55 protein-coding genes and 1 tRNA gene are annotated in these 55,823 nt (G+C 65.2%); 24 read left to right on the top strand and 32 right to left on the bottom strand.

From position 1 onward, the window contains the following. Positions 1–149 precede the first annotated feature (149 nt). The 5 genes from SPR01S_RS05940 (at position 150) to SPR01S_RS05920 (ending at position 5,683) form a co-directional block, all read left to right on the top strand. Positions 150–1,022, top strand: a complete 873-nt coding sequence (locus tag SPR01S_RS05940) for a glycosyltransferase family 2 protein (protein ID WP_084250982.1) — start codon at positions 150–152, stop codon at positions 1,020–1,022. Next, positions 997–1,800, top strand: coding sequence for a ChbG/HpnK family deacetylase (locus tag SPR01S_RS05935; RefSeq protein WP_066586358.1), 804 nt, complete (start codon positions 997–999; stop codon positions 1,798–1,800). The genes SPR01S_RS05940 and SPR01S_RS05935 overlap by 26 nt, the downstream gene beginning before the upstream one ends. A 17-nt stretch (positions 1,801–1,817) precedes the next feature. Beyond that, complete coding sequence (locus tag SPR01S_RS05930; RefSeq protein ID WP_084250981.1) at positions 1,818–2,375, top strand: RNA polymerase sigma factor; 558 nt, start codon at positions 1,818–1,820, stop codon at positions 2,373–2,375. Next, positions 2,344–3,315, top strand: coding sequence for a FecR family protein (locus tag SPR01S_RS05925; RefSeq protein WP_066586356.1), 972 nt, complete (start codon positions 2,344–2,346; stop codon positions 3,313–3,315). Before SPR01S_RS05930 ends, SPR01S_RS05925 begins: the two co-directional genes overlap by 32 nt. Positions 3,316–3,448: 133 nt before the next feature. Continuing rightward, positions 3,449–5,683, top strand: a complete 2,235-nt coding sequence (locus tag SPR01S_RS05920) for a TonB-dependent receptor (RefSeq protein WP_245661886.1) — start codon at positions 3,449–3,451, stop codon at positions 5,681–5,683. Between the two features lie 101 nt (positions 5,684–5,784). On the opposite strand, the gene SPR01S_RS05915 is transcribed toward SPR01S_RS05920, so the two are convergent. Together SPR01S_RS05915 and cpdR are read right to left on the bottom strand one after the other, a co-directional pair. Beyond that, positions 5,785–5,859: transfer RNA gene (locus SPR01S_RS05915), tRNA-Val, on the bottom strand. A 143-nt stretch (positions 5,860–6,002) separates the two neighbouring features. After that, a complete protein-coding gene (gene cpdR, locus SPR01S_RS05910) occupies positions 6,003–6,380 on the bottom strand; it encodes a cell cycle two-component system response regulator CpdR (protein WP_066586354.1) in 378 nt (125 codons plus the stop codon). Positions 6,381–6,491: 111 nt separating this feature from the next. Here cpdR and SPR01S_RS05905 point away from each other — a divergent pair, with 111 nt between their 5' ends. Beyond that, positions 6,492–7,340: an N-formylglutamate amidohydrolase gene (locus SPR01S_RS05905; RefSeq protein ID WP_066586353.1), complete on the top strand. Its 849-nt coding sequence runs from the start codon at positions 6,492–6,494 to the stop codon at positions 7,338–7,340. A gap of 24 nt (positions 7,341–7,364) precedes the next feature. Here SPR01S_RS05905 and SPR01S_RS05900 read toward each other — a convergent pair whose 3' ends face one another. The 4 genes from SPR01S_RS05900 to SPR01S_RS05885 all read right to left on the bottom strand — a co-directional run bounded on the left by SPR01S_RS05900 (position 7,365) and on the right by SPR01S_RS05885 (position 10,874). Continuing rightward, positions 7,365–7,817 carry a hypothetical protein gene (locus SPR01S_RS05900; RefSeq protein WP_066586350.1) on the bottom strand — a complete coding sequence of 151 codons (453 nt, stop codon included), beginning with the start codon at positions 7,815–7,817 and terminating at the stop codon, positions 7,365–7,367. Between the two features lie 193 nt (positions 7,818–8,010). After that, a complete protein-coding gene (locus SPR01S_RS05895) occupies positions 8,011–8,562 on the bottom strand; it encodes a cytochrome b (protein ID WP_066586348.1) in 552 nt (183 codons plus the stop codon). A 28-nt stretch (positions 8,563–8,590) separates the two neighbouring features. Beyond that, positions 8,591–9,361: a SapC family protein gene (locus SPR01S_RS05890; RefSeq protein ID WP_066586347.1), complete on the bottom strand. Its 771-nt coding sequence runs from the start codon at positions 9,359–9,361 to the stop codon at positions 8,591–8,593. 64 nt (positions 9,362–9,425) lie between these two features. Continuing rightward, a complete protein-coding gene (locus SPR01S_RS05885; RefSeq protein WP_174531874.1) occupies positions 9,426–10,874 on the bottom strand; it encodes an FAD-binding oxidoreductase in 1,449 nt (482 codons plus the stop codon). 79 nt (positions 10,875–10,953) lie between these two features. Here SPR01S_RS05885 and SPR01S_RS05880 point away from each other — a divergent pair, with 79 nt between their 5' ends. The 3 genes from SPR01S_RS05880 to SPR01S_RS05870 all read left to right on the top strand — a co-directional run bounded on the left by SPR01S_RS05880 (position 10,954) and on the right by SPR01S_RS05870 (position 13,332). After that, positions 10,954–11,415: a hypothetical protein gene (locus SPR01S_RS05880; RefSeq protein WP_084250980.1), complete on the top strand. Its 462-nt coding sequence runs from the start codon at positions 10,954–10,956 to the stop codon at positions 11,413–11,415. A 287-nt stretch (positions 11,416–11,702) separates the two neighbouring features. After that, entirely contained in the window at positions 11,703–13,136 is a 1,434-nt protein-coding gene (locus SPR01S_RS05875) for a DEAD/DEAH box helicase (RefSeq protein WP_066586344.1), read from the top strand. A gap of 7 nt (positions 13,137–13,143) precedes the next feature. Further along, positions 13,144–13,332, top strand: coding sequence for a DUF1289 domain-containing protein (locus SPR01S_RS05870; protein ID WP_066586341.1), 189 nt, complete (start codon positions 13,144–13,146; stop codon positions 13,330–13,332). Between the two features lie 236 nt (positions 13,333–13,568). Here SPR01S_RS05870 and SPR01S_RS05865 read toward each other — a convergent pair whose 3' ends face one another. From SPR01S_RS05865 to SPR01S_RS05855, 3 genes are all read right to left on the bottom strand, one after another. Continuing rightward, positions 13,569–14,192, bottom strand: coding sequence for a glutathione S-transferase family protein (locus SPR01S_RS05865; protein ID WP_066586334.1), 624 nt, complete (start codon positions 14,190–14,192; stop codon positions 13,569–13,571). A 43-nt stretch (positions 14,193–14,235) separates the two neighbouring features. Continuing rightward, a complete protein-coding gene (locus SPR01S_RS05860; protein ID WP_066586331.1) occupies positions 14,236–15,108 on the bottom strand; it encodes a dienelactone hydrolase family protein in 873 nt (290 codons plus the stop codon). Between the two features lie 75 nt (positions 15,109–15,183). Next, positions 15,184–16,290 (bottom strand): MBL fold metallo-hydrolase, encoded by a 1,107-nt coding sequence (locus tag SPR01S_RS05855; protein ID WP_066586328.1) that lies wholly within the window; start codon positions 16,288–16,290, stop codon positions 15,184–15,186. 126 nt (positions 16,291–16,416) lie between these two features. On the opposite strand from SPR01S_RS05855, the gene SPR01S_RS05850 reads away from it, so the two are divergent. Continuing rightward, positions 16,417–16,746 carry an SMR family transporter gene (locus tag SPR01S_RS05850; RefSeq protein WP_066586325.1) on the top strand — a complete coding sequence of 110 codons (330 nt, stop codon included), beginning with the start codon at positions 16,417–16,419 and terminating at the stop codon, positions 16,744–16,746. Between the two features lie 81 nt (positions 16,747–16,827). Here the strand turns inward: SPR01S_RS05850 and SPR01S_RS05845 are convergent, their stop codons facing one another. The 5 genes from SPR01S_RS05845 to SPR01S_RS05825 form a co-directional block, all read right to left on the bottom strand. After that, complete coding sequence (locus tag SPR01S_RS05845; RefSeq protein WP_066586322.1) at positions 16,828–17,514, bottom strand: DUF1013 domain-containing protein; 687 nt, start codon at positions 17,512–17,514, stop codon at positions 16,828–16,830. Between the two features lie 92 nt (positions 17,515–17,606). Beyond that, entirely contained in the window at positions 17,607–18,629 is a 1,023-nt protein-coding gene (locus SPR01S_RS05840; RefSeq protein WP_066586319.1) for a glycosyltransferase family 4 protein, read from the bottom strand. A gap of 5 nt (positions 18,630–18,634) precedes the next feature. Next, positions 18,635–19,516, bottom strand: a complete 882-nt coding sequence (locus SPR01S_RS05835) for a UDP-2,3-diacylglucosamine diphosphatase (RefSeq protein ID WP_066586316.1) — start codon at positions 19,514–19,516, stop codon at positions 18,635–18,637. 90 nt (positions 19,517–19,606) lie between these two features. Next, positions 19,607–20,224, bottom strand: a complete 618-nt coding sequence (locus tag SPR01S_RS05830; protein WP_066586314.1) for a glutathione S-transferase family protein — start codon at positions 20,222–20,224, stop codon at positions 19,607–19,609. Between the two features lie 104 nt (positions 20,225–20,328). Next, positions 20,329–21,330, bottom strand: a complete 1,002-nt coding sequence (locus tag SPR01S_RS05825) for an NAD(P)H-quinone oxidoreductase (RefSeq protein WP_174531873.1) — start codon at positions 21,328–21,330, stop codon at positions 20,329–20,331. A gap of 69 nt (positions 21,331–21,399) precedes the next feature. Between SPR01S_RS05825 and SPR01S_RS05820 the strand changes: the two genes are divergently transcribed. Then, complete coding sequence (locus SPR01S_RS05820; RefSeq protein WP_066586311.1) at positions 21,400–21,594, top strand: DUF1192 domain-containing protein; 195 nt, start codon at positions 21,400–21,402, stop codon at positions 21,592–21,594. A 154-nt stretch (positions 21,595–21,748) separates the two neighbouring features. Continuing rightward, on the top strand, positions 21,749–24,064 hold the full coding sequence (gene clpA / locus SPR01S_RS05815) for an ATP-dependent Clp protease ATP-binding subunit ClpA (protein ID WP_066586302.1): 2,316 nt from the start codon (positions 21,749–21,751) through the stop codon (positions 24,062–24,064). A 107-nt stretch (positions 24,065–24,171) separates the two neighbouring features. On the opposite strand, the gene SPR01S_RS05810 is transcribed toward clpA, so the two are convergent. The 4 genes from SPR01S_RS05810 to SPR01S_RS05795 all read right to left on the bottom strand — a co-directional run bounded on the left by SPR01S_RS05810 (position 24,172) and on the right by SPR01S_RS05795 (position 29,331). Continuing rightward, positions 24,172–24,873: a VIT1/CCC1 transporter family protein gene (locus tag SPR01S_RS05810; protein ID WP_066586299.1), complete on the bottom strand. Its 702-nt coding sequence runs from the start codon at positions 24,871–24,873 to the stop codon at positions 24,172–24,174. Between the two features lie 118 nt (positions 24,874–24,991). Further along, positions 24,992–26,200 carry an efflux RND transporter periplasmic adaptor subunit gene (locus SPR01S_RS05805; protein WP_084250979.1) on the bottom strand — a complete coding sequence of 403 codons (1,209 nt, stop codon included), beginning with the start codon at positions 26,198–26,200 and terminating at the stop codon, positions 24,992–24,994. Positions 26,201–26,203: 3 nt separating this feature from the next. After that, positions 26,204–28,579 carry an ABC transporter permease gene (locus tag SPR01S_RS05800; protein WP_157081981.1) on the bottom strand — a complete coding sequence of 792 codons (2,376 nt, stop codon included), beginning with the start codon at positions 28,577–28,579 and terminating at the stop codon, positions 26,204–26,206. Then, complete coding sequence (locus SPR01S_RS05795) at positions 28,576–29,331, bottom strand: ABC transporter ATP-binding protein (RefSeq protein WP_066586428.1); 756 nt, start codon at positions 29,329–29,331, stop codon at positions 28,576–28,578. Before SPR01S_RS05795 ends, SPR01S_RS05800 begins: the two co-directional genes overlap by 4 nt. A 250-nt stretch (positions 29,332–29,581) precedes the next feature. On the opposite strand from SPR01S_RS05795, the gene SPR01S_RS05790 reads away from it, so the two are divergent. After that, positions 29,582–29,812, top strand: coding sequence for a hypothetical protein (locus SPR01S_RS05790; protein WP_066586293.1), 231 nt, complete (start codon positions 29,582–29,584; stop codon positions 29,810–29,812). Further along, positions 29,793–30,428 carry a cytochrome b/b6 domain-containing protein gene (locus tag SPR01S_RS05785; protein WP_066586290.1) on the top strand — a complete coding sequence of 212 codons (636 nt, stop codon included), beginning with the start codon at positions 29,793–29,795 and terminating at the stop codon, positions 30,426–30,428. Before SPR01S_RS05790 ends, SPR01S_RS05785 begins: the two co-directional genes overlap by 20 nt. 213 nt (positions 30,429–30,641) lie before the next feature. Here the strand turns inward: SPR01S_RS05785 and SPR01S_RS05780 are convergent, their stop codons facing one another. Continuing rightward, positions 30,642–31,499: a LysR family transcriptional regulator gene (locus SPR01S_RS05780; protein ID WP_066586287.1), complete on the bottom strand. Its 858-nt coding sequence runs from the start codon at positions 31,497–31,499 to the stop codon at positions 30,642–30,644. 86 nt (positions 31,500–31,585) lie between these two features. Between SPR01S_RS05780 and SPR01S_RS05775 the strand changes: the two genes are divergently transcribed. Then, positions 31,586–32,578, top strand: a complete 993-nt coding sequence (locus tag SPR01S_RS05775) for a zinc-dependent alcohol dehydrogenase family protein (RefSeq protein ID WP_066586426.1) — start codon at positions 31,586–31,588, stop codon at positions 32,576–32,578. 197 nt (positions 32,579–32,775) lie between these two features. Here the strand turns inward: SPR01S_RS05775 and SPR01S_RS05770 are convergent, their stop codons facing one another. Together SPR01S_RS05770 and SPR01S_RS05765 are read right to left on the bottom strand one after the other, a co-directional pair. After that, positions 32,776–33,180 (bottom strand): BLUF domain-containing protein, encoded by a 405-nt coding sequence (locus SPR01S_RS05770; RefSeq protein WP_066586281.1) that lies wholly within the window; start codon positions 33,178–33,180, stop codon positions 32,776–32,778. A gap of 229 nt (positions 33,181–33,409) precedes the next feature. Next, positions 33,410–33,958 carry a UrcA family protein gene (locus tag SPR01S_RS05765; RefSeq protein WP_084250978.1) on the bottom strand — a complete coding sequence of 183 codons (549 nt, stop codon included), beginning with the start codon at positions 33,956–33,958 and terminating at the stop codon, positions 33,410–33,412. A 147-nt stretch (positions 33,959–34,105) separates the two neighbouring features. Here SPR01S_RS05765 and SPR01S_RS05760 point away from each other — a divergent pair, with 147 nt between their 5' ends. From SPR01S_RS05760 to SPR01S_RS05745, 4 genes are all read left to right on the top strand, one after another. After that, the gene (locus tag SPR01S_RS05760) at positions 34,106–35,311 is read left to right on the top strand and encodes a hypothetical protein (RefSeq protein ID WP_066586277.1); all 1,206 of its coding nucleotides are present in this window, start codon (positions 34,106–34,108) and stop codon (positions 35,309–35,311) included. A gap of 72 nt (positions 35,312–35,383) precedes the next feature. After that, on the top strand, positions 35,384–37,078 hold the full coding sequence (locus SPR01S_RS05755; RefSeq protein ID WP_066586275.1) for a sensor domain-containing diguanylate cyclase: 1,695 nt from the start codon (positions 35,384–35,386) through the stop codon (positions 37,076–37,078). 94 nt (positions 37,079–37,172) lie between these two features. Beyond that, on the top strand, positions 37,173–37,376 hold the full coding sequence (locus tag SPR01S_RS05750; RefSeq protein WP_066586273.1) for a hypothetical protein: 204 nt from the start codon (positions 37,173–37,175) through the stop codon (positions 37,374–37,376). Between the two features lie 37 nt (positions 37,377–37,413). Continuing rightward, positions 37,414–39,141, top strand: coding sequence for a long-chain-fatty-acid--CoA ligase (locus tag SPR01S_RS05745; protein ID WP_245661885.1), 1,728 nt, complete (start codon positions 37,414–37,416; stop codon positions 39,139–39,141). Here SPR01S_RS05745 and SPR01S_RS05740 read toward each other — a convergent pair. The 6 genes from SPR01S_RS05740 to SPR01S_RS05715 form a co-directional block, all read right to left on the bottom strand. Further along, positions 39,122–40,141, bottom strand: coding sequence for a C13 family peptidase (locus SPR01S_RS05740; RefSeq protein WP_084250977.1), 1,020 nt, complete (start codon positions 40,139–40,141; stop codon positions 39,122–39,124). The two genes, SPR01S_RS05745 and SPR01S_RS05740, sit on opposite strands and share 20 nt — an antisense overlap. An 83-nt stretch (positions 40,142–40,224) precedes the next feature. Further along, entirely contained in the window at positions 40,225–41,280 is a 1,056-nt protein-coding gene (folP, locus tag SPR01S_RS05735; protein WP_066586271.1) for a dihydropteroate synthase, read from the bottom strand. A gap of 114 nt (positions 41,281–41,394) precedes the next feature. Beyond that, a complete protein-coding gene (locus SPR01S_RS05730) occupies positions 41,395–42,537 on the bottom strand; it encodes a site-specific DNA-methyltransferase (RefSeq protein WP_066586269.1) in 1,143 nt (380 codons plus the stop codon). A gap of 186 nt (positions 42,538–42,723) precedes the next feature. Next, complete coding sequence (gene rnhB / locus SPR01S_RS05725) at positions 42,724–43,341, bottom strand: ribonuclease HII (RefSeq protein WP_066586266.1); 618 nt, start codon at positions 43,339–43,341, stop codon at positions 42,724–42,726. 1 nt (position 43,342) lies between these two features. Beyond that, the gene (thiD, locus tag SPR01S_RS05720; protein WP_066586263.1) at positions 43,343–44,110 is read right to left on the bottom strand and encodes a bifunctional hydroxymethylpyrimidine kinase/phosphomethylpyrimidine kinase; all 768 of its coding nucleotides are present in this window, start codon (positions 44,108–44,110) and stop codon (positions 43,343–43,345) included. Next, complete coding sequence (locus SPR01S_RS05715; RefSeq protein WP_066586261.1) at positions 44,107–44,997, bottom strand: prephenate dehydratase; 891 nt, start codon at positions 44,995–44,997, stop codon at positions 44,107–44,109. Before SPR01S_RS05715 ends, thiD begins: the two co-directional genes overlap by 4 nt. A gap of 317 nt (positions 44,998–45,314) precedes the next feature. Here SPR01S_RS05715 and SPR01S_RS05710 point away from each other — a divergent pair, with 317 nt between their 5' ends. Continuing rightward, positions 45,315–45,965, top strand: a complete 651-nt coding sequence (locus SPR01S_RS05710; protein ID WP_066586257.1) for a c-type cytochrome — start codon at positions 45,315–45,317, stop codon at positions 45,963–45,965. 147 nt (positions 45,966–46,112) lie between these two features. Here the strand turns inward: SPR01S_RS05710 and SPR01S_RS05705 are convergent, their stop codons facing one another. The 3 genes from SPR01S_RS05705 to SPR01S_RS05695 all read right to left on the bottom strand — a co-directional run bounded on the left by SPR01S_RS05705 (position 46,113) and on the right by SPR01S_RS05695 (position 48,524). Continuing rightward, positions 46,113–47,048 (bottom strand): LOG family protein, encoded by a 936-nt coding sequence (locus SPR01S_RS05705; protein WP_066586254.1) that lies wholly within the window; start codon positions 47,046–47,048, stop codon positions 46,113–46,115. A 105-nt stretch (positions 47,049–47,153) separates the two neighbouring features. Then, entirely contained in the window at positions 47,154–47,825 is a 672-nt protein-coding gene (locus SPR01S_RS05700) for an extensin family protein (RefSeq protein ID WP_066586251.1), read from the bottom strand. 57 nt (positions 47,826–47,882) lie between these two features. Then, complete coding sequence (locus tag SPR01S_RS05695; RefSeq protein ID WP_066586248.1) at positions 47,883–48,524, bottom strand: DUF4328 domain-containing protein; 642 nt, start codon at positions 48,522–48,524, stop codon at positions 47,883–47,885. 148 nt (positions 48,525–48,672) lie between these two features. On the opposite strand from SPR01S_RS05695, the gene SPR01S_RS05690 reads away from it, so the two are divergent. The 4 genes from SPR01S_RS05690 to SPR01S_RS05675 all read left to right on the top strand — a co-directional run bounded on the left by SPR01S_RS05690 (position 48,673) and on the right by SPR01S_RS05675 (position 54,075). After that, a complete protein-coding gene (locus tag SPR01S_RS05690) occupies positions 48,673–49,836 on the top strand; it encodes a phosphoserine transaminase (protein ID WP_066586245.1) in 1,164 nt (387 codons plus the stop codon). Positions 49,837–49,942: 106 nt separating this feature from the next. Next, positions 49,943–51,520, top strand: coding sequence for a phosphoglycerate dehydrogenase (gene serA, locus SPR01S_RS05685; RefSeq protein WP_066586243.1), 1,578 nt, complete (start codon positions 49,943–49,945; stop codon positions 51,518–51,520). Between the two features lie 24 nt (positions 51,521–51,544). Next, positions 51,545–52,657 carry an ATP phosphoribosyltransferase regulatory subunit gene (locus tag SPR01S_RS05680; RefSeq protein WP_066586242.1) on the top strand — a complete coding sequence of 371 codons (1,113 nt, stop codon included), beginning with the start codon at positions 51,545–51,547 and terminating at the stop codon, positions 52,655–52,657. A gap of 116 nt (positions 52,658–52,773) precedes the next feature. After that, entirely contained in the window at positions 52,774–54,075 is a 1,302-nt protein-coding gene (locus SPR01S_RS05675) for an adenylosuccinate synthase (RefSeq protein ID WP_066586240.1), read from the top strand. A gap of 153 nt (positions 54,076–54,228) precedes the next feature. Here SPR01S_RS05675 and SPR01S_RS22110 read toward each other — a convergent pair whose 3' ends face one another. Both SPR01S_RS22110 and aroC read right to left on the bottom strand, forming a co-directional pair. Continuing rightward, on the bottom strand, positions 54,229–54,537 hold the full coding sequence (locus SPR01S_RS22110; RefSeq protein WP_084250976.1) for a hypothetical protein: 309 nt from the start codon (positions 54,535–54,537) through the stop codon (positions 54,229–54,231). A gap of 138 nt (positions 54,538–54,675) precedes the next feature. Then, positions 54,676–55,752: a chorismate synthase gene (gene aroC / locus SPR01S_RS05665; RefSeq protein ID WP_066586236.1), complete on the bottom strand. Its 1,077-nt coding sequence runs from the start codon at positions 55,750–55,752 to the stop codon at positions 54,676–54,678. Positions 55,753–55,823: the final 71 nt, after the last annotated feature.

Raw genomic sequence — 55,823 nt, 5'->3', positions numbered from 1 at the left:
AGTGCGGATCGCCGGCATGCGCGTCGTCATTTATGTGGGGCGGAAGTGGCGCCGGCACGATCAGGGGGAACCCGCGGAGCGACACGTCGGTCCGGGTCTTGTGCGGCCGCCATCTTCCATCCCGTCCCGCTTCCCATGGACGGCCGTCAATGTATCTCGATCTCGATCCGGTCAGATCCCGCAATGCCAGCCGCATCGACGGGCGGACCGCGCCTGCCTGGAGCATATTGCTACCCTTCTTCAATGAAAGCGACTATCTTCCCGCAACGATCGCCAGCCTTGCGGCGCAATCGGTATCGATGACGCTGATCCTGATCGATAACGGCTCGACCGACGGCAGCGCGATGATCGCGCGCGCAGCGTGCCGCGATCATGGTCTCGATTATCTACTGATCACCGAACCCTTGCCGGGTAAGGTCGCCGCGCTGCGCACCGGTCTCGGTTGGGTGCGCACGCCGTGGGTGGCGACCTGCGATGCCGACACGCTCTATCCGTCGCACTACCTCGCCGCTGCCGAAGCGATCCTGACAAAACCCGGCTGCGTCGCCGCCGGAGCCTATTTCGTCGCGCCGGGTATCGACGAGCGGGCGCGCCAGACCGCGGCGCGTCGGTTCCTGACCGTCGCACGCTTGCTGCCTCGCCAGTCGCATACCGGCGGCGCGGGTCAGGCCTTCCGGACGTCCGCCTTGCGCGCTGCCGGCGGGTTCGATGCCGATCGCTGGAATTACGTGCTCGAGGATCACGAAATCGTTCATCGGGTGATGCGGACCGGCGCAATGGGATATGCGCGCGACTATTGGTGTGCGCCGTCGAAGCGCGACCGCGACCGTGACTCGATCCGCTGGACGTTGCTCGAGCGGCTGGTGTATGCCGCAGCCGCCCCCAAGGCGGGGGATTGGTTCTTCTATTCATTCCTGGCCCCGCGGTTGAGACGGCGACGCCTTCTCAGCAACCGCATCCGTGAACGGCAATATCATCATCTCGAAGGACCGGTATTTGGCCCGCCTCATCCTGTGTTCTGACGATTTCGCCTTTTCGCGCGGCGTTAGTGAGACGATCGCCGACCTGGCGCGTGCGGAAAAGATCAACGCCATCAGCTGCATGGCGGCGATGCCAGGCTGGGGCGCCGACAGCGAGTTGCTCCGCGGCCTGCCCGTCCATGTTCAGATCGGACTCCACCTGACGTTGACCGACGAGGTTCCCCTGACTCCGATGCCGCGGCTGGCCGCCGCCGGCCGATTGCCGGCGATCAACCCGCTCGGCCGCATGGCGGCACGTGGTCGGATACCGCTCGATGAGACGGCGGCGGAGATCGCGGCGCAGTTCGATGCCTTCATCGCGGCGCTTGGCCGTCCCCCTGCCTTTGTCGACGGGCATCAGCACGCCCATGCCCTGCCGGGTATTCGCGACCTCGTCCTGGCCGAAACCGCATTGCGCGCACCACAGGCATGGATCCGCGATTGCACCGACCGATTGGCGGCTATGCTGGCGCGTCCCTTCGCCGGCAAGGCGATCGGCAGCGCCTGGCATTCGCGCGGATTGCGTCGCGCCGCGGCCGCGGTCGGACTCGCGACCAATGAGAGCTTCGCCGGTCATTATGACTTTGCCGGCGACTATCGGGCTCTCTTCCCCCGTTTCCTGCGCAAGCCCGGCGGAACTCATCTCGTGATGTGCCACCCCGGCGCGGGCGTACGACCCGGCGATGCGATCGCTACGGCGAGGTCACGCGAAGCCGAAGCCTTGCGCAATTGGCCGATCGCCGACATGGCCGCCATCGAAGGTCTGGCGTTCCCTGCCTGACCAGGGACGCGACGACGGTGGCAGACGGCGGTCTCAAGGCCATTTTTCTTGCGCAGCGCCCGATGCTGTTGCGTCTGCTGGTCGCCCGACTCGGCAATCGCGAAGACGCCGAGGATGTGTTGCAGGACATGTGGCTGCGGATCGACCGGCTCGCTGCCCAGCCGGTGGCCCAGCCGGCGGCATTCCTCTACCGCGTCGCGGCCAATCTCGCGACCGACCGCCGGATCGCGACCGGCCGTCGCGGCGCGCGCGACGCGGTCTGGATCGATAGCCAACCGCAAGCGGACGAGCTGCCGGACGCAGAACGGACGCTGATGGCGCAGCGCCAATGGCAAGAGGTCGAAGGAGCCATTGCCGACATGCCCGAGCGAATGGCGACTGCACTGCGCATGTTCCGGCTGGAGGATCAGTCCCAACGCGCGATCTCTGAGCATCTCGGAATCAGCGTCAGCGGCGTCGAAAAGCTGTTGCAGCGCGCCTATCGCAAAATTCACGACCGGTTGGACCGATTTGCTGAGGATTCCGAAACGGCGCGTCGTCAGCATGAAGAAAGGGGCGCGGATCGTGCAGGGTGAACGGTCAGACATCGTGGAACAGGCAGTTGGCTGGCATCTTCGCCTCGCCGAGGCCGACGCGCATGGCTGGGCCGAGTTCATCGCTTGGCTGGAAGCCAGCCCCGCCCACGCCGCGGCCTATGACGCGATCGCCACGGACGATCGCCTGATCGATCGCGGGCATTTCCCTACGCTTGGGCCGGCCGCCGGCAACGACAATATTCCGAGCCGCCGCCACCGGCCGTGGCTGATCCCCGGACTGGCGGCAGCCGCCATCGGCGTCGCGATGCTGGTCCCGTCGCTGGTCGCGCCGCGGTCTTATCCTTATGTGGTGGCGACGAAGGCCGGCGAGCGTCGCACGGTCGCGCTGCAGAGCGGTACCCGCATCGAATTGAGCGGCGGTACCGTATTGCGCCTCGATCGCGCCGACCCACGCACCGCGACGCTCGATCGCGGCGAGGCGCTGTTCCATGTCGTCCACGACGCCGCGCATCCATTCACCATGACCGCAGGCGCGATGACGATCCGCGATCTCGGCACCGTCTTCAACGTCGCCCGCGAGGGCAACGACCTGACGATCGCGGTCGCCGAGGGATCGGTACTGCTCCAACCCGACGGTGAAGCGCGAAGGCTCGGCGCAGGCGACTCGCTGGCGCTGCGCGACAACGGGCGAGAGGTCGTCGTCAATAGGGTCGCGCCCAAGCTGATCGGCGGCTGGCGCACCGGCATGTTGAGCTTCGACAGCCGAAAGGTCGGCGACGTCGTCGCGGCGCTCAAGCGGCTCTACGGATTCGAACTGGAACTGGACAGCCGCTTGTCCCAGCGCCCCTTTACCGGCATGGTCCGTTTCTCGGGGGTCGCCGAGCGGGATATCCCGCATCTGGCAGAGATGATCGGGGCAACGTGGCGGCGTGACGGTGAGCGATGGGTCCTGTCTGACGGGGCGTCGATCCCGCGCTAATGGGCGTCGATTTCGGCGACAACGCCCTGGCCTTGCTGCCTTCCTGCTCGCACTGGGGACTTGCTCGCCCGCGACCGCCCTTGCTCGCGACGTCCCGATTTCGATTCCGCCGACCACCCTCGACATCGCCCTGGTGACGCTGGCGCGCGAAACAGGGGTCGAGATCATCAGCACCGAATCGGGATTGCGATCAATCCGAACCGAACCGGTCCTGGGACACATGCCGGTGCGCAAGGCGCTCGACCGCCTCCTTGCCGATACCGGCTATCGCGCGATCGCGATCACCGGCGGCTATCGTATCGTGCGGGCGCCGGCTCGCGCGGCGCCACGCAAGACACGACCGGCGGTGACGTCGTCGCCGTCCTCCCCGCAGCCCGACATCATCGTCACGGCCAGCAAACAGCGCATCTCGCTGTTGCGCTACCCCGGGAGCCTCATGGTGACCGAGACGGAACGATCGCCCCCCTCGGCGGCGGGAACGATGACCGACCTCGCCCCTGGCATCCCGATCCTGCAAAGCACCCAACTGGGCGCCGGACGTAACAAGGTATTCATCCGCGGTATCGCCGACAGCAGTTTCAGCGGCACCACGCAGTCGCCAACCAGCATTTATCTCGACGACGTGCAACTGACCTATTCCGGACCCGATCCCGGCTTGCGGCTATATGACATGCGCCGGATCGAAATATTGGAGGGCGCGCAGGGCACATTATACGGTTCGGGCGCGATCGGGGGCGTGATCCGGCTGACTTCCAACCCGGCCGATCTCTCTGCGATAGCGGGCGCGGCGTCGAGCGGCGTCACCGCGACGCAAGGGGGAAGCACCGGTTTCGATGTCGCCGGCATGGTCAACCTGCCGATACTGAAGGACCGGATGGGGATGCGCGCGGTCGCCTATACCGTCCATGAGGGCGGCTATCTGGACGATGTCAGACGCGGCCTGAGGAACGTCAACCGCAGCGACACCGTCGGAGGACGGCTGGCGTTACGGATCGACCCCGGCGCCGGCTGGCGGATCGAGGCGAGCGGGGCGGGGCAATGGATCGACACGCGAGACGGCCAATATGCCGAAGCCGCAGAGGGGCCGTTGACGAGGCGCTCGCGCATAGCTCAACCGTTCGACAACCGCTTGCTGTTCGGTCGCCTGACGGTCAGCCGGGAGTGGGACAGCGGGCTGCGACTCTTTTCGGCGACGGGCATCGTCGGCTATCAGTCGACAGACCAGTTCGATGCCACGCCGCGGCGCCCGCTTAGTTCGAAGTCGCCGCCGGTCATGTATATCGCGAACCGCGACAAATGGTTGTTGAGCCAGGAAACGAGGCTGTCGCGCTCGTTGCCGAACGGCAATTCCTGGGTCGTGGGCTTCACCCTAGCCAGGGATCAGGACATATTGTCGCGCGCCGTCGGTTCGCTGGGGAATTCGTTCGACATTATCGGCGTGACCAACGTCACCAAGGCTGCCTCGTTGTTCGGCGAGGCGACGATTGCCCTGTTGCCGAGTCTTTCGGTCACCGCCGGCGGACGTGCCACCATGGCCCGAACCGATGGCGATCCCTCGTCCGCCCCGCAATCGGCGAATTTCGTCAAAGGCCGGTTGAGCCGGCGATTTGATCCGACATTGGCCTTTTCGCTGCAAGTCTCGCCGCGTCTTGCCTTGTTCACGCGGTTCCAGACCGGATACCGAACGGGGGGGCTCGCGGTCGCGACCGGCGTTGGCCGGGTTGCCGATTATCGATCCGACGCGATCACCGTCGGCGAAATCGGGATGCGCAAGCTACGCGACGGTCCGATGGGCCTGGCATTTTCGGGCAGCATTTCGATGGCGCTCTGGAGCAACATCCAGGCGGACCTGATCAACCGTCGTGGCCAGCCCTATACCGACAATATCGGAAATGCCCGGATCGAAGCGGCCGAATGCACAATCGACTGGGTACCGGTCGCAGGCCTGCACGCCGAGGCTTCCTTCCTGCTTACGGCCAATGAAGTCTCCGGCCCGATCGCCGATCAGTCGACGCGCAATAACCGTCGATTGCCGGAGACGCCGCCGTTCGCCGGTCATTGGGGCTTGTCGTACGAATGGGCCACGCGCGGACTTGCGCCGCGAATCCGAATCGGCGCCGATTATGTCGGCCGATCCGTTCTCGGCACGGGCGACCTTCTCGACGTGAGCCAGGGAAATTACTGGCTTTTGGGCCTGTCGGCCGGTGTGCGTCGTGGCGGATTGCGGGTCGATCTTGCTGTCGACAACCTGACCAACAGTGCGGCAAATCGGTTTGCCTATGGCAATCCGTTTTCGCTGACCTATCGTGACCAGACCACGCCGTTGCGCCCCCGTAACGCCAGGTTAGGCATTGGTTTTGGCTGGTAGATCGCATCGTGGCTCCGCGCCTGGCCTGGCCGCGCCACGCCGGCCCCTATGGACGAGATACACAAAAGCCTCGGGAAACCGGAGTTTCCCGAGGCTTTCGATGGTGGGCGTGGCAAGGATTGAACTTGCGACCCCTGCGATGTCAACACAGTGCTCTACCACTGAGCTACACGCCCACGGGGAGGGCGCCCTGTAGCGGCGCTTCCGCCGCTGTGCAAGCGAGTTTGTCATGTGACGGTGCCGGCCCGCTCCCCCACCCGGCCACCCAATTAATTATCCTTTGGGAGGCCGGGTGGGGGAGCGGGCTGGCACCGTTTTATTAAAGCCCGCCGTTGGCGCTTTCGACCTCGAACAGGCGGTCGACCTCGATCACGAGATCTTTAAGATGGAACGGTTTGGATAGCACGCGAGCGTTGGGCATCTGCTTGCCGGCGCGCAGGGTTACCGCGGCGAATCCGGTGATGAACATTACGCGCATATCGGGCGCGATGTCGGACACCTTTTGCGCCAATTCGATCCCGTCCATCTCAGGCATGACGATGTCGGTCAGCAGCAAATCGAAATGCTCGGTTTCGATCAGCGGCAGCGCGGCAGTGCCGCGATCGACGGCGGTAACGGCATAGCCCGAGCGTTCGAGCGCGCGCGTCAGATATTCGCGCATCACCGAATCGTCTTCGGCCAATAAAATCCTGATCATGCCCGTCCGCTGCCTCGTGTCCCGCGAAGCTTTTTATGCCCCAAGGGCTTAAGATTTTCCAGCGTCGCGCGACGATTGCCCCGATGCGATACGACGAGTAGATTTGCCGGCATGGCAGTTCCCTCGTTCGACCGCGTCGGACCAATCCCGCCGGACAGCCCGGTAATCCTGTCGGTGCCGCATGCCGGGCGCGATTATCCGCTTCAGTTGCGCGCCGCCGCCGCCGTGCCGGTCGCGTCGATGCTGGCGCTGGAGGATCGCCATGCCGACGATGTCGCGCTGGCCGCGCGGATCGACGAGACCGTGTTCGTGCAGCGCCGCGCGCGCGCCTGGATCGACCTCAATCGCGGCGAGGACGAACGCGACCCGATGATCGACGACGGCGCGCGGCCGATTCCGGCCGGCGCGGCGGCAACCAAATTGCGCAGCGGGCTGGGCCTGGTGCCACGACGATCGGCGCCCGGTATCGCGATCTGGAACCGACGGCTGGGCGACGACGAGGTGCGGCAGCGCATCGCCCAGGATCACCGACCCTATCACTCCGCGCTGGCCGAGGCGCTAGCGGCGGCGCGCGAGCGGTTCGGGGCCGCTTTGTTGCTCGATATACATTCGATGCCGCCATTGCCCGGAGGGGCCGCCGCGCGCGTGGTAATCGGTGACCGCTTCGGCCGCAGCGCGGGCGGACGGCTGGTCCATCGGCTGGAAGGGGAAGTCGTCGCCGCAGGCCATCGCGCGGCGCTCAACACGCCCTATCCGGGTGGGTATATTCTGTCCCGCCACGGCCGCCCCCACGAGCATATCCACGCGATCCAGATCGAGATCGACCGGCGACTTTATCTCGACCCCAGCCTGACCGCGCCTGGCAAGGGTCTGGCCGGCACCGCCGCCTTGCTACGTCGAATGATCGATGCCGCCACCGATGAGTTGTTGACTGGTGGGCTGGCACTGGCGGCCGAGTGAGGCCGGAACCAACAAAAAAAGCACTTATTGAGGTTGCAGCGAGAGCAACAGTTCGGGTGCGAATAATACGCCTTCCAGACCGTAGCTGCTTTCCCAGCTAATCTGGAAATCGCCGATCGCCGGACCACGGACGGAACGCCACCTGGATTCGGACGTGACGGCAGCGATTGTCAGACTGGAAACGATCGATCCGGCATCTCCGGTGAGCGAGACCCCGCTGACCCGTCGAAGGGCGATCGTTATCAGCGCGTGCTTGTCCAGAACGACGAAGCCCCGATCGTCGACCTTGTCGGTCATTCGGAAGGCGGCAAGCACGAGTGTTGCCGAATTGTTAGCCAGTTCCAGGCGTTCCAGCGTGGCATCGTGGAAAGAGGGTGCGAAGCCGAACCAGTCGACCACCTCGGCGCCGCCGGGAAGCATACGCAAGAACTTCTCATAGGAAGTCGCTGAATCAGCCGCCGGCCCGGTCATCGCCATCTGTTATGCAGCCGCCCAATAAAAAACCACCTCGGGCAAATGCCCGAGGTGGCCAAGGTTCAGGGAGGAGACACGCTCGAAAGCGTGTCTGCACGACCTCGCGAAAGGGGGGACACGAAGCCGTACTCAAGCAACATAGGTCGATGAGATTACCGTTTCAAGACTCGGACTTGAACGTTCTCAACGGAGAATTTCATCCGTTTCGGTTCAATCCCGGCGCCATCCGGGCAAGCACGCTGTCACGCAGTAGAAAATGGTGGCGCAGTGCCGCCGCGATGTGCAGCACGACCAGCGCGAGCATGATATAGCCGATCACGCCGTGGAGATTGCTGCCCAGCTTCGCCGCCGCGCCCGATATCGGCAGCGGCGGAACCGGGAACAGCCAGAACCATGCCATCGGGCGCAGCCGCGCCGGGTTGGACGACAGCATCCAGCCGGTCAGCGGCAACGCCAGCAACAGCGCATAGAAGGCCCAGTGCGTCGCCTTTGCCGCCGTCCGCTCCCAGCCCGTCACGTCGGCTGGCAGCGGCGGCGGTCGATGCATCAGCCGCCAGCCCAGCCGCAGCAGCGTCAGTGCCAGCACGGTGATCCCGATCGACTTGTGGACCGGCATCACCCATTTGATGCCGTCGAGCAGCGATTCGTGGAACAGCCCGAGCGCGAGGTTGACGAGGACCAGGAGCGCAATCGCCCAATGGAGCCAGATCGCGCCCCACGAATAGCGGTCGGTTCGGATCAGCGTCATCCTCGTCACTCAGCGCGCCCGGACACCGTCAGGCGACGAGCTGCGGAGCCGGCATCAGCCCCAATTGCATCTGGCGCGTGAAGATCTCGCGCATCACCGACAACGAGAACAAATGCGCGTAGATCAACGGCAGCAGGCCCGATTGGGTCATCTTGCGCAGCTGGTCGCCGCGCAGTTCGTTGAGCTTCTGTTCGTTGACCATGCGGAAGCCCGAATAGACGAACGGCTTGTCGGCGCCGTCCGGCTGGATCGTCACTTCGCCGTCCATCAACAGGTCGAGTTCGCGCAGCTCGTTCATGAATGCCGCGGTACGCGCGCCGGCTTCCTCGAACTGCTGATTGAACTCGAGGATGTTCTTGGTGACGTCGGTCGGCGCGCCGTCGGCGAACAGCGGCTCACCGTCGTCGAACGCACCGATCGTCTCCGAGCTCGGATCGAAGCACAAAGTCAGCTCTTCGGCTTCCGGACGGAGGCGTGCGAGCAAATACGGATAGCGGCGGATATAGGCCGGCACATAGGTATAGGGCTCACGCAGCTGGCCCTTCTCGTCGATGAAGACGTTGACGCCCTCGTTCAGGCCCATCAGCGCCAGCGGCACGCCATCATCGCCTTGCGAGAAGACGATCGGCATGTTGCGCTGCGCCATCGGGAATTCGTCCACGGTCAGCGGGATCGCGTGCTGGTTGGCCAGAAACGGCGCGCCGTTGGACGGGCGGATGCGAAAATTGCCGTGCTGTTCGCTCGAAAGCGGCTCGAGCGCATTATAGAAAAGCGGAAGCGACTGCGGCGCGCTGGCCATTATCCTACTCCAATCGAATCTCTTGAACGCGGCTCCCCCAAGAAGCCGCACGTGGCCGTGCGCCCTAAGGGGTGGCGCCGTCGGGCGCAAGGATAACGAGCTTGCCCGGATTCATCAATTCGCTCGGATCAAAGGCCCGTTTGATCGCTCGCAACGCCATCATCCGCGCCGGCGAGGACAGGCGAGCCAGCTCGTCCCGCTTCAGCTGGCCGATGCCATGCTCGGCCGAAATCGATCCGCCGGCGGCGACGACGAGATCGTGGACGAACGCCGAGATGACATGGCCATCCTGATCGTACCAGCGGGGACCGTCGGTGTCGACCGGCGCCCGCACATGGAAATGGACATTGCCGTCGCCGAGATGGCCGAACCCGGCCGCGTGCGTTCCGGGAAAGCGCGCCTCCACTGTCCTCGCGCCTTCGGTTAGGAAGCGCGGCATGCCGGCGACGGGTACCGAGATGTCGTGCTGTAAGGCGGGCCCTTCGGCACGCGACGCTTCCGGGATGGTTTCGCGGATTTTCCACAAGGCGTCGGCTTGCGCCTCGCTTGCCGCAACGACCGCATCCTCGACCTCTCCTGCCGCGAGTGCGTCGCCGATCATCCGTTCGAGCAGAGCCGTCGGCGGCTCGTCCGAGGGCGCCGCACGCGTCGCTTCGATCAGGACGTGCCAGCCATGATTGCCGCCCAGCGGCGTGCGCGTGGCGGGGAAATGGCGGATCACCGCATCGAGAAAGCTTTGCGGAATGATCTCGAAGCTCTCGACCGTCTGGGTAGCGGCCTGCAGCCGCCGCAACAGCGCCAGCGCGCGTTCGGGATCGGCCAGGCCGACCCAGGCCACCGCCCGATCGAGGATCGCCGGGACGAGCCGTAGCGTTGCCGCAGTGATCACCCCGATCGTGCCTTCCGCGCCCACCAGCAACTGGTTGAGATCGTAGCCGCGATTATCCTTCTTGAGCGCGGCGAGCCCGTTGTGGACGGTACCGTCGGGGAACACCGCCTCGACCCCCGCGACCAGCCCGCGCATCGTCCCGAACCGCAGCACCTGCGTGCCGCCAGCGTTGGTCGAGGCTAGGCCGCCGATCGTTGCGCTGCCCTTTGCGCCCAGGGTGAGCGGGAAGCGCATTCCCTCGGCCAGCGCCGCGTCGTGAAGATTGGACAGGATCACGCCTGCCTCTGCCACCGCCAGGGCGTCGGCCGGCCGGAGCGAGCGGATACGGTTCAGCCGCCGCGTCGACAGGATCAGCGCCGAGCCGTCGGTCGGCGGCGTGGCACCGGCGACCATCGACGTATTGCCTCCCTGCGGCACCAGCGCGACGCCAAGCTCGCGCGCCCTGTCCACGACCAATTGCACCCCCGGGACCGTGTCGGGCGCCAGGATCGCAGGGCTGCTGCCATGAAAACGGCCGCGCCAGTCCGTCAGCCACGGGGCGATATCCGCCGGATCGGTGACGACTGCCTTTTCGCCCAGCGCTGCGCGGACGGCGGCGACCAACTCGGCCTGTGCGGGTGTCATGGCAATGGCGCTAGCATGGCCGGGCGCGCGCATCCAATTCATTGCGTGTTCAAATTATGGCCTTACCAAGGCGCGCTTCATGCCGAATCCGTCCCTTGCCGCCTTTGCCTTCATTGCCTCCATCGCCGCGGCCGCTACTCCCGCGCCCGCCGGCCAGGTGACCGGCATCGAACTGGCGCAAGTGACGATTCGCGGACGGATCATCATCCGCGTCCCCAGCAGATTGCGTGGCGCGCCCGCCCAACAACCCACACCGGTGCGACCGATCAAATGGGCCGAGAAAAAGGGTCCCAAGTGCATCGCCGCCGACCAATTGGGCGGGGCGATCGTCGCGGCCGATTATGTCGATCTGGTGTTGCGCGGCGGCGACCGCGTCCGGGCAGAGTTGGACGGCGATTGTTCCGGGCTGGGTTATTACGGCGGTTTCTACGTCAAACCGTCGGCCGACGGCCAGGTCTGCGCCGGACGCGATTCGATCCGTACGCGCTCGGGCGACCAATGCACGATCAGGAAATTCAAGAAACTGGTCGCCAAAAAGTGAGTCGTTGACGCCTCACGGCGCCGAGCGGCACCGGCCCACTCCCCCACCCGGCCTTCCAAACAGCGTATCTTATGGGAGGCCCGGTGGGGGAGTGGGCGGAGCAGCCCGAGGTTCCGGCGATGCGCAACATCGTTGGAATGGCTGCGAAGGGCGGTGCCGCGACCGAAACTCGCGCTTCCGCAAGTTTCGCAAAAAGACGCTCAAGCTTGACTTTCGGCAACTGATCGGCAAGCGCGCACGTTGTTGGATGGCGCACCTGCGCGCCGCCCATTTTTCCGGATTTATGGATGCCCTTTGCCGACCTCGGCCTTTCAGATGAGTTGCTCCGCGCCGTAGGCGAGTCGGGCTATACCGAACCGACTCCGATTCAGGCCGCCACCATTCCCAGCGTGCTGATGATGCGCGACATCATCGGTATCGCCCAGACCGGCACGGGCAAGACCGCCGCGTTCGTGCTGCCGATGATCGATATCCTGGGCCATGGGCGCAGCCGCGCGCTGATGCCGCGCAGCCTTATCCTCGAGCCGACGCGCGAATTGGCCGCTCAGGTCGCCGAGAATTTCGAGAAATACGGCAAGTATCACAAGCTCTCGATGGCGCTGCTGATCGGTGGCGTGCAGATGGGCGATCAGGTCAAGGCGCTGGAAAAGGGCGTCGACGTGCTGATCGCAACGCCGGGCCGGCTGATGGACCTGTTCGAGCGCGGCAAGATCCTGCTGACCCAGTGCAACCTGCTGGTGATCGACGAAGCCGACCGCATGCTCGATATGGGGTTCATTCCCGATATCGAGAATATCTGCACCAAGCTCCCGGCCAATCGCCAGACGCTCCTGTTCTCAGCCACGATGCCGCCGCCGATCAAGAAGCTGGCCGACAAGTTCCTGTCGAATCCCAAGACGATCGAGGTCGCGCGCCCCGCCACCGCCAATATCAACATCACCCAATATGTGGTGCCGGTCGGCAGCGCGAGCCACGCCAAGCGCGCGGCGCTGCGCCAGTTGCTGGGCCAGGAAGAGGTCAAGAACGCGATCATCTTCTGCAACCGCAAGACGACGGTGCGCGAGCTCAACAAGAGCCTCAGAGGCTATGGCTTTTCGAGCGGTGAGATTCATGGCGACATGGAACAACCGCAGCGGATCGCCGAGCTCGAGCGGTTCAAAAAGGGTGAGATCAACATCCTAGTGGCGTCCGACGTCGCCGCGCGCGGGCTCGACATCAAGGGCGTCAGCCACGTCTTCAATTTCGACGCGCCCTGGCACCCGGACGATTATATCCACCGCATCGGCCGCACCGGCCGTGCCGGGGCAACCGGCGTCGCCTATACCTTTGCGTCGAGCGCGGATGCCGAGAATATCGATAATATCGAGAAGCTGACCGGCATGAAGATCCCCCGGCTGGAAGGCGGCCCGCCGCCCGAAGCCGAGGAGGCACCGCGCGGACGCTCCGCAAGAGAGGAAAAGCCGAAACGCGCGCGCGCCGCGCCGCGCCGAAAGGCCGCCGAGGAAGAAACGCCCGACGCGCCTGCACCGCGCGCGGAAAAGCCGGCGCGCCGCGAGGAACCGCGCCCGCGCAGCGATCCGCCGCGCCATCCCCGGGAAGAGCCACGCTCCCGCAACGACGACCGCCGCCCGCGCCGCGGCCGCGAGCAGGACGATGGTCCGGACGAAGGCTGGAACGGGCCGGTGCCCGACTTCCTCAGCGTGGTGCTGACCAGCGACTGAGGCACGCGTGAGCCTGCCCGACTTCATCAGCCTGGTGCCGGTCGAACCGATCGTCAGCCCGTGCGTCAATATCTGCCGGATCGGCAAGGACCGGCTATGCGAAGGCTGCCGCCGCACGGTCGACGAAGTCGCGCGCTGGACGAGCATGACGCCGGCGGAGCGCGATCGAGTGATGGCGGAACTGCCGGAGCGCTAGGCGGCAGGCCAATCAATTGCACGCTTCCCCGGCGAAGGCCGGGGTCCAGTACCGACGAAATGAGAAGGCATCCCCACTCATCGTCTTCATCGCCGCTGGGCCCCGGCCTTCGCCGGGGAAGCGTATTTCCTTTGGACGCGATCAACCTCTGGAATTGCTGCGGAAGCCAGAGTTCAAGGTCCCGGGCGAATCCCTTCGCAACTCTGGGCTCCTGCGTTCGCAGGAGCACTGCGATGTCAGGCGAGCTGGTTGGTTTCCATCAGCGCATCGTCCAGTTCGTTCGCCCGCTGATAGGCATCGCGCGAGGTCAGTCGCGCTGCATAAGCGGCGAAAGCGTCGCGCTTCGGGATCGAGCCGAACTGGTTGCCCCAGATTACCTGCGCGCCGACATAGACATCCGCCATCGTAAAGGCGTCACCGGCCACATAATCATATCGCGACACGGCGTGTTCGAGCACCTCGATCGTCTGGTCGTAATTGCCGTAACCGAACATCCTGCCTTGGTCGGCCTGGGGGACGAAGCCGGCACTATTGTTCGTCACGGCATGTTCGACGGGACCGGCAGCGAAGAACAACCAGCGGTAATAATCGGCGCGATCGGCCAGCGCGGGCGCCAGACCCGCATCGGGAAAGGCATCGCCGAGATAGGCACAGATCGCCGCGCATTCGGTGACGATCTTGCCCTTGTGCTCGATCGCCGGCACCTTCCCCATCGGGTTGATCGACAGGTAATCGTCGCTCTTCATGCTATCGGCATAGTTCATCACACGGACTTCGTAATGCGCGCCGACTTCCTCCAGCGCCCAGCGGGCGATGCGGCCGCGCGACATCGGGTTGGTGTACAAGATCAGGTCGCTCATCGTCCTCTCCCTCGGGAACATTGGCGGGCGGGATGCCCGCCGGTCACAGCGCCTTCTGGAACAATGCCAGTTGACGCTCCCAGGCGCGGTCCGCCTGCGCCGCGTTGTAAACCTTGCTATCGGGCGGGCACCAGCCGTGCATCGTGCCTTTATAGACCTCGATCTCGGCCGGCAGCTTGGCGTCGTCGAACGCTTTCCTCAGCACATCCTTGTCGGTCGGCGCGCGCTGGTCGTCATTCTCGGCGATGGCGATCAGGAAGCTCGCTTTCATCTGCGGAATCAGCGCGTTGGGGCTGTCCGGTTTGTCACCGACTAGCCCGCCGCCATGGAACGTCCCGCCCGCGCGATAGCGGTCGGCGCGCGCGGCGACGGTGCGGAACACCATCGGCCCGCCCATGCAATAGCCAGTGCTGGCGAGCCCGCGCTTGGTGTCGACTTCCTTCTGCGCATCGAGGAACGTCGTGAACGCCTTGGCGTCGCTGACCGTCTCGGCCGGCGTCAGTTTCTCGACGAACGGCATGATCTTCGCCCGCACCTCGGGTTGGTCGAACGATTCGCCGGACTTGAGGAACGGTGCCTTGGTCGAGCGGTAGAATTGGTTGACCACCAAAACGGCATAGCCCGACTGCGCCAGCCGCTCGGCCATCTGCCGGAAAGCCGGACGCAGGCCCATGATGTCGGGCCAGATCAAGACGCCGGGATGCTTGCCCGTCGCCGGCGCGACGAAATAGGCGTCGGCCTTCCCCTCGGGCGTGTCGATCACGACATCGCGGCCCTTGATCGACGCGGCATTGGCGGGAACCGGCAGCACCGCCATCAGTCCCGCGACTCCGGTCATCATTCCGAACTGGCGGCGCGACGGATGGGCAATGCCCAGGAAACGATCATTATCCTCCGCTGTATGCTCGTCGCACATGCGATCTCTCCCTGGGTGGCTCGATTCGGACTCATCCTATGACGATGCGACGCTCCGCGCGAGCCGCGCCGGCGTTCAGGTCACGCGCCAGCGCCACACGCCGTCGCTGCCCGTTTCGCGCTTCGCCCGTCCTTCGACCTCGAGGCGCTTCAAATGCGCCATCGCCTCGCCAGTCGCCATGCCGAGCACCTCCTGGCCGATCGCCCGGCGGAACAGGCGGCCGAAGCAATCGACCACCCGGCGCGGCTCCTCCAGGAACACCTCGAGCTCGTCGAGCCGCGAGCGATGCTCGCGGTCCATCGCGTCAAGGCGTGTGTGAAGATGCAGGAAGGGGTCGCCATGCCCCGGCAGGGTGAGCACGTCGGGGGGAACCTCGCGCTTCAACTTGGCGATCGAGTCGAACCATTCGCCCAGCGGATCGGCGTCGGGTTCGGTGATACCGAGCGAGACGTTGGGACTGATCCGCGGCAGGACTTGGTCGCCGGCGATGAATACCTTACCCGCCTCGTCGAGCAGGCAGGCATGCTCGGGACTGTGCCCCGATCCGGTGATCACCCGCCAGGCGCGCGCGCCGATCGTGATCGTCTCCCCATCGACCATCCGGCGATATGACAAGGGCATCGGCCGGACGATGCGCCCGAAATTCGACCAGCCGCGCGCCGCGGCCAGGTCGATCTGCTCGTCGCTCCAGCCGCAGCCCCGGCGGAAATCATTGACCTCTTGCGGTGTCTCGGGCCGGGCATCGGCGACCAGCATCTGCGCGGTCAGCCACTCGCCGCGCGTCATCCATAAAGGCGCCTGGTGATGGTCGCACATCCATCCGGCGAGCCCGATATGGTCGGGGTGGAAATGCGTGCCGATCATCCGCGTCACGCGCACGCCGGCGAGCGGTCCCTTGAACACCGACTTCCACGCCTCTCGCGTCTCGGTCCGGTTCATCCCGGCATCGACCAGCGCGACCCCGTCGCCGCGGGCGTCACTGTCGTCGATCAGCCAGCAATTGATGTGCTTGAGCGGTCCGGGGACATTCAGCCGGACCCAGCGCACCCCCGGCGCAACCTGCATCACCTCCCCATCGCCGGGCTCTTTCCCGCCGAACGGATAGGTCAGGCCCTTATGGCTGGTGGGAACGAAGCTCTCGTCGGCGACGAACGCGGCGTCGGGCGTGCGGGCGGTGGCCATGATCGGGCGGTAGCAAGCGTCGCGATGAGATACCAGCGAAACGAATCGATGCCTCTTCGCCTACAAGTGTTCCGATACCCAGAAATCGAACATGACATGTTCCATGGAGCATTCTAGGCCCCGCGTATGGCCTATCTTTATCTCGCCATCGCGATCGTCGCCGAGGTGATCGGTACGTCGTTCATGAAGACATCGGCGGGATTCACGCGGCCGGGCCCCGCAATCGTGACGATCCTAGCTTATGCAATCGCATTCTACGCGCTGTCGCTGACATTACGCACGATCCCGACCGGAATAGCGTACGCGATCTGGTCCGGCGTGGGGATCGTGCTGATCGCAGGCGTCGCCTGGATATTCCAAGGCCAAAAGCTCGATATCGCTGCGCTGGTCGGCATAGCGCTGATCATCGCCGGGGTGACCGTCATGAACCTGTTCTCGCGCGCCGCGCCGCACTGACCAATCGGCCTTCGGCAGCAAAAAGGGCGGCGGACGGAGGTCCCCCGCCCTTTCCTGTTCGCCGAGGCGCGCTTCGGCGGATCAATGCTTGAACAGCGTCTCCGCGGTATGCACCACCGGTGCCGCTTCGCCTTCACCCTCGCCCGCCGCGGCTTCGGCGTCGCGTGCGGCCTGGTCGCGCTCGGCGCGGAGCTGTTCGATCAGCGCCTCGCGGTCGCCCTCCAGCCTTGTGTCGACCGGCGCCTCGATGCCGTGCGCCTTGGCCGCCTTGGTCACCGCGGCGTCGAGCTCGCGCTGCGTCGTCAGGCCGAGCGTCACCGGATCCTTGGGGGTGATGTTGGCGATGTTCCAGTGCGTGCGGTCGCGGATCGCCGCGATCGTCGTTCGCGTGGTGCCAATCAAGTTGGAGATCTGGCCGTCCGAGATTTCCGGGTGGTTGCGGATGATCCAGGCGATGCCGTCCGGCTTGTCCTGGCGCTTCGACACCGGGGTGTAGCGCGGCCCCTTGGTGCGACGGATCTGCTCCGGGCCCTTCGACATCTTGAGGACGTAGTTCGGGTCCTTCTGGCCCTTTTCGATCTCGTCCATCGTGAGCTCATGCGCGCGTACCGGATCGCGGCCGGTCAGCTTGGTCGCAGCAGTGTCGTCGGCGATCGCCTGGATCTCCAGGATGTGCAGGCCGCAGAATTCGGCGATCTGCTCGAAGCTGAGCGAGGTATTGTCGACCAGCCAGGAAGCGGTCGCATGGGGCATGAGCGGCTGAGCCACGAAAATCTCCGTCAGAAATAAATAGGGCCGCCCCTCGCGGAGCGGCCTGTCGTTGCGCTCGACTTAATCCGATTGGCCGCGCGGGGCAAGCTTTACGCCGCCAGCGCCTCGTCGCCGCCAACCGGCACCAGCGCATGCAGGAACTGATGCGCGCTCTTGGCCCAGGTGAAGCTCTGGCCATAGGCACGGCATGCGGCGCGGTCGAGGGTCAGCGCCGCGGCGATCGCCTGGTCGAGATCGTCATGCATCGCGCCGGTTTCGGGCGTCAGTACGTCGATCGGCCCGGTGACCGGATAAGCGGCTACCGGTGTGCCACAGGCGAGCGCCTCGATCATCACCAGCCCGAACGTGTCGGTCTTGCTGGGGAAGACGAAGACGTCGGCGGCAGCATAAGCGGCGGCGAGGTCGGCGCCGAATTTGGGTCCGAGGAAATGCGCGTCGGGATATTTGGCCTTGAGCGAGGCGAGCGCCGGACCGTCGCCGACGATCACCTTGGATCCCGGATGCTTGGCGGTCAGGAACGCCTCGATATTCTTCTCGATCGCGACGCGGCCGACATAGAGTTGGATCGGGCCTGGCAAGGCGCGGATCGCGGGATCGGGCGTCGGATCGCCAAAGGTCGACAGGTCGACGCCACGGCCCCAATGGCGGATCTGGGTCAGACCATGCGCCTTGAGCGTCTCGGCAATCGAGGCGGTGGAGGCGAGGATCGACTGAGCGGGCGAATGGAACCAGCGGATATAGCGCCACACCCATTCGGGGTTCACGCCGGTACGCGCCGCGACATAATCGGGGAATTGCGTGTGATAGGCGGTGGTGAAGGGGAAATCGCGCGCCAGGCACCAGCGCCGCGCGGCAAGACATACCGGCCCCTCGGTCGCGAGGTGGATCGCCTGGGGGCTGAATTCCTCCAGCATGCGGCCGACCGATCCGGTCGAGGCGAAGGCCAGCCGGATTTCGGGATAGGTCGGACAGGGCATCGAGTAGAACAGATCTGGCGATACGATCAGCACATCATGCCCCTGACGCATCAATTCGTCGCGGACCGACTGCAAGGTACGCACGACGCCGTTGACCTGCGGGCTCCAGGCATCGGTGACGACCGCGATCCGCACGTTCGTCAGGCCGCCGCTAGCGTCAAGCAGGGGACTTGGGCCTGCCTTCCTTTGATTTCGTCGGCCCAGTGCAACACCTCCATCCGACCATCGAAATGCTCGACCAATGCGGTACAGCCTTCGACCCAATCGCCGTCGTTATAATACTGAACGCCGTGAATTTCACGGTATTCCGCAGTGTGGATATGGCCGCACACCACGCCGTCGACGCCGCGATGCGCCGCTGCCTGGGCAACGACGTCTTCGTAATTCGAAATGAACTCGACCGCGTTCTTGACCTTGGCCTTGGCGTGCTTCGACAAGGACCAATAGGGCATGTTCCAGAAGCGCCGCCAGCGATTGACCAGCCGGTTGAGCGCCATCATCGTTTCGTACGCCGCGTCGCCGACATGGGCGAGCCAGCGGTGGGAAAGCGTGATCGCGTCGAATTCGTCGCCATGCAGCACCAACAACCGACGGCCGTCGGCGGTTTCATGGATCGCGTTGCGCCGTATCGCCACGCCGCCGAAATCGAGCCCGCAGAATTGCCGCACGACTTCGTCGTGATTGCCCGGAATATAGACGACTTCGGCACCGCGCTTGGCACGCTTGAGCAACCGCCACACCACGTCGTTATGCGCGGCCGGCCAATAGAGTTTCTTCTTGAGCCGCCAGCCGTCGATGATGTCGCCGACCAGATACATCTTTTCGCTGTCGACATGGTCGAGAAAGTCGATCAGCATTTCGGCATTGCAGCCCCGCGTCCCCAAATGAACGTCGCTGATCCAGATAGTCCTGTACTGACGACGGCTATGCGTCGCCCGCTCTGGAATAGCGGGCTTCGAATTCGCGAAGTCCGCCAGGTCGGCGATAGTACCGTCCTGTAACAATTTCGTCATTTCATTCATGCGTCACGAGCCCCGACGGATGACGTTGGCCGGCCTATGACGAAGTTATGTTACAAACAGAATCGCGATGACTTGAAATACACCAACTAATCAATCGGTGATGGCGATATGCCCCGGCAATGCGGCGACCCGTTCGATCCACGCCTGGACCGCCGGATAGCGATGGAGCTCGAACCCGCCCTCTTCGCAGACATGGGTATAGGCATAGAGCGCGATGTCGGCGAGGGTGAAGCGGCCCCCGACGAAGAACGGCGTCTGCGCCAGATGCTCATCCATCAGGGTGAGTGCCGCGTCCCCCGCCGCGCGCTTGACCGGCAATTGGGCGCGCTGCAGCTCGGTCAGATTGGCTTCACCGACCAAGGTCGTCCAGAAGCGGATCGTCGCGATATTGGGCTCGTGATTATATTGTTCCCAGAACATCCAGCGCAGCATATCGGCGCGATCGAACCGGTCGGCCGGAATCAGGGCTGAGCCGTCGGCAAGGTAGAAGCACGCCGCGCTGCTTTCCGGCAGGAAGTCGTCACCGACCTGGAGCACCGGGATGCGGCCATTGGCGTTCACGTCCGCCAGGAATGCGTCCGACCGCGTCTCCCCCTGCATGATGTCATATTCGCGCCGCTCGAGCTTCAGCCCGAGATGCGCCGCGGTCAGCCGGATCTTGTAGCAATTTCCCGACGCCGAATATTCGTGCAGGATCAGATTGGCCATCGAACTCTCCCTTCCGGTGCGGCGCGAGCAAAAGCGCAGGCCGCGTCGTCCGTCCAACCAAATTCGCTCGGCCGTTGATCAGCACGGCTTATGGCGGCCATCCGTTACGCGATCTCCAGCACTATCTTGCCGACGTGATTGCCCGATTCCATCAGCCTGTGCGCATCGGGCGCCCGATCGAAGGCGAACACGGTGTCGATCACCGGCTTCAACTGGCCCGCCTCGACATGCGGCCACACCGTACGGGCGAGTTCATCGGCCACGGCAGTCTTGAACGCGACCGAACGCGGACGCAGCGTGGATCCGGTCAGCGTCAGCCGGCGACGCATGATCTCGAAGATCGGGATCGTCGCCTGGCCGCCACCCTGCACCGCGATCGAGACATGGCGGCCGTCATCGCCGAGACACTGCAAATTGCGCGGCACATAGTCGCCGCCGACCATGTCGAGCACCACCGCGACGCCTTTGCCGCCGGTGATCGTCTTCACCTCTTCGACGAAATCGTGCGTCTTGTAATTGATCGCGTGGTCGGCGCCGACCACTTTGGCCGCCGCGCATTTCTCGTCGGACCCGGCGGTGACGATCACCTCCACGCCGAACACATTGCACAGGGCGATCGCCATCGTGCCGATGCCGCTGGTGCCGCCATGGACCAGCACGGTATCGCCCTCTGCCGCAAAGCCGCGCTCGAACAGATTGGTCCACACGGTGAACAAAGTCTCGGGCATCGCCGCCGCTTCGATCATGGTCAGCGCCTCGGGCACCGGCAGGCATTGGCCGTAGGGCGCGACGGCATATTCCGCGTAGCCACCGCCGGCGATCAGCGCGCAGACCGGTTGGCCGATCAGATCGCGCTCGACGCCCGCGCCGGTGGCGACGATCGTGCCGGCGACTTCCAGCCCCGGGATCGACGGCGCGCCCGGCGGCGGCGGATAGGCGCCCATTCGCTGCAGCACTTCGGGACGGTTGATCCCAGCGGCGGCGACCCGGATCAACACCTCGCCCTCGCCCGGCGCCGGCACGGGGCGTTCGACGACCCGCAGCACCTCGGGTCCGCCCGGCTCTTCAGGATCGATCGCGCGCATCACGGTCGGTATCGCGTTCATTCGCACCCCTTCGTCGGAAACCCGCTGGGGTTATTGACATCGCCCGGCCCAGGGTCAACGTTCACGCTCATGGATTCCGAAGAGAATCTCCCGCGCCCCGGCGACCCGATCGCGCTCCTGGTCAAACAGGACCTCGATCCGCTCTCGGTGGCCGAGCTCGAGGAGCGTATCGCTATCCTCGAAGGCGAGATCGCACGCATCAAAAATCATATGCAACGCGCCGTTAACCATCGCGCAAGCGCTGACTCTCTATTCAAGCGATGAGCGCGAATCGCATCTTCGCGCCGGCCCGGCTTTCACTCATGGCTGGCCGACATGACGATGCGAATAATGGCCGGCGCTTGATGCGGGGCCCTCCCCACCCGACATTAGGGCAAAGGGCCGTGCGTTCATGCGGCCCGTCAGGAGTAATAGTCTAATGCCGAGTTTCGCCTCCGCGCTCGAAACCACTCTCCACAAGGCGCTCGAAGCCGCTTCGTCGCGCCGCCACGAATATGCGACGCTCGAGCATTTGCTGCTTGCGCTGGTCGATGACGAACACGCCTCCAAGGTGATGGCGTCGTGCGGCGTCGATCTCGACGAGCTCAAGATGACCGTCGCGCAATATCTCGACACCGAGCTCGATGCGCTCAAGGTCGACAAGGCGACCGATCCGTCGCCGACCAGCGGGTTCCAGCGCGTCGTCCAGCGCGCGATCCTGCACGTCCAGTCATCGGGCCGCGACGAAGTGACCGGCGCCAACGTGCTGGTCGCGTTGTTCAGCGAGCGCGAATCCTACGCGGTCTATTTCCTGCAGCAGCAGGATATGAGCCGGCTCGACGCGGTCAGCTTCATCTCGCACGGCGTCGGCAAAGGCGGCGCGCCGGTCGAGGCCTCGACTCCCAAGGGCGCCGAGGAAGAGAAGTCGACCAAGAGCGAGAAGGGCAAGAACGAAAGCGCGCTCAAGCAGTTCACCGTTGACCTCAATGAGAAGGCCAAGAACGGCAAGGTCGATCCGCTGATCGGCCGCATGGCGGAGGTCGACCGTACGGTACAAATCCTATGCCGCCGTTCGAAGAACAACCCGCTCTATGTCGGCGATCCCGGCGTCGGCAAGACGGCGATCGCCGAAGGTCTGGCGCGCAAGATCGTCGAGGGCGACGTGCCCGACGTGCTGAAGCCCGCGGTGATCTATTCGCTCGACATGGGCGCGTTGCTCGCCGGCACGCGCTATCGCGGCGATTTCGAGGAGCGGCTGAAGCAGGTCGTGACCGAGCTCGAAAAGATGCCCGACGCGATCCTGTTCATCGACGAGATCCACACGGTGATCGGTGCCGGCGCGACTAGCGGCGGCGCGATGGACGCGTCGAACCTGCTCAAGCCGGCTCTGTCGGGCGGCACGATCCGCTGCATCGGGTCGACCACCTACAAGGAATTCCGCAACCATTTCGAAAAGGACCGCGCCTTGCTGCGCCGGTTCCAGAAGATCGACGTCAACGAGCCGACGATCGAGGATACGGTGAAGATCCTGGCCGGCCTGCGCTCTGCGTTCGAGGAGCATCATCAGGTCCGCTACACGCCGGACGCGATCAAGTCGGCGGTCGAACTGTCGGCGCGCTACATCAACGACCGCAAGCTGCCGGACAAGGCTATCGACGTGATCGACGAAGTCGGCGCTATGCAGATGCTGGTGCCGCCGAGCCGCCGCAAGAAGACGATCACCACCCGCGAGATCGAGCAGGTGATCGCGACGATGGCGCGCATCCCACCGAAATCGGTGTCGACCGACGACAAGAAGGCGCTCGAGACGCTCGAGACCGACCTGAAGCGTGTCGTGTTCGGGCAGAATGACGCGATCGAAAAGCTCGCCTCGGCGATCAAGCTCAGCCGCGCTGGTCTCCGCGATCCCGATAAGCCGATCGGCAACTATCTGTTCACCGGCCCGACCGGTGTCGGCAAGACCGAGGTCGCGCGTCAGCTCGCGTCGATCATGGGCATCCCGCTGCAGCGGTTCGACATGTCCGAATATATGGAGCGTCACTCGGTCAGCCGGCTGATCGGTGCCCCTCCGGGCTATGTCGGTTACGATCAGGGCGGCCTGCTGACCGACGCGGTCGACCAGCAGCCGCATTCGGTGCTGCTGCTCGACGAGATCGAGAAGGCGCATCCGGACCTGTTCAACATCCTGTTGCAGGTGATGGATAACGGCAAGCTGACTGATCATCACGGCAAGACGGTCGATTTCCGCAACACCATCCTGATCATGACGACCAATGCCGGCGCGTCCGACATGGCGCGCGAGACGGTGGGCTTCGGCAATTTGACTCGCGAGGGTGAGGACGAACAGGCGGTGCAGCGGATGTTCACGCCCGAATTCCGCAACCGCCTCGATGCGATCGTCCCGTTCGGCTACCTCCCGCCCGAGGTCGTCGCCCGAGTGGTCGAGAAGTTCATCCTGCAGCTCGAGCTGCAGCTGGCGGACCGCAACGTCCATATCAGCCTGGATGACGAATCGAAGAAGTGGTTGACCACCAAGGGCTATGACAAGCTCTACGGTGCCCGCCCGATGGGCCGCCTGATCCAGGAGAAGATCAAGCAGCCGCTCGCCGAGGAATTGCTGTTCGGCAAGCTGGTCCATGGCGGCGAAGTGGTGGTGAAGATGAAGGACGGCGCACTGGCCTTCGAGATCACCCCGGCGGCGCCCAAGAAGCCGGGCAAGAAGGGCGGCAAGACCGCCAAGGCCGAGGCCAAATAGGCCGAGACCTCAGCCGGAAATGCATGCGGGCTGGGGAGCGATCCTCGGCCCGTTTCATTTCGCGTTTTGATCGGGTTGGCGGTAAGGCTCGCCCGGTTCCAGCGGCGTCAGACCGCTGTCCCGACGAGCTTGCCGATTCCCGCCGTCAATGCCATCGCCAGCGCGCCCCAGAACGTCACTCGCACCACCGATCTGAGCAGCGCGGCATCGCCGGCCTTGGCTCCCAATGCGCCGAGGATGGCGAGACAGACCAGCGAGGTGACCGTGACGAGCGGGATGAGCAAAGCCGTCGAAGCGAGCGCGACCACCAGCAGCGGCGCGGCCGCACCGACGCTGAAGGTCGCCGCGGACGTGAACGCAGCCTGGAGGGGACGCGCAGTCGACAGCTCGGAGATGCCGAGTTCATCGCGAGCGTGAGCGCCGAGCGCGTCCTTCGCCATCAATTGGTCGGCAACCTGACCAGCGAGTTCGGGAGTGAGGCCTCGCGCTACATAAATGCCGGCCAATTCCTCCCGCTCGAATTCGGGTTGATCGCGAAGTTCGCCACTTTCCTTGGCGAGGTTCGCCCTTTCGCTGTCGGCCTGTGAGCTGACCGAGACATATTCCCCAGCAGCCATCGACATCGCACCGGCAACGAGCGCGGCGATGCCGGCGAGCAATACCTCCGCCTTTCCGGCCGAGGACGCCGCGATGCCGACGATCAGGCTGCCGGTCGAAACGATGCCGTCATTGGCGCCGAGGACCGCGGCACGCAGCCAGCCGATGCGCTCGACGGTGTGGCGTTCGACGTGGAGATGCAAGCGAGACATGACGATCGCTTCGCATCATTTGATCGGCGGCACATTAGGTAGATTACCCTAGCGCGGGCGTTTCTCCCGGGTAGCGGCGACATGGCGGCGGCCGTAAAGAAGCGGGCGCCTTCCTGCCCTATTTGCGTACAGCGATACGGGTGCCGTCCGCGACCTTGTCGCCGGGATGCAGAACGACCCGATCGCCGGGGTTGAGCCCGGCGAGTATTTCGGCCCAATCGGCATTCATGTGGCCCACTTTGACGGTCACGGCGTCAACCCGCCGGTCGGACGAAATGCGAAACACCTGCCATTGGTCGCCCTTGCGAAACAGCGCCCCGACCGGAACGCGCACCCGATCATTTGCCGACCACACGGTGATCCGTACCGTCGCGCGAAACCCGTGACCGAGCCGGGCCCAGACGGATGGAGGATCGAGCAGATCGATGACGACGTTCACCCGCTGCTCCTCGACGCCCAGAGCCGACACCTTGAGAAAACCATAGGGTTCGACCAGGCGCACCCGACCGACCAGCGGTCTCGCTCCGCCCCAATCCTCGACCGAGACCGCAGCTCCTGGCTGCACCTCGACCGCATCCGCCGACAAGAGGTCGGTGACGAGTTCGATCTGCGTTGCGTCGCCGACGGCCGCAATCGGCGTTCCGGCGAGCACCACGCGAGCACTCTCCTGCGGCACGCTCAGGAGGAACCCGCTGACCGGCGCGCGCACATCGACTATTCCGCGCCCAGCGCCGCCGGCCTGGGGCGGGATCAACCCCGCACGTGCCGCGCGCACCGCTTCGTGCGCCGCCTCGGCCGCGCGACGCGCCGAACGCAGTCCTGCATTCGCCCGGTCACGAGCGGCCTCGGCCTCGTCGAGAGCCGCGCGGGCGACGAACCCTCGTCCGTAGAGCGTGGTCAGGCGCGTGAACTGACGACCGGACAACGTCACCGCGGTCCGCGCCGCTTCGGTCTGGGCATCGGCCGCATCGGCCTGCGCCTCGAGCGTTGCTATATTCCCCTCGATCTGCGCGACCGTCCGGGCGTCGAGCGGCGCCGGCTCGGGCGGCTTGATACGCGCGAGCACAGTCACGCCCGCGACGACGCGGGCACCAGGCTTGAGCGGAACCCGCAACAGCTCGCCGCCGACCGGCGCCGAGACCGTGTAGAGGTCGCGCACGCGCGTTTCGGCCAAGTCGTCGACGGTCACCGTCATCGGCCCGCGGGTGACCGATCCCGCCTCGACCTCCACCGGTGCGACGCGCGTGGCGACATAGACGGCGACCGCCAACGCGATGACAATCAGCGCGAGCAGGATGCGAGGACCGGTGATGCGTTTGGCTGGCACGGCTTATTCTCTCGTCTTGAGGGCGCGTACCAAGTCGAGCCGGTCGACGCGGCGGCGTATCAGCATTGCGGTTGCCGCGCCGGCGGCGGCCATGACGATCACCCCCTGTCCCAGAACGCGCGGGTCGATCACTACGGGAATGGTGAAGAGGTCGCTGTTGAAACGCCCGGCCAGATATCGCCAGAGTTCCACGCCGCCGACGAGCCCGAGCGGCAGCGAGAGGAGAAGCAGGATGGCCTGCTCGCCCAACAGGACGAAGGCGACTTCGCGCCGCCGGAAGCCGAGGACGCGCAGCGAGGCAAGATCGCGCGCCTGTTCGGACAGGCTGATCCGCGCGCTGTTATAGACGACGCCGGCGACGACGAGTCCGGCAAGGCCGCTATAGAATAGCGTCATGGTCAGCAGATTCTCCTCGATCGTCGAGCGGATCGCGCGCTCTGCAGCGGCGCTCCTGCTGATACCGGCGACCATCGGGCTCTGCTCGAGCCGTTTCTCCACCGCCGCACGCCGTGCCGGGTCGACCTCCAAATAGGCGCCGGACAAGGTGTTTCCCTCTCGCAACAGCCGATTGAGCGCGCCGCGATCGAGCGTCGCGGTCGCGCCGAAAGGGCTGTCCAGCACGCCGACCACGGGTAGCCGCAGCACGGGCCGCTCCCCCTCGCCCACTTCCGCTTCGACGACATCGCCCCGGCCGACGTCCAACGCCTGTGCCATTCGACCGGAGATGATCGCGCCGTCCTTCGGCAACGACACGGCGTCGCCTTGCATGTCGACCAGCCGACTGAGATCGGCGTCGCGCTCGGCGCCGACGAGTCCTTCGCGCAGCAGGTAATGGCCCGCTCGAAAGCGTGCGTCGGTGGCCCGGAACGGCTGCACCGCGATCACGCCCGGAATGCGTGCCAGTTCGAACAGCGCGCGCGCGTCGCGCGCCTCGGCGAAGGTGACCATCAGGTCCGATCGGTCGGCGGCGCCAAAGCCCAGCTCGATCATCCGGTTCATGCTCGCCGGCGCATTCTGGGTGGCGACATAGAGCGCCAGCGCCGAAGCCAGCCCAAGCACGGTCAATGCCGTACGCAGCGGACGCCGCAGCAGCCCGCGCAAGATTATCCTGCTAGGCTCGTCGGGACCGAGCCGATTGGTCAGCCGACCCAATATCGCGCTCGAAAAGTCCGCCGGCTTGGGCGGCTGCATGGCGGCGGCGGGCGTCAATCGCGCCGATCGCCAGACAGCCGTTGTTGCACCGAGCAGAACCGGAACCAGCGTCGCGGCCGCCGCGAGCAGATAAACGTCGAGGCCGGCGCGGAATGCGAGAAACGGGAAGGTGTAGAAGCGCTGATATACTTGCGACAGCGCGCGCCCGAGCCAGATACCCAGACCGATACCGAGAACGAATCCGCCAAAGGCGAGCAGCAAAGCGAGCGCCGCATAGTGAAGGAGGATCGCGCGGTTACGGAAGCCGAATGCCTTCATCAGGCCGATTATTTCGCGTTCCGTCTCGACGAGCCGCGCCAATACGATGTTCAGCAGGAACGCCGCGACCAGCAGGAATACCGGCGGAAGCACCGCCGCCATGGTCCGCAATTGCTCGATCTCGCTCGAGATGAAGCGGTCAGATATCTGCTGCTTGCGCGAATAGGCCCCAACCCCGCCATAGGGCGCCAGCAGCAGATCGAGCCGGCGAATCACGTCATCGGAATCGGCACCGGGGCTGAGCCGGACGAGCGCTTCATTGAACGCCTGTTTGCGATCGAGCGCCGCGGCCAGAGGTTCGCGCGCCATCCACAAGATACCGTAATGACGATTGTCGGGCATGAACTGACCCGGCGCGAGCGCATAGATATATTCGGGCGAAAGCACCGTTCCCACCAGGCGTAACTCGACCTGCTTGCCGTACAATACGGCGCGGAAGCGGTCGCCCAGACGGAGCCCGGCGCCGAGCACGAAGGGCTCGCTCGCGACCACCTCATTCGGGTTCTCGGGCTCTGGAAAGCGACCGCTGCGCAACACCAGGCGATTGAGCGCGTCGGCCGTCGGGGCGGGAAGCGAATGCACCCGCGCGGACACCGGCTCGCCGATCTGCGGCAGGTCGAGCGTTGCACGCGCGCTGATCCGACTGTCGGCCGCCGCGACGCCGGGCAGCCGGCGAACCTCCGCGATTACGGGCTCGGGAGCGCGCACGAGCGGGGCAAAGATGTCGGCGAAACGATATTGATCGTAATAGGCGGCGCGCGTCGCGTCGAGCGAGCGGATCAGCCCCTGCGCCATCACCACCGTCGCGATACCGGCCGCGGTGACCAGCGCGATCGCCACTGCTTGCGCTCGTAGCCGCCACAAGTCGCGGAACAGCTTTACGGTAAGCGTCGAGCGCAGCCGTATCACCAGCTCAACTCCAGCGGGGACTTGCGGGTGCGGTTGTGGCGATGTCCGGCGATCCGTCCATCACCGAACAGCATGACTTCGCCGGCCATGTCGGCGATCACCGCATTGTGCGTGATGATGAAGGTGGTGGTGCCGAATTCCCGGTTCACCTGGTCGAGCGCGGCAAGCACCCGCGTACCGGTCTGGCTGTCCAGCGCACCGGTGGGTTCGTCGCAAAGCAATACCCGCGGGCGCTTGGCGATGGCGCGTGCGATCGCCACACGCTGCTGCTCGCCACCGGAAAGTTGTGCCGGAAAATGATCGAGCCGTTCTTCCAGCCCGACCATCGCCAGGGCCTCCACCGGGTCCATCGGATCCTCGGAGATTTCGGTGATCAGCGAGACGTTCTCGCGGGCAGTCAATGACGCCACCAGATTGTAGAATTGAAAGACGAAGCCGACGCTGCGGCGGCGATATTCAGTCAAGGCGTCATCGTCGAACGCGGTGATCTCGCGGTCGAAGAACCAGACCTTACCGCCACTGGCGTGGTCCAGTCCGCCCAGGATGTTCAACAACGTCGACTTGCCGGAGCCGGAAGGGCCCAGCAGGACCAGCATTTCTCCTTCGGCGACCTCGAACGTCGTGCCGCGAAGGGCATGGACCGCATTGTCGCCCGAACCATAGACTTTCGCCAGATCCTCGACGCGGTAGATTAGCTGCCGCCCGAGGTGCGGGTCGACCGCGTCCGGCTCCGTCTGCGGTGGCGCTGCCACGATCACGTTCCCCGTGCTGCTCCGCACCGCAGTAAACGGCGCCCGATGACCTCCAAATCCGTAGCTTCCCCTATTTCGGGGCAAGGCTCTTCGCGCGTATTTTCATCAGGCCATTCCTGAATGTGCCCATTCTCGGCGCTGAACATCGCCGCCTAAGCGAGTGCGTATGCCGGGCGGGATAAGCGCTTAGCCGATGGCGCAATGCGATCGAACCGCGAAGGTCGGGACTTCCCAACCTGGAGAAAGAAACATGGTTTCGAAGCTTATCGGCATCGCCTCTGTGGCGGCGTTATCCGCGATCGCATTTGCCGCGCTGGCCGCATACCGGCCCGCTGCCTCGCCTGGGCCGCGGGCAGCGGACCGGGCGGCGGAAAAGGCACCGCAGGCCGCCAAGGCGGACGCCGAGCCGTGCAGCGCGGCGCGCTGCGAGAAACCCGGCAATCCAGCGAAGGAGGAAGACCATGACCGTGATGACGACTGATGCACCGCGCCCGCGCCGTTGGGACGCCGTCGTTCGGATAACCCATTGGTCGATCGTCGCCGCGGTGTTGGTTAACGCGGTCTTCACCGAGGAAGGGTCGAGCACGCATGTCTGGGTGGGTTATGCGCTTGCAGCAATCCTCGCCGCACGTCTGATTTGGGGATTGATCGGCCCTGCCGAAGCGCGCTTCTCGGCGTTCCCGCCAAGTCCGCGCGCGGCCATCGCGCACATCCGTGAGATCGTGGCGGGGGAGAAGCGCCTTCATAGCTCGCACAACCCGCTCGGCGCCCTGATGGTCTATGCCATCTGGTCCTGTTTGCTGGTCATCATCGCGACCGGCATCGCCATGGCCGGTCTCCCCGGCGTGCCACGCGAGACGCGATCGACGCCTGCCCCGGCCGCGGCGACCGGTGGCTCATATGCCGAGGCGCGGGAAACGGAAGAACGGGAAGAGGGCAAAGGAGAAGAGGGTGAGGAAGGGCCGCTGGGCGAGATCCATGAGCTAGCCGCCAATCTGCTTTACGTCCTCATCGCGCTGCATCTCGCTGGGGTGGTGTTCGAAACGCGCCGCAGTGGACGGCAAGTGGTGACGGCGATGCTGCCAGGCCATCGCTGACCGCGCGATGTTCCGGAGTATCCCCCCGCGCGAAGGAGGCGGTACAGCGGTCACTCCGCGTCGGATGAACGACCGTTTTCAGATACCATTCATCGGTTCGAAACGGATGACCGAACCGCCGCTACGTGGGCTGTCAAGCTCGACAAGGAAAGACAGGAACGGGCATGCCTTATGGTCCTGTCCAAGTTCGGAAGCAGGGTTCAGATGACTTACCTAATTCAGAACTTCCGCGGCTTCGCCAGCCAGCAGCTCGACCGTGAAATCCACCAGAGCACGCAGGCGGGGCAGCCGTCGCAGGTCGCGGTGATACCCCATCCAGACGTCGCGCGATGGCGGCGCGCCGCCGAGGTCCAAGCGCTCGATCTCGGGCTCGCTGTCGCCTAGCGCGGATGGCAACACGGCGATGCCGATCCCCTCGCCACAGGCGCGCGCTTGCGCCTGGCGGTCGTTGCTCCGAAACGCGACGGGCACGTCGGGCAGTCGCTCGCGAAGCCAGATCGCGTCCGGCATGTGGCTCAGCGCCGCGTCCATCGTGATGAGCCTCGGCTCGCCACTCGCGCCCCGTTTGCGGTAGGCAGCATAGCCGATCCGCATCAGCCGCCGCTGAATGACGTCGACTTCCTCGAACCGCGTAATTCGAAAGGCCAGGTCGGTTTCGCGGCGCGAGAGCGAATAGAGCCGGCTGTCGGTGACGAGTTCGATCGTCACATCGCGATGCACCTCCGCAAAACGCGAAAATACCGGCGTCAGCACATGCACGCCGAACCAGTCCGAAGACGTCACCCGCAGCCCGCCCTGCAATTGCCGGTCACTGCCCATGAGCGCGCGCTCGAGCGAGAGGAATTCCTCCTCCATCCGCTCGGCGGGGGGAAGCATGGCGCTGCCTTCGTCGGTCAGGACGAAGCCGTGCGCGGTGCGCTGGAACAAGATATGGCCGGTCGCGTCCTCCAGCGCCTTTAGTCGTCGCCCCATGGTCGGCTGTGTGAGCCCGCAAGATCGGGCCGCGGCGCCGAGCGATCCAGCGCGCGCGATCGCCAGGAATATGCGAATATCACCCCAGTCCGCATGCATAAATGCATGGATAACATGCGAGATCGTTGATCGCAAAACGATCCTGATCGAGCCATCTTGTGCGCATGATGATTGGAGATCGCGAAATGTCAGCATCCGAAATGATCGCCGCCGTGGTGAATGAGGCAAATGGGCCGTTCGTGCTGGTTCAGGCGCCGCGCCCGGTCGCAGCCGCGGGCGAAGTTCTGGTGCGGGTTCATGCCAGCGGCGTGAACCCGCTCGACACCAAAATTCGCGCAGGGGCCGCGGCACATGCCCGGCATGAGCTTCCCGCCATCCTCGGTATCGACCTTGCCGGCTCGATCGTCGCGATAGGCGACGGCGTGACGGGGTTCGCCGTCGGCGACGAGGTGTTCGGGATGACGGGAGGCGTGGGCGGCATCCAAGGTTCGCTGGCCGAATATGCCGCGGTCGACGCGCGCCTGATTGCACCCAAGCCCGCCAATCTGAGCATGCGTCAGGCGGCGGCGCTGCCCTTGGCCGTCATCACGGCCTGGGAAGGCCTGGTCGATCGCGCGCGCGTGGGCGCGGGTCAGCGCGTGCTGGTCCAGGGCGGCGCCGGTGGCGTGGGGCATGTCGCCATCCAATTGGCACGCGCATACGGTGCGCAGGTATTCGCGACCGGAACCGCCAAGGATGGCGAGATCATCACTGGCTTCGGCGCAACCGCGATCGATTTCCAGGCGGAGGACGTGTTGGACTATGTCGCCCGCCTTACCGACGGGGAAGGTTTCGACATCGTCTACGATACGGTGGGGGGCGCCACGCTCGACGCATCCTTCGTCGCGGCGCGCCGCTTCGGCCATGTGGTCAGCGCATTGGGCTGGGGCACGCATGCTCTTGGGCCCTTGTCGTTCAAGGGCGGCACCTATTCGGGCGTGTTCACCCTGCTTCCGCTGCTGACCGGCGCCGGCCGCGAGCATCATGGAAAAATATTGCGGGCCGCGGCAGCTTTGGCCGAGGCCGGCAAGCTCGTGCCTCGCCTGCACCCGCATAGCTTTTCATTGGAAACCGTCGGCGATGCGCATGCCATGGTGACCGCCAGGCAAGCGACGGGGAAGATCGTAATCGACATATAGCGAGGGGATTCCCGCCGAGCCGATCGCTGCTCGAGTTGCTTCCAGGGCGGCGGCAATCCGGATCGGGCGGTCAACTTCTCGGCGCTCTCCGCGCACCAGCGCTTGGGAAGCGAGCATCGGTCGGCGACACGGGACTTGCGAATATTATGGGGTGCAGTCCCTTCGATAGCTCGCAACGCCGACCAATCGGACGAACGTTATGCCGCGTGCCGCCGCGCGAACCCCTCGAAATAGGCCTTGAGAAGCGGATCATCGATTGGCGCCACCAGTCCGGCCACTTCATCGGTCATGGTCGAGGTTCGGTTCAAGGCACCGCCAGGTTGAAACCCCATCGCCCATTTTCCGAAGAGACGTTCTTCCACCGCTTCCCGCTTGAGCACGACCGGCGCAAAGTGGCGCTCGTCGAAGCGAATACGCTCAAAGGTTTCCTGCACACGCGCCTCTGGCCCCTCGAGAACCTGGAGGAAGCGGTTCCCGCCGGCGATCAGCAGACCGGTTATATCGGCGGCGACGTTATTGCGTCGGGACACCGACAGAATATTGTCCAACCGAGCGCGAGAGTGCGGTTCTCGCGTCGAGCTGATGTAGAGCAACCGTATCATCGAGGGGGTCCTTGCTGTCGGACCCGCGCTAACGGCCAAAACCGAAAAAACAGATAATTCGCGATTGATCAGAATCAATTAGCGAGTGGCGGGCAGTATGCTCGCGCAGACCCGACAAGCTCGTGATCCGAATGTGGCCGCAGTCCCGCAATGATCTGGCCCCAACCGGATATCGGCTTAGGCAAACCTTTGGACGGCAGAGCCTATCGTCGACGCGTCCGTCCTCCCACTACTCCACGCAGGCGCAGCGCGGCTTCCAGGCAGAACGAAACGTTGCCGGCGGCGTGCGATAGGTCAGGGTGATCGTCGTCGTCTTGATCGTCGTCGTGGTGATCTTGGTCGTCTTCGACACGAGCTGGGAGGGCGCTGCCGGGAGCGGTGCATAAGCGATGCGCGGCGGCTCGGCCATCATCCGCGGCGGAGGTGGCGGCGGCGGCGTATAGCGTCGCATTCGATAGTAGCGCCGATCCGCCGCTCGCTCGAACGCGATACGGCGGCGCCACTGGTCGCGGCTGGCGGCACGGGCGACTTGCCAGTCGGCGCTCAGCCACGCTTCGTCCCGGCAATCCTCATCCCCACCGCACATCTCGTCGATGCGGCCGCGCAGCCGCTTGATCAGGCGGTCCATCCCCCAGCCGGTCGACAGGTCGAGATCGCCCACGCCGACCACCGCCGTCTGGACGTCGCGATCATAATAGTCCGAGGCGGTAGCCGCCGGCGCGATCAGCGCAGCAGCGGACAGGACGGCCGGCAGGGCGAGCATAAGCAATCGGGTCATCACGCGACCTCATTTCGTTAACCATGTTCCGATCGCATAACGACCCCCAACCGTCCGCGAGTCAAGCAAACTGGCCGTCGCGTTCGTCCAATCTGGGGACTTGGCGATCATGGTATCCAGCGCCGCAAACCAAAGCGGGGAGATATCATGCGACGCCATTTGATTCCGTTAGCGGCCGGCACCGCGGCCATCGCGACGATCGTCAGCATCGGTTATTCGGCACCGCCGGCGGCAGCTCCGAAGGCGCGTTACCAGATGGACGTCGCGACCACGTCCGGCTTCGGCGCGGGCGGCGCCAATCCGATGAAGATGATGTTCGGCGGCGGTCGCGGAGGTTCGGTCGCGCACACGCTGATTCTGCGCCTGGGCTCGACGCTGGCGCCGGCTGGAGGGGCGCCGCAGGCCGATCATTTCATGCCCGCTGGCATGCAGCTGGGCCCGTCGGTTCCACTGACGTCGCCCCAGCCGACGCCGACCGGAGAGATGCCGGGCGAGATGCGCCGGCCCAAAGGCCGCCTGCTGATCTTCTGGGGCTGCGGCGCGCATGTCGGGCCGGGCCAACCGGTGATCGTCGACTTTTCCAAACTCGGCCAACAGCAATTTCCGCCGGGCCTGTTCACCGCCGACGTGCCGGTCGACCGCGGCCCGACCGCGAGCAACTCGCGCACCTATGGCGAATGGCCCAACAGCCAATCCAACAAGTCGGCCAAGCCCGGCTCCTCGCTGATCGGCGATCATCGCGTCGCGGGCAATTATTCGCCGGAGATCAAGTTCGCGCTCGATCAGGATTTCATGGCGCCGCTGAACGGGCGAGGCAGCGAGCAATCCGACGGATCGCAGATGCTCAGCTGGAATTCGGTACCGCAAGCGACCGGCTATTATGCCTGGCTGATCGGCGCGCAGGGATCGGGCGGCGAAGGCGCCGACATGGTGTGGTGGACGTCGGCGAGCGGCAAGCAATTCGGTGGCGGCCTGGCCGACTGGATCGCCCCCGACGTGGTTCCCGGCCTGATCGCGCGTAAAATCGTGATGCCGCCCAGCCAGACGAGTTGCCAAATCCCGGCCGAGGTGAAGCGCGCGGCCGGCGGGTTCATGATGACCCAGCTCTATGCCTATGGTCCCGAACGCGATTTCGCCTATCCGCCGCGTCCGGCCAATCCGCGTCTGGCATGGAAGCCGGACTGGACGGCGAGGGTCCGCTATCGCTCCAATACTACGGTCATGCTCGGCATGCCGGGAATGGAGGACATGGGCGACAATGACGGCGGCGCCGCGAACGGCAATGGCGGCAACGAAGCTCCGAAAAAGAAGTGCAAACCGCGGATTACGCTAGGCGGATTCAAACCGTGCTGAGCAAGTAGACGAATCAGCATGGCTTGCGCGAGATTTACCAATAATTTGGGGTCGCCGGCCTAGGGCTGAATCATGCGCTTAGCCGGTCTGCCCGCCTTGCTGATGACGGCCCTATTACTGGCTATCTCCTCGCTATGGCCGGTTCCGGCCCAGGCGCGGAGTGCCGTCGTTGGCGTGCCGCTGTCGACGTGCATCGCCCCAGCGCGGGCGGGCGACCGGCCAGGCGCCATGTTCGGCGCGACTGCGCGGTTCGATTGCACGCATCGCCAGACCTGGTTCGGCTCGGGCGATTTTTGGGTGATTTCCCAGCCGCTGAGCGCGATTCCCGACATGCAGAACCGATCGCGCGTGCGCGTCGGCAGCCTGTGGCAGGAAGCGACGACGCTCTATGCCCTTTATCCCGACGGGAAGATCCGCGGCTGGCGGTTTGACGGCCGCCAGGCGACCCGCCATCTTCAGCTGGGCGCGATGATCGAATGGCCGCTGCCGACCGATATCGGTCCGCCGGTACGGCTGATGTGGCATGTCCAGGGAGCGGCCAATCTTCGCGGCATCCTGATCGCGCCGACCATCGCCACACCGCATGAGTCGGGCCAGGCGAACCTGGAGATGGCAGCGCTATATGCCGGGTTCGGGGGACTGTGCCTGGCATTGCTGATCTACAATCTCGCGATGTGGGGAGCGTTACGCCATCCCTTTCAGCTGGCCTATTGCGCAATGGTTGGGGCGCTGATGCTCTACGCGCTGACCTCGTCGGGCGCGCTCGCCTGGCTCAACCCGACGATGCTCAACAACGACCGCTTGCGCCTCAACTACGTGCTGCTGTGCACGGCAGCCGCCACTGCCTTGACCTTCGCACGCTATTTCTTCGTACCTGCGGTGACCGCAGGCTGGGTGGGCAAGTCGATCAGCGCGATCACCGCCGCCTCCGTGGTCGCAACGGCTTTCGTCGCCTTGTTCGCGCCCTGGCAGATTCACATACTCGACGCCCTGTTCTCGCTGGCGTTTGCGGCGATCATCGTCGTCGTCGTTCCCATCATCCGCCGCGCGCGCGCTGAGCGCAGCCCCTATCTCTGGCTGTTCGCGCTCGCCTGGGCCGCGCCGATCCTGTTCGCGACCCTCCGATTGCTTGGCAACCTGACGCTCATCCCCTGGAGTTTCTGGCTCGACAATTCGACCCTGGTATCGATGGCGTTCGAGGCGGTCATCTCGACCTTGGCGATCGCTTATCGCATCCGCCTCCTGTCGCTCGAACGCGACGACGCGCTCGAGCGCGAAGTGATCGCTGCGCGGCTGGCCGACACCGACCCGTTAACCGGCCTGCTCAATCGCCGCGCCTTCCTGCGCCAGGCGATCGGCCGCGAGGGCAAGCAACAGCTGATGCTGGCCGATCTCGACCATTTCAAGCGAGTCAACGAAACATTGGGTCATGATGGTGGCGATGAGGTGCTGCGCGTCTTCGCTCGCGTGCTGCGCCAGGCCGCGCCGGGCGCATTGATCGCGCGCATGGGTGGCGAGGAATTCGCCATCCTGAGTCCCGCCGACCGCGCGATCACGCCCGATGCCGTGCTCGCAAAGCTGCGGTCGGCCCGTATGCCGTTCGACTTGACCGTGACCGCCAGTATCGGCGCCTGCACCGGGCCGATCGCCAACGAAGCCGATTGGAAAGCGATGTATCGACGCGCCGACCGCGCTCTGTTCGATGCCAAGCAGGCCGGCCGCGACCGCGCCCGGTTCGCGCCGGCGATCGCCGTCCGCGCCGCCTGATACTCGTTTCGCCTGCGCAATCGCGCCGGATCGCCGCGACTTTAGCTTGTCGCTTTCCCGACCGCGCTTTATAGGAGCGGCTGGAGGCGCGGGAATGCGTAAGCGTAATTCGATGGTCGCGTTGGGGGCGTTGCTTGCGCTCGTCGCCCTCGTGCGTCACCCGACCGCCGATATCGAGATTCTGACGCATCGCGAAGGCGATCCGACGCCGCACCGTATCCAGGCGGCGGTCGATCTGGGCGTGGTCGCGGTCAAGTTCCTGCTGACCTGGACCGGCGGCAACACGATCGACCGCTGAGTTCGCTTGCCGCCGGACCGGCCGGGCGCTTACATCCATGTCAATGACGCAAGATATGGAAAATCCGTGGCGCGGCAGCGCCTATCGTCACCCCACGCCATGGGCGACAGACTTTCCGCCCTTGTCGCTGGTGGACATGTTCGAGAATAGCGCGCGAACCTATCCCCAACGACCGCTGCTCGATTTCCTTGGCCGCCGTTATTCCTATGCCGAGGTGGCGGATGGTGCCGCACGCGTCGCAACCGGGCTGGCGCGGATGGGCTATGGGCCGGGCGACCGGATCGGTCTGTTCCTGCCCAACGTCCCGCATTATCTCGCCGCCTATTTCGGCGTGCTCAAGCTGGGCGCGACGGCGGTCAATTTCTCGCCGCTCTACACCGCCAGCGAACTGGCGCATCAGGTCGAGGATTCAGGAACCAAGCTGCTCTTCACGCTCTCGGCGAGCGCGCTGCTGCCGACCGCGCTCAAGGTGCTCGACCAGAGTGGGCTCGAACGGCTGGTGGTGGGGTCGGTGGCGGGCGCGTTGCCGGCGGCCAAATCGCTTTTCTATCGGCTGTTCCGCGGCAAGGAAGTGGCCAAGCGGCCCGACGATCCCCGCATAACCGCCTTTTCCGCGCTGATCGCCAATGATGGCGTCCACGATTTCCCGGCAATCGACCCCGCGACCCAGATCGCCCTGATCCAATATACCGGCGGCACGACCGGCACGCCCAAAGGCGCGATGCTGACGCACCAGAATCTGTCGGCCAATGCCCGTCAGGTCGAAGGGCTGGATCCGCACCCCGGCGATGACGATCGGATCATCGGCGTGCTGCCGCTGTTCCACGTCTTCGCCAACACCTGCGTGATGAACCGCACGGTCGCCAATGGCGGCATGATCGTGCTGCTGCCGCGCTTCGACGGCGCGCAGGTGCTCGCCGCCATCGCGCGGACCAAGGCGACCGCGCTGCCCGGCGTGCCGACCATGTACCAGGCATTGCTCGACCATCCCAAGCTGGCGTCGTCCGACCTCTCCAGCCTCAAATATTGCATCTCGGGCGGCGCCCCGCTGCCCGCCGAGGTCAAGGCCAAATTCGAAGCGGCGACCGGCGCGCGGGTGATCGAGGGCTATGGCCTGTCGGAGAGTTCGGGTGTCGTCTCGTGCAACCCTTATGAGGGTGAGGGCAAATTGGGCACGATCGGCCAGCCGATCCCATCGACCGAAGTGCGGCTGGCCGACAAGGAGGATGCGTCGCGTCCCGCCCCGGCCGGACAGCCCGGCGAGATACTGGTCCGCGGTCCTCAGGTCATGAAGGGCTATTGGAACCGGCCAGACGCCGATGCGGAGGTGTTCGTGCCGGAGGCGGGCGGCGCCTGGCTGCGCACCGGCGATGTCGGCACGATCGACGCGGACGGCTTCATCCATGTCGTCGACAGGCTGAAGGACATGATCGCGGTCAGCGGGTTCAAGGTGTTCCCAAGCCAGGTCGAAGCTGTCCTCTACCGCAATCCCGCGGTGAAGGAGGCGTTGGTGATCGGCGTTCCCGACACCTATCGCGGCGAGCAGCCACGTGCCTATGTGACGCTCAACGACGGCGCCACCGCGACCGGCGACGACATCAAGGCGTGGCTCAATCCGCAGCTCGGCCATCACGAGCGCGTCGATCAGGTCGTCGTGCGGCTCACCCTGCCCAAAACGTTGGTCGGCAAGCTCAGCCGCAAAGAGCTCGTCGCCGAAGTGCAGGCCGAAGCGGACGGTTCGAAAATCAGCGCCCCTGGTCGCTGAGAATCGAGATTGCCGGGCGGCCGACCATCGCCGTCACGGTCTTCGGCATGCGGGCTTCGAGCGGGGCGAGCCACTTGCCGACGCCGCTGCCGATCGAGATCTGCGGCTGCGACGGCGTGACATCGGCCTGCTTTTCCCATTGCGCGATCAGCGCGCGCGCGTCTTCCCCGGCTTTGGCGAGCGGCACCGGCTGGCGTAGTGCATGGTTGACCATCGCATCGCCGAAGAAGGTCCAGTCGCGATCCGCGGCGCACCCGAACGAGGTGCGATCGGCCGAGGCCGCGGTGAATAACGCGGTCGTCTCATTCGCCAGCGCCGGCACGAACACACCCGAATAACAGGCCGACAGGATCAACAGCCGGTTCCTGATCCCGAGCTCCTCGAACATCCGCGCCATCCGCGCCGGCGAGATGATTCCGAACCCCTCGTCGCCGTCATGATACGCCAGGCCCACCGGCGCGCCGTGCCCGGCGGTGTAGAGCACCAGCACGTCCTCGTTGCGGTCCATCAACTCGGCGATCCGCGCGAGCGTCAGCGCGAGCGCGCGCGGCGTGCCGTTGGGCAAGTCGCTCGGGCCCGAGCCGTCGGTGCCGGCAAGCACGATCGTGTGTCCCAGCGCATTGTAGCGCCGCGATAGCACCTTGCCCGCCTCGCGCGCTTCACGGCCGAAAATCGGATCGCTGTCGAGCCCGACCGCCAGGACATAGGCGTCGACCACGCCCTTCTTCTGCGGCTGCAGCGTAGCGAGCGCCTTGTCGAGCCGGCGCTGGTCGGCCAGCATCCAGACCGGCGATCGATCGCGCTCGAGTTCAGGGCCCAGCTCGAGCGACGCTTCCGCCGCCCCTTGATCGTCGCCGGTGCCGAGACCCGGCCAGGCGGTGGTATGCTGGGGCGCGACATAGGCGCTGGTCGCCTGACCCGTGGCCGAGCTCGCGAGTGACAGGCTGACAGCAAGCGCCGCTGTCAGCGCGACGAAGCGACGGACAAACTGGTGAGGCATGCGGTCGGGCCCCTGTTATCGTACGGCGAAACGTGGCGCGGTGATGGGAGAAGTCAAGCGGCGAGGCCGCTAGAGCAATTCGATCAGCGACCAACCAGCGCCTGGTCGCGCAGTCCACGCCACACTTTGAGCGCTTGGACCGTTTCGGGCACGTCGTGGACGCGCAGCAGCTGGACGCCGGCTTCCGCCCCCTTGAGCGCCAAGGCGATCGAGCCACCGAGTCGCTGGTCGGCGGGCGCCTCGTTCGACAGCGCGCCGATCATCCGCTTGCGACTGGCGCCGAGCAGGATCGGACAGTCCAGGCCATGAAACATGGCGAGCCCGTTCAGCAGCGCGAGATTGTCCTGAAGAGACTTGCCGAAGCCGATGCCCGGATCGACGATGATCTTCGCGCGATCGACGCCCCCGGCGACCACGGCGGCGATTCGCGCGTCGAGCCAGTCATAGACTTCGGTCAGGACGTCGCCGTAACCGCCGCCGCCATGCGGGCTCTTGGCCGGGTCGGGCGAGTGCATCAGCACGACTGGGCAGCCGGCTTTCGCCACCACGTCGAGCGCGCGGTCGTCCCATAGCAAGGCGGCGACGTCGTTGACGATCGCGGCACCCGCGGCGAGTGCCGCCTCCATCACCACGGCCTTGCGCGTATCGACCGACACCAAGGTCCCGGCCTGAGCGAGGCCGCGAATGACCGGTTCGACGCGGCGCTTCTCATCCTCTTCCCACACCAGTTCCGCGCCCGGCCGCGTGGATTCGCCGCCGACATCGATCAGCGCCGCTCCGGCCGCGGCCATCGCGACGCCGGCGGCGACCGGATCGTCCTGCGCGCCGCCATCCGAGAAACTATCCGGCGTGACGTTGAGGATACCCGCGACCGAAGGTTGATCGAAGCGCAACGTCCGGTCGCCCAGGGTCAGCGGCGGGCGGGCGCGCGTGATGTTTGCGTGAAGCGCGGCGGCACGTTCGTTGTCGGCGCCGAGCGTCCGCTCGAATTCGGCGATCGGGACGGTTCGCCTGGCGCCATTTTCGATCACTTCATAGGCGGCGAACCATTGCATCCCGCCCGCCAGCCGCGCGACCTCGCCATCGCGGCCGATCGGCGTATCGACGAACTGGACGGGTCGGAGATGGAGGTTGGCCATTCGCTTACTTCCGTCATGCCGGGCTTGTCCCGGCATCCACCGTGCGGCTCGAACCGCACGTCTCGGGTTTGCTGCACGGTGGACCCCGGCACAAGGCCGGGGTGACGAATATCGTCAGGGTTGGGTCGCCAACAGATAATTCTGCCGCAACGCGTCGATTGGCCGGAGTCCATCCACCGCCTCGAAATGCCAGAAGGTCCAGCCGTTGCACGCGGGCGCCTTTTGCAAGGTCGCGCCGAGCTTGTGGATCGACCCGGCCTGGCCGCACTCGCTCTTCAATGAGCCGTCGGCGCCCACGGTCGCCTTCCAGCGGCGCTTGGTGTCGGTCAGCACCGTGCCGGGGCTGAGCATCCCGTTTTCGACCAGCGACCCAAACGCGACGCGGGGCGCCGCTTTGGGGCTCTGCATCGTCGTCAGCGCCGATTCGTCGAGCGGCAAGGCTGCCGCGATGCGCTCCTCGGCTGCCTCGATATAGACCTGCTCGCGCTCGATCCCGATCCAATGCCGGCCAAGGCGCTTGGCCACCGCGCCGGTTGTGCCGGTGCCGAAGAACGGGTCGAGCACGACGTCGCCCGGCTTCGAACAGGCGAGCAGGATGCGGTAGAGCAAAGCCTCGGGCTTCTGCGTCGGGTGGACCTTAACCCCACCCTTCTTCAACCGCTCCTGGCCGCCGCAGATCGGGAATTCCCAATCCGAGCGCATCTGGAGCTCGTCGTTGAGCGTCTTCATAGAGCGGTAATTGAAGGTGTATTTCGCGCCCTCACCCGTCGACGCCCAGATCAATGTCTCATGCGCGTTGGTGAAGCGCGTGCCCTTGAAATTGGGCATCGGATTGGCTTTCCGCCAGACGATGTCGTTGAGGATCCAATAGCCGAGATCCTGGATCGCCGATCCGACCTTGAAGATATTGTGATAGCTGCCGATCACCCAGATCGAACCGTTATCCTTCAAGATGCGCTTCGCCTCGCCCAGCCATTCGCGGGTGAAGCGGTCATAGATCGCCAGGCTGTCGAACTTGTCCCAATCGTCGGTGACGGCATCGACATGGCTGCCGTCGGGGCGCGACAGGTCGCCGCCGAGCTGAAGGTTGTACGGCGGGTCGGCGAAGATCAGGTCGACCGACTTGGCCGGCAGCGCGCGCATCGTCTCGATGCAATCGCCCATGAGGATGCGGTCGAGCGGCAACTCGCCCGGGACCAGCACCGACGGCTGCCCAAGAGCGACCGCGCGCGCACTGACCTTTTCGATAACCCCCATCGGCAAACGCTCCCCCGCAATCACTCGCGCACGAAAACCGAGCGCGCGGACTCCGGTCAAGCGAAGTTTAGTTAACGACCTGGGTTACCAAATGGTTAAGGGAGCGGAACATTTTACGACCCGCACGAGATGTTGAGTCGCGAGTTATCCACAGCCCCAATCTATGGGGTGTGGCACAAAAGACTCTTAAAACGGCAGAACCGAAATTTCTTGTGACTGCGCTGCTTGGGCGACCGGGGCGAAGCTCCGCCGATGCAGCGGACTGGGTCCGTGCTCGCGCAGCGCGCGCAAATGTTCGGGCGCGCTATAGCCCTTGTTCGTGTGCCAGCCGTAATGCGGATAGGATTCGGCGTGGGTGATCATGATCGTGTCGCGCGTATGCTTGGCGATGACCGAGGCGGCGGCGATCGACATGCTGATGCCGTCCCCGCCGACGATCGCGGTCGCCTGATAGGTCCAGCGCGGCAGGCGATTGCCGTCGACCAGCACATGGCCCGGCGGGCATCCCAGCGCTTCGACCGCCAGCGTCATCGCCTTCATCGTCGCCCAATAGATGTTGAGGCTGTCGATCTCGTCGGCCTCGACGATCCCCACGCCAACCGTCGCGCAGTCCATCAGCCGGCCATGCAGGCGCGCGCGCTCGGCAGCGGTGAGCTTCTTCGAATCGTCGAGCCCGCGTGGGATACCCTTGGTCGGCAGGATCACCGCTGCCGCGACCACGGGGCCCGCCAGCGGCCCGCGGCCGGCTTCGTCAACGCCGGCAACTGGTGCGAGGCAGAGCTTCTCGTGTTTGAGGCCGGGCATTTCAACCTTCTATCTCGTCGAACGGGATCACGCCAAGAGCGTGTCCCAACGGCCCGTGGCCCTCGCCCAACCCCGGCGCTGACAGGATCGCGATGCGCACGAACCGAATTGCGCGCTCGACCGCGTCCTCAATTGTCATGCCGTCGCCCAATCCGGTCGCGATCGCGCTGGCAAGCGTGCAGCCGGTTCCATGGGTATCGGTGGTATCGAAGCGCTTCGCTTCCCAATGGCGAAGACGGCCAGTCGGCGAGTAGAGCTCGTCAACGATCCAATTGCCCTCGGCATGACCGCCCTTCGCCACCAGATGCGTGCCGTGCGCGAGCACCGCGTCCTTGCCGCCAAGCGCCTCAAGCTCGGGAATATTGGGCGTCGTCACCGACGCCAAGCCCATCAGCCGCTCGAACGCGGCGATCGTCTCCGCGTCGGCGAGCGTATCGCCACTGGTCGCGACCATCACCGGATCGAACACGATCGGCACGTCGAGCGACTCGAGCACGTCCGCCACCGCGTTCGCGGTCCCCGCCGATCCAATCATCCCGATCTTGACCGCGTCGACACCGATATCGGTCACCACCGAGTTGATCTGCGCGATCACCATCTCGGTCGGCACCGTCAGTACCGCCTGGACGCCAAGCGTGTTCTGCGCGGTGATCGCAGTGATCGCGGTCATGGCATGGCCGCCGAGCATCGTCACGGTCTTGATATCGGCCTGGATCCCCGCGCCGCCGCCCGAATCGGACCCGGCGATGATCAGGATGCGGGGCGTCATCCCCGTTTCCGCGCCTGCGGATAGCTGCCGAGCACGCGCATCCATTTCGAATGGAAGCCTAGTTCCTCCAGCGCGCGGTCGAGACTCTCGTCGCCTGGCCGACCCTCGACATCGGCGTAGAAATCGGTGGCCGCGAAGCTGCCGCCGCGTTGATAGCTTTCGAGCTTGGTCATGTTGACGCCATTGGTCGCGAACCCGCCCATCGCCTTGTAGAGCGCGGCCGGGACGTTCTTCACCTCGAAGATGATCGTCGTCATGAACGGACCGTCACCGGTCAGCGGCCGGCTGCCGCGCGCCAGGGTCACGAAGCGGGTGGTATTGTGCTCGGCATCGGCGATGTCGCTGGCCAGCGTCTGCAGTCCGTAGATCTTCGCGGCCGGAGGCGGCGCGAGCGCGGCGACCTTGGGGTCGTTAATCTCGGCGACCAACGCGGCGGCGCCGGCGGTGTCGGGATAGGCGATCGGCGTGATGCCATGCGCCTTCAGCCAATGGCGGCATTGGCCCAGCGCCTGGGGATGGCTCATCGCTTCCTTGACGCCGTCGAGCGGCCCGACGCCCATCAGGGCGTAGCGGATCGGCAGGAAATGCTCGCCGGTGATCACCAGCCCCGATTCGGGCAGCAGGAAATGGATGTCGGCGACGCGGCCGTGGAGCGAGTTCTCGATCGGGATGACCGCGCAATCGGCGCGTCCTTCCTTCACCGCATCGATCGCGTCGTCGAAGCTGAAGCACGGCAACGGCAGTCCGTCGGGGAACGTTTCCTCGACCGCGACATGGCTGTTGGCGCCCGGCGCGCCCTGAAACGCCACCGCGCGCTCAGGCTCGCGGGCAGCGGCTTCGGTCATCGCGGCAACGATGGGCTGGGCGGGTGCGGCGAAGTTCTCCATGGGCGGCGGCGATTAGAGAGGTGCCCCCATAGTAGCAACCCGAGCTTTGCTTGAGGCTTTTTTGACGCGCTCCAGCGCGTGGGACGGTGCCAGCCCGCGCCCCCACCCGACCGCCCATAATATAAGCTGATTGGGCGGTCGGGTGGGGGTGCGGGCGGAGCAGCCCAAGGTTCCGGCGATGCGCAGCATCGTTGGAAAGGCTGTGGAGGGCGGCACCGCGCGTGACCGCCAGGTCGCAAACAAACACTCCACCTTGCCCCCCGCGAATACGCTTACTAAAGGGCTGCTACTCAATTCAGGGGCGTACGCGAAAAATCATGTCCGACAAGACCAACACGATCGCTGGCTGGACCCTCGCAGGGTGCTTTGTCGCGCTTGGCGCCACGATCGTTGGCGGGATGATGTTCCACAGCGGCGAGCCCAAGAAGGAAGGCTATCCGGTTGAGGCGGTGGACGAAGGTAGCGGCAGTGGCGCCGCGGCCGAAGTGCCGATCGCGGCCCTGCTGCCTACCGCCGACGCCACCAAGGGCGCCGAAGTCTTCAAGAAGTGCGCGGCGTGCCACACGATCAACCAGGGTGGCGCCAACGGCATCGGCCCGAATCTGTATGCGACGGTCGGCGAAGCGGTCGCCCAGGGCAAGGCCGGGTTCGCCTTCTCCGACGCGCTCAAGGCCAAGGGCGGCAAGTGGGATTTCGATTCGCTCAACGCCTGGCTGACCAGCCCGCGTAAGTTCGCGCCGGGTACCAAGATGACCTTCGCGGGCTTGTCGAACCCGAAGGATCGCGCCGACGTGATCCTGTATCTCAACCAGCAGGGCTCGAACCTGCCGTTGCCGGCCGCGCCGGCCGCTGCCCCGGCGGGCAAGGATGCCGCGGCTCCGGCCGGCGGTAACACCACCGCGCCGGCTGAAGGCAATGCCACAGCGCCTGCCGATGGGAATACGGCGGCCCCGGCTGCGAAGAAGTAATCCGAAACATCCCTCCCCGGCGAAGGCCGGGGCCCAGTCGCGACGTCTTTGCCATGGCACGACGGTCGCGCCATTTCTGGCATCAGTGGAACTAGGCCCCGGCCTTCGCCGGGGAGGTGCATTTTTATCGTGGACCGGGCGAACCGCTCAGCGCGCCGTGTCAGCCTGCGCGGCGATCTCTTCCGCGGCGTGCTGCTCCGCTTCGGCTAGGCCAATATCCATCGACCGGTCCTGATAGAAGCGCTGGACGCATTCCCAGCCTTCTTCCGCGGTCTCGCAATAGCTGAAGATCTCGAGGTCTTTGGCACTGACTACGCCTTCCTCGACCAGCGCGTCGAAATTTACCACGCGCTGCCAGAATTCCTTGCCGTAGAGCAGAACGGGAATCGGCTGAATCTTGCCGGTCTGGATCAGCGTCAACAGCTCGAACAATTCGTCGAACGTGCCGAAACCGCCCGGAAACGCCGCCAGTGCGCGCGCATGGAGCAGGAAATGCATCTTTCGAAGCGCGAAATAGTGGAACTGCAGGCTCAGCCGCGGCGTCACGTACGGATTCGGCGCCTGCTCGTGCGGCAGCACGATGTTGAGACCGATCGATTCGGCACCGACATCCGCCGCGCCGCGATTGGCCGCCTCCATGATCGACGGGCCGCCGCCCGAACAGACGACGAAATGGCGACGTCCATCAGTGTCGACCGGGAAGCTCGACGCCAGCCGACCGAGTTCGCGCGCAACGTCATAATATCTGGACTTGGCGACCAGCCGCTCGGCAATCTTGCGTGACGTGTCGTCGGCCGCGGCATCCAGCAATGCCTGCGCCTTGTCCGGCGCGGGAATGCGTGCCGATCCATACATCACGAAGGTGGACGCGATTCCGGCTTCGTCGATGACCAGTTCGGGCTTGAGGAGCTCTAGCTGGAATCGGACCGGACGCAGATCCTCGCGGAGCAGGAAGTCCATGTCCTGGAAGGCGAGCCGATAGGCCGGGTCCTGGGTCTGTGGGGTGGAGACACCGCCCTTCGCGCGGTCGGCTTCCTGTTTCGCGCGCGGAAAGACGCGCGACGGTACTCGGGTATCAGTCATCCCAGCGCGTTAGAGCAAAGTCGTGACGGATTGAAGGGTTCAAAAAGAGGCCCTCCTCCGCAGCTCTTAAGCCCTCTCCCGTGTGCGGGAGAGGGAATTGGGAAATCACCGGCAGAAGCTCTTATGGTCGTCCTCGAGATGCAGGTGGTTGTGGTGCGCCGCATTATAATCGGGGCTGAGCACCGTTCCGAACCGCTTGCATGCGGATGTGTGGATCACCTCCAGGAAGCGCCGCACATCGTCGCTATCCGACCGCCAGTCATTCTCGATGGACACCCGCCGGCCGTCCTCCAGGATGAAGGCCGACACATCCACCGCATTGGCCAAGGCATGGCCCGACAATCGCTCGAACGGGGTGCCGATCGTGTTGCGACAGGCATAGGTACCGAACGTCTCGATCTTGACCAGGCGGCTGCCCAGGATCTGATAGGCGGCGGGAGCGACCGCATTGCGCGTCCAGCCGATGAATTCTTCGGCGAGGCCGCAGCGCATGGCCTTCAGCCCGGTAACCGGAACGCCGATATCGATCAGCTGCACCGCGCCGATGACGGTGCACCCGCCACCATAATCGCGGTCGGGCAACGGCGAATAGCGCACCCGCTCGCGCGACAAGTCGGCGTAGCACATCTGCGTCTCGCGGCTGGTCGGCATGTTGAGCGTGACCGGCGGCGCGCCAGCTGGACGGCGCGGCGGCGGAAGGCGGTCATTTCCTCCCCCGCCGAACAGGCAACCCGACAGCACGAAGCCGAGCAAGGGAACGAGACGCTTCACGCGCATCGATGTGCGCGAACATGGTTAACGAATCGCTAATCCTGCGACGGCGCGTGCTGTCGGTCAGGCGAAGGTCTCGGCGTAATCTGGTCCTCTGGCTTGAAGATCGTCGAACCGCTGAATCATCCTGATCAGCACGATCGCCAACGGTATGTCGATCGCCAAGGTCGCGATGTCGATCCAGTTAGACGCGATTAGGCTGGCGGCGTCGGCCTTGCCAAACGAGAGCCGAGTCGAAACGTTGCCCAGGACGTTGCTCACGAGCCACAACCCCCACCACCACCGCATCAGCGGCGGCACGGCGACCGAAGTCGGATCGTGCGGACTGACGCTGGCCTGCCAAGCCTCACGCAACCCCTGGAATGGCTTCCACAGAAGGGCGACCGGTATGAAGAACCAGCCGACATTCCATCCCGGCGTGACTGTCATCGAATCGGACATCGAATGTGCGTTGGCGTTCACCCGCATGATCCAACGAGCGACGAATATGATCGAGCTCAGCGTGGCTACCAGCAGCGCGACCCCGCCAGCGCCCGTTATCATGTCGGCCGTTTCGGGTGCTGGGCCCGTGCCGGAGGCGGCGCCGTTCAGCGCCGCTATCGTCGTCGCGGCGCCGATCGTATAGACCAGATCCGCCGCAAGCCACGCCAATACGGCGATAATCGCAGCCCGGCCGCGCCCGCCGGGATCCTTGAATTCGTACATTTTCGCCTCCCCCTTTGTACTGTGACCTAACCGGGCCGGCTCGCCGCCGTCCAGCGCAAGCTCCTTGACGCGGCGCACAATATCTTTAGGGCGGCCGACGGGCCACGCGGCCCCAACGCCGCGCGCGCTCTCTGCGAGGAGAGACTACATGACTGAATCTACCGTTGCCGTCGCTACCCGTGCGTCCATTGCGAAGCCCGCTACGAAGCCGGCCCGCCCCCATTTTTCCTCTGGTCCCTGCGCCAAGCCTCCGGGCTGGGACGCGTCGAAGCTCGCGGTCGAGGTGCTCGGCCGGTCGCACCGTTCGAAGCTCGGCAAGGCGCGGCTGCAATATGCCATCGATCTGATGCGCGAACTGCTCAAGCTCCCCGACACGCATCGTATCGGCATCGTCCCCGGTTCAGACACCGGCGCGTTTGAGATGGCGATGTGGACGATGCTCGGCGCGCGTGAGGTCACCGCGCTCGCCTGGGAAAGCTTTGGCGAAGGTTGGGTGACCGACGCCGTCAAGCAGCTCAAGATCGAACCGACCGTCGTCCGTGCCGATTACGGCCAGCTGCCCGATCTGAGCCAGGTCGACTGGTCGAACGACGTGCTATTTACCTGGAACGGCACGACCAGTGGCGTGCGCGTGCCGAACGGCGACTGGATTCCCGCAGACCGCGAGGGCCTGAGCTTTGCCGACGCGACCAGCGCGGTGTTCGCCTATGACCTGCCGTGGGACAAGATCGATGTCGCGACCTTCTCGTGGCAGAAGGTGCTGGGCGGCGAAGGCGGCCATGGCGTCCTGATCCTCGGCCCGCGCGCGGTCGAGCGGCTGACCGAATATACGCCGGCCTGGCCGCTGCCGAAGGTGTTCCGCCTCGTCTCCAAGGGTGCGCTGACCGAAGGCGTGTTCAAGGGCGAGACGATCAACACGCCGTCGATGTTGGCGGTGGAGGACGCGATCTTCGCGCTCGAATGGGCGAAATCGGTTGGCGGTGCCGCAGGCCTGATCGCGCGCTCGGATGCCAATGCCGCCGCGCTCGACAAGATTGTCGCCGAGCGCGACTGGCTCGGCCATCTCGCGGTGGATGAGGCGTCGCGGTCGAAGACCAGCGTCTGTCTGACGGTCGAGGGCGCCGACGAGGCGCTGATCAAGGCGATGGCGAGCGCGCTCGAGAAGGAAGGCGCCGCGTTCGACGTCGCCGGCTATCGCGATGCCCCTCCCGGCCTGCGCATCTGGTGCGGCGCGACCGTCGACACCGCCGATATCGAGGCGCTCGGGCCCTGGCTCGACTGGGCCTACGCGACCGCCAAGGCTTCCAACTAATATCCCGTCATCCCAGCGAAAGCTGGGATCTCGCGCCACAAGCGACGCGCTTGCTGCCTGAGATCCTGACTTTCGTCAGGATGACGTTTGCAGAAAGGCAAACGTCATGCCCAAGGTACTGATCAGCGACAAAATGGACCCCAAGGCCGCCCAGATCTTCCGCGAACGCGGGGTCGAGGTGGACGAGATCACCGGCAAAACGCCCGAGGAATTGAAGGCTATCATCGGCCAATATGACGGTCTGGCGATCCGCAGCTCGACCAAGGTGACCAAGGAAATCCTCGACGCGGCGACCAACCTCAAGGTCGTCGGCCGCGCCGGGATCGGCGTCGACAACGTCGATATCCCCGCCGCCAGCGCCAAGGGCGTGGTGGTGATGAACACCCCGTTCGGCAATTCGATCACCACCGCCGAACACGCCATCGCGTTGATGTTCGCGCTCGCCCGCCAGCTGCCCGAGGCCGATCTGTCGACCCAGGCCGGCAAGTGGGAGAAGAACCGCTTCATGGGCGTCGAGCTGACCTCGAAGACGCTGGGTCTGATCGGCGCGGGCAATATCGGCTCGATCGTCGCGGATCGTGCGCGCGGCCTGCGCATGAAAGTGATCGCCTACGACCCGTTCCTCAGCCCGGAGCGTGCGGTCGAGCTCGGCATCGAAAAGGTCGATCTCGACGATTTGCTCGCGCGCGCCGACTTCATCACGCTGCACACGCCGCTGACCGACCAGACGCGCAACATCCTGAGCCGCGATAACCTGCTGCGCACCAAGAAGGGCGTGCGGATCATCAATTGCGCGCGCGGCGGGTTGATCGATGAGGCCGCACTCAAGGAAGGTCTCGATTCGGGTCACATCGCCGGCGCCGCACTCGACGTGTTCGTCGAGGAGCCGGCCAAGGCAAGCCCGCTGTTCGGCACGCCGAACTTCATCTCGACCCCGCATCTGGGCGCATCCACGACCGAAGCCCAGGTCAATGTCGCGATCCAGGTCGCCGAACAGATGGCCGACTTTCTCGTCTCGGGCGGCGTCACCAACGCGCTCAACATGCCGTCGCTGTCGGCCGAGGAAGCGCCGCGCCTCAAGCCATACATGGCGCTGGCTGAAAAGCTCGGCTCGCTGGTCGGGCAGCTGACGCATGGCGCGATCGGTCGCATCTCGATCCATAGCGAAGGCGCCGCTGCCGAGCTCAACCAGAAGCCGATCGTCTCGGCAGTGCTGGCCGGGTTCCTGCGCACCCAGACCGATACGGTGAACATGGTCAACGCGCCCTTGCTCGCCAAGGAACGCGGCATCGAGGTGCGCGAAGTGCGCACCGAGCGGGAAGCCGATTACCACACACTGCTCCGCGTCTCGGTCAAGACCGAGACCGGGGAGCGCTCGGTCGCCGGCACCCTGTTCGGCGATCAGGCGCCGCGCCTGGTCGAACTGTTCGGCATCAAGGTCGAAGCCGATCTGGCAGGGCACATGCTCTATGTCGTCAATGAGGACGCACCGGGCTTCATCGGCCGCCTCGGCACGCTGCTCGGCGAATCGGGCGTCAATATCGGTACCTTCCATCTCGGCCGCCGCTCCGCCGGCGGCGAAGCGGTACTGTTGCTGTCGGTCGACGAGGCGGTAGACGCCGAGCTGATCGCCCGCGTGCGCCAATTGGCGGGCGTGAAGACGGTGATGGGGCTGTCGTTCTGAGCCGGGCGCGCTAAGGGGGCGGACGTGACTCACGCTCTGCTCCCTTCCGGCTTTCACGATCGGTTGCCGCCCGACGCCGATGCGGCGGCGCGGTTGGAGCGGCGTGTGCTCGATGCGGCGCACGCGCATGGCTATGAGCGGGTCGATCCGCCGCTTGCCGAATTCGAGGATGCGTTGGCGCATCGGCTGAAAGCGGCGCGCGCGCAGGACGCGGTGCGTTTCGTCGATCCGATCAGCCAGCGAACCCTGGCGATCCGGCCCGACATCACAGCACAGGTCGGACGCATCGCGGCGACGCGGATGGGGCACCATCCGCGCCCGTTGCGGCTGAGCTACGCCGGATCGGTATTGCGGCTGCGCGCGTCGGAGCTGTCGCCCGAACGCGAGCGGCGCCAGGCCGGGTGCGAGCTAATCGGGCTCGATACGATCGCCGCCGCGCAGGAAGTCGTCACCGTCGCAGTCGAAGCGCTCGAAGCGGCTGGGGTGACGGGCATCTCGATCGACTTCACCCTGCCCGATTTGCTGAGCACGCTCGCCGCCGGCCCGCTGCCGCTTGACGGCGTGTCGCTCGATGATCTGGCCGACCGGCTCGATGCCAAGGACGCCGGTGCCGTCGCGGCGCTGGCGCCCAGCTATCTTCCGATGATCGAGGCGGCCGGACCCTTCGAAACGGCGCACGACCGACTCTGTCGTTTCGATGTCGGCGGCGCGCTGCGGTCGCGGCTCGACGGGCTGTGGAAGGTCGCCGAGGCGGTGAAGGGTCGTGTCGCGCTGACGCTCGATCCGACCGAGCGGCATGGCTTCGAATATCAGACATGGCTCGGTTTCTCGCTGTTCGCCGATGGCGCGCGCGGCGAGATCGGACGTGGCGGCAGTTACATGATCGTCCACGAGGACGGCAGTGAGGAAACCGCGATCGGCTTCACGCTCTATATCGACGCGATCGTCGCGGCGGGGCTGGCGCATGACGAACGGCGGCGGCTGTTCGTGCCGCTGGGCAGCGATCCGGCGCTGGCTGCCAAGCTGCGCGGCGAAGGCTGGGTCACGGTCGCCGCGCTCGAAGCCGGCGATACGCCCGAGGCGCAATTGTGTACGCATATTTTAGCCGATGGTGAGGTTCGCACGATCACCACATAACCCAATCGTCACCCCGGACTTGTTCCGGGGTCCAACGAGCCTCAGGCGGTGTCGCCCGTGGATGGTTGGATGCCGGAACAAGTCCGGCATGACGAACTGAAGCGAAGGAATAGCAAGTGGCCAACGTAGCCGTAATCGGCGCCCAATGGGGTGACGAAGGCAAGGGCAAGATCGTCGACTGGCTGTCGGAGCGCGCCGACGTCGTCGTCCGCTTCCAGGGCGGGCACAATGCCGGCCACACACTCGTCATCGACGGCAAGACCTACAAGCTGGCCCTCCTGCCGTCGGGCGTCGTGCGCGGCACGCTGAGCGTGATCGGCAACGGCGTCGTGTTCGACCCTTGGCATTTCCGCGACGAAGTCACGCGGATCGGCGAGCAAGGCATCAAGGTCACGCCCGATCTGTTGCACGTCGCCGAGACCGCCCCGCTGATCCTGCCGCTCCATCGCGATCTCGACGCGCTGCGCGAGGACGCGCTCGATGCCGGCAATTCGGGACAGAAGATCGGCACCACGCGCCGCGGCATCGGCCCAGCCTATGAGGACAAGGTCGGTCGTCGCGCGATCCGCATCTGCGACCTGGCCCATCTCGACCAATTGGGACCGCAGATCGATCGCCTTTGCGCCCATCACGACGCGCTGCTCGCCGGCTTTGGCAAGCCGCCGGTCGACCGCGAGGCCTTGCTGGCCGACCTGAAGGATATCGCCGATTTCGTGCTGCCCTATGCCAAGCCGGTCTGGGTGACGCTCAACGCAGCCGGCGAGCGCGGCAAGCGTATCCTGTTCGAAGGCGCGCAGGGCGTGCTGCTCGACGTCGATCACGGTACTTACCCTTTCGTCACCTCGTCCAACACTGTCGCCGGCACCGCCTCGGCCGGGTCGGGCCTGGGTCCGTCGCGGGTCGGGTTCGTGCTGGGAATCGTCAAGGCCTATACGACGCGGGTCGGATCGGGCCCCTTCCCGACCGAGCAGGATAACGAGATCGGCGAATATCTCGGCACCCGCGGGCGCGAGTTCGGGGTCAATACCGGACGCAAGCGGCGCTGCGGCTGGTTCGACGCGGTCCTCGTTCGGCAATCGGCGGCGGTCAGCGGCATCACCGGCATCGCGCTGACCAAGCTCGACATTCTCGACGGGCTCGACGAGATCAAGATCTGCACCGGCTATCGCCTGGGCGACAAGACCTATGACTATCTGCCCCCGCATCCGCTCGATCAGGCCGCGGTCGAGCCGATCTACGAGACGGTGCCGGGCTGGTCCGAATCGACCGCCGGCGCGCGCAGCTGGGCGGAACTGCCAGCGGCTGCGATCAAATATATCCGCCGCATCGAGGAGTTGATTCGTTGCCCGGTGGCATTGGTATCGACCAGCCCCGAGCGCAACGACACGATCCTGGTGCGCGATCCGTTCGCGGACTGACCCGGCTCAGTGAAGCGCGAGCATAATTAAAAAAGATAGGGCCTGCCCCCGCAGTCGGTGCACGCCAGCACCGGCCGCGAGGACAGGCCCATTAGCCCCGACGGACCGCGCCTGGTCAGGCACGATCCGATTGCATGGGGTGGGCTGGGGCTATCAGTGCTTCTTTTTCTTCTTCTTGCCCGTATCCGCCGACATGTCGGTCGACGCTGACGTATCGGACGTCGCCGTCGAGTCCGTCGTAGTCGACGGCGCAGTAGCGGTGTCGGGGGTCGCGCTCGGCGCCGTCGCGTCGGGCGTCGCAGGGGTGGCTGGGGTTGCCGGCGTCGCGGGTTCCGCCGGGGTACCCATTGAGCCAGGCGTTGCCGGCGTAGCCGGCGTTGCGGGGGTCGCCGGGGTGGTTTGCGCCACCGCAACTCCCGAGACGCCGATGATCAAGGCGCCCGCAAGCATGACAAGCTTCATTCGATACTCTCCTGTCCTGAATGGACCGGAAAGGAAAAGGCTCAGTACCTAAAAGGCTCCGTCACGCCGGTCGTTACGTCCACTGAATCGAACGGCTTGCCGGTGATTGAGCCTGTATCGGGACTAACTGACGGAAACTTATCCGTTTTGCGCCCGATGCAGCAGCTTTTGATCGGCCAGGACCAGCGCCACCATCGCTTCGACGACGGGCACGCCGCGGATGCCGACGCACGGATCGTGCCGCCCCTTGGTGCGGATGTCGGTGGCCTCACCAGCCCGCGTGATCGTCTCGACCGGGGTCAGAATCGAACTGGTCGGCTTGAACGCGACGCGGACGCGGACGGGCTGTCCAGTGGAAATACCCCCGGCGATACCACCGGCGTGATTGGACAGGAAATGCGGGCCGCCAGTCTGGTTGCTGCCCGGCCGCATCGCATCTGCATTGTCCTCGCCGGTCAAAGTCGCGGCGGCGAAGCCGTCGCCGATCTCGACACCCTTGACCGCGTTGATCCCCATACAGGCATGGGCGAGCTCGGCATCGAGCTTGGCATAGAGCGGCGCACCCCAGCCCGGCGGCACCCCGGTCGCCTCGCAAGCGATCACTGCGCCCAGTGACGATCCCGACTTGCGCGCATCGTCGACCAGCTTTTCCCAGCGTGCCGCCGCCTGGGCGTCGGGGCAGAAGAACGGGTTGTTCCCGATCTCAGCCGGATCGAACCGCGCAGGGTCGATCGCATCCCCGCCAATCGCTTCTACCCAGGCCAGGATCGAGACTTCGGGGATAACCAGGCGGGCGACCGCTCCCGCCGCGACCCGACTGGCGGTCTCGCGTGCCGACGAGCGCCCGCCGCCGCGATAGTCGCGGAAGCCGTATTTGGCGTCGTACGCATAGTCCGCATGGCCGGGTCGATAGGCCTGGGCGACTTCCGAATAATCCTTCGACCGCTGGTCGACATTCTCGATCATCAGGCTGATCGGCGTACCGGTGGTGCGGCCCTCGAACGTACCCGACAGGATGCGGACCCGGTCCGGCTCCTGACGCTGCGTGGTGAAGCGCGACTGACCTGGACGGCGGCGGTCGAGGAACGGCTGGATATCGTCTTCGCTGAGGCTCAGCCCCGGCGGACAGCCATCGACGACCGCGCCGATCGCGGGCCCATGGCTTTCTCCCCAGGTCGAGAAGCGGAAGACGTGACCGAAGGTGTTGTAGCTCAACTGGAAAGCCCTCTCCCCTCCGGGGAGAGGGTTTGGGAGAGGGGGAGTCCGTCAAAGGAGCGTCCCCGACT

The sequence above is a fragment of the Sphingomonas pruni NBRC 15498 genome (assembly GCF_001598455.1).
Classification (GTDB): Bacteria; Pseudomonadota; Alphaproteobacteria; order Sphingomonadales; family Sphingomonadaceae; genus Sphingomonas; species Sphingomonas pruni.
Note: the sequence above shows the minus strand (reverse complement) of the source record. Positions and strands in the feature narration are given on the sequence as shown.

Excerpts from the sequence above, each read along its gene's own strand:
- SPR01S_RS05940 (WP_084250982.1), top strand. The coding sequence starts at position 150 with ATGTATCTCGATCTCGATCCGGTCAGATCCCGCAATGCCAGCCGCATC.
- SPR01S_RS05925 (WP_066586356.1), top strand. The coding sequence starts at position 2,344 with ATGAAGAAAGGGGCGCGGATCGTGCAGGGTGAACGGTCAGACATCGTG.
- cpdR (WP_066586354.1), bottom strand. The coding sequence starts at position 6,380 with ATGATCAGGATTTTATTGGCCGAAGACGATTCGGTGATGCGCGAATAT.
- SPR01S_RS05905 (WP_066586353.1), top strand. The coding sequence starts at position 6,492 with ATGGCAGTTCCCTCGTTCGACCGCGTCGGACCAATCCCGCCGGACAGC.
- SPR01S_RS05900 (WP_066586350.1), bottom strand. The coding sequence starts at position 7,817 with ATGGCGATGACCGGGCCGGCGGCTGATTCAGCGACTTCCTATGAGAAG.
- SPR01S_RS05895 (WP_066586348.1), bottom strand. The coding sequence starts at position 8,562 with ATGACGCTGATCCGAACCGACCGCTATTCGTGGGGCGCGATCTGGCTC.
- SPR01S_RS05890 (WP_066586347.1), bottom strand. The coding sequence starts at position 9,361 with ATGGCCAGCGCGCCGCAGTCGCTTCCGCTTTTCTATAATGCGCTCGAG.
- SPR01S_RS05885 (WP_174531874.1), bottom strand. The coding sequence starts at position 10,874 with ATGACACCCGCACAGGCCGAGTTGGTCGCCGCCGTCCGCGCAGCGCTG.
- SPR01S_RS05880 (WP_084250980.1), top strand. The coding sequence starts at position 10,954 with ATGCCGAATCCGTCCCTTGCCGCCTTTGCCTTCATTGCCTCCATCGCC.
- SPR01S_RS05875 (WP_066586344.1), top strand. The coding sequence starts at position 11,703 with ATGCCCTTTGCCGACCTCGGCCTTTCAGATGAGTTGCTCCGCGCCGTA.
- SPR01S_RS05865 (WP_066586334.1), bottom strand. The coding sequence starts at position 14,192 with ATGAGCGACCTGATCTTGTACACCAACCCGATGTCGCGCGGCCGCATC.
- SPR01S_RS05860 (WP_066586331.1), bottom strand. The coding sequence starts at position 15,108 with ATGTGCGACGAGCATACAGCGGAGGATAATGATCGTTTCCTGGGCATT.
- SPR01S_RS05855 (WP_066586328.1), bottom strand. The coding sequence starts at position 16,290 with ATGGCCACCGCCCGCACGCCCGACGCCGCGTTCGTCGCCGACGAGAGC.
- SPR01S_RS05850 (WP_066586325.1), top strand. The coding sequence starts at position 16,417 with ATGGCCTATCTTTATCTCGCCATCGCGATCGTCGCCGAGGTGATCGGT.
- SPR01S_RS05835 (WP_066586316.1), bottom strand. The coding sequence starts at position 19,516 with ATGAATGAAATGACGAAATTGTTACAGGACGGTACTATCGCCGACCTG.
- SPR01S_RS05830 (WP_066586314.1), bottom strand. The coding sequence starts at position 20,224 with ATGGCCAATCTGATCCTGCACGAATATTCGGCGTCGGGAAATTGCTAC.
- SPR01S_RS05825 (WP_174531873.1), bottom strand. The coding sequence starts at position 21,330 with ATGAACGCGATACCGACCGTGATGCGCGCGATCGATCCTGAAGAGCCG.
- SPR01S_RS05820 (WP_066586311.1), top strand. The coding sequence starts at position 21,400 with ATGGATTCCGAAGAGAATCTCCCGCGCCCCGGCGACCCGATCGCGCTC.
- clpA (WP_066586302.1), top strand. The coding sequence starts at position 21,749 with ATGCCGAGTTTCGCCTCCGCGCTCGAAACCACTCTCCACAAGGCGCTC.
- SPR01S_RS05810 (WP_066586299.1), bottom strand. The coding sequence starts at position 24,873 with ATGTCTCGCTTGCATCTCCACGTCGAACGCCACACCGTCGAGCGCATC.
- SPR01S_RS05790 (WP_066586293.1), top strand. The coding sequence starts at position 29,582 with ATGGTTTCGAAGCTTATCGGCATCGCCTCTGTGGCGGCGTTATCCGCG.
- SPR01S_RS05785 (WP_066586290.1), top strand. The coding sequence starts at position 29,793 with ATGACCGTGATGACGACTGATGCACCGCGCCCGCGCCGTTGGGACGCC.
- SPR01S_RS05780 (WP_066586287.1), bottom strand. The coding sequence starts at position 31,499 with ATGCATGCGGACTGGGGTGATATTCGCATATTCCTGGCGATCGCGCGC.
- SPR01S_RS05775 (WP_066586426.1), top strand. The coding sequence starts at position 31,586 with ATGTCAGCATCCGAAATGATCGCCGCCGTGGTGAATGAGGCAAATGGG.
- SPR01S_RS05770 (WP_066586281.1), bottom strand. The coding sequence starts at position 33,180 with ATGATACGGTTGCTCTACATCAGCTCGACGCGAGAACCGCACTCTCGC.
- SPR01S_RS05765 (WP_084250978.1), bottom strand. The coding sequence starts at position 33,958 with ATGACCCGATTGCTTATGCTCGCCCTGCCGGCCGTCCTGTCCGCTGCT.
- SPR01S_RS05760 (WP_066586277.1), top strand. The coding sequence starts at position 34,106 with ATGCGACGCCATTTGATTCCGTTAGCGGCCGGCACCGCGGCCATCGCG.
- SPR01S_RS05755 (WP_066586275.1), top strand. The coding sequence starts at position 35,384 with ATGCGCTTAGCCGGTCTGCCCGCCTTGCTGATGACGGCCCTATTACTG.
- SPR01S_RS05750 (WP_066586273.1), top strand. The coding sequence starts at position 37,173 with ATGCGTAAGCGTAATTCGATGGTCGCGTTGGGGGCGTTGCTTGCGCTC.
- SPR01S_RS05745 (WP_245661885.1), top strand. The coding sequence starts at position 37,414 with ATGTCAATGACGCAAGATATGGAAAATCCGTGGCGCGGCAGCGCCTAT.
- SPR01S_RS05740 (WP_084250977.1), bottom strand. The coding sequence starts at position 40,141 with ATGCCTCACCAGTTTGTCCGTCGCTTCGTCGCGCTGACAGCGGCGCTT.
- folP (WP_066586271.1), bottom strand. The coding sequence starts at position 41,280 with ATGGCCAACCTCCATCTCCGACCCGTCCAGTTCGTCGATACGCCGATC.
- SPR01S_RS05730 (WP_066586269.1), bottom strand. The coding sequence starts at position 42,537 with ATGGGGGTTATCGAAAAGGTCAGTGCGCGCGCGGTCGCTCTTGGGCAG.
- rnhB (WP_066586266.1), bottom strand. The coding sequence starts at position 43,341 with ATGCCCGGCCTCAAACACGAGAAGCTCTGCCTCGCACCAGTTGCCGGC.
- thiD (WP_066586263.1), bottom strand. The coding sequence starts at position 44,110 with ATGACGCCCCGCATCCTGATCATCGCCGGGTCCGATTCGGGCGGCGGC.
- SPR01S_RS05715 (WP_066586261.1), bottom strand. The coding sequence starts at position 44,997 with ATGGAGAACTTCGCCGCACCCGCCCAGCCCATCGTTGCCGCGATGACC.
- SPR01S_RS05710 (WP_066586257.1), top strand. The coding sequence starts at position 45,315 with ATGTCCGACAAGACCAACACGATCGCTGGCTGGACCCTCGCAGGGTGC.
- SPR01S_RS05705 (WP_066586254.1), bottom strand. The coding sequence starts at position 47,048 with ATGACTGATACCCGAGTACCGTCGCGCGTCTTTCCGCGCGCGAAACAG.
- SPR01S_RS05700 (WP_066586251.1), bottom strand. The coding sequence starts at position 47,825 with ATGCGCGTGAAGCGTCTCGTTCCCTTGCTCGGCTTCGTGCTGTCGGGT.
- SPR01S_RS05695 (WP_066586248.1), bottom strand. The coding sequence starts at position 48,524 with ATGTACGAATTCAAGGATCCCGGCGGGCGCGGCCGGGCTGCGATTATC.
- SPR01S_RS05690 (WP_066586245.1), top strand. The coding sequence starts at position 48,673 with ATGACTGAATCTACCGTTGCCGTCGCTACCCGTGCGTCCATTGCGAAG.
- serA (WP_066586243.1), top strand. The coding sequence starts at position 49,943 with ATGCCCAAGGTACTGATCAGCGACAAAATGGACCCCAAGGCCGCCCAG.
- SPR01S_RS22110 (WP_084250976.1), bottom strand. The coding sequence starts at position 54,537 with ATGAAGCTTGTCATGCTTGCGGGCGCCTTGATCATCGGCGTCTCGGGA.